Origin of the sequence: Gilliamella sp. Pra-s60, from assembly GCF_009795755.1 — a bacterium.
Lineage (GTDB): Bacteria > Pseudomonadota > Gammaproteobacteria > Enterobacterales > Orbaceae > Gilliamella.
Window position 1 is genome coordinate 286,235 of sequence record NZ_WTFA01000001.1, and the last position, 51,300, is coordinate 337,534.

General features: G+C 35.2%; 42 protein-coding genes and 1 CRISPR repeat array (1 of these 43 running past the window's edge). Of the genes, 24 read left to right on the plus strand and 18 right to left on the minus strand.

From position 1 onward, the window contains the following. Window positions 1-174: the 5' portion of a DUF1289 domain-containing protein gene (locus GQ596_RS01475; protein ID WP_160399910.1), read on the minus strand. It extends 78 nt beyond the left edge of the window; the window shows 174 of its 252 coding nt (coding positions 1-174); its start codon is at window positions 172-174; its stop codon lies off the left edge, out of view. Window positions 175-210: 36 nt separating this feature from the next. Beyond that, window positions 211-1,482 (minus strand): glutamyl-tRNA reductase, encoded by a 1,272-nt coding sequence (gene hemA / locus GQ596_RS01480; RefSeq protein ID WP_160399911.1) that lies wholly within the window; start codon window positions 1,480-1,482, stop codon window positions 211-213. A gap of 183 nt (window positions 1,483-1,665) precedes the next feature. Between hemA and lolB the strand changes: the two genes are divergently transcribed. The 6 genes from lolB to GQ596_RS01510 all read left to right on the plus strand — a co-directional run bounded on the left by lolB (window position 1,666) and on the right by GQ596_RS01510 (window position 7,746). Further along, window positions 1,666-2,286 (plus strand): lipoprotein insertase outer membrane protein LolB, encoded by a 621-nt coding sequence (gene lolB / locus GQ596_RS01485; RefSeq protein WP_160399912.1) that lies wholly within the window; start codon window positions 1,666-1,668, stop codon window positions 2,284-2,286. A 12-nt stretch (window positions 2,287-2,298) separates the two neighbouring features. Then, complete coding sequence (ispE, locus tag GQ596_RS01490) at window positions 2,299-3,141, plus strand: 4-(cytidine 5'-diphospho)-2-C-methyl-D-erythritol kinase (RefSeq protein WP_160399913.1); 843 nt, start codon at window positions 2,299-2,301, stop codon at window positions 3,139-3,141. A gap of 176 nt (window positions 3,142-3,317) precedes the next feature. Then, on the plus strand, window positions 3,318-4,379 hold the full coding sequence (locus GQ596_RS01495; protein WP_160399914.1) for a bifunctional transcriptional activator/DNA repair enzyme AdaA: 1,062 nt from the start codon (window positions 3,318-3,320) through the stop codon (window positions 4,377-4,379). A 322-nt stretch (window positions 4,380-4,701) separates the two neighbouring features. After that, a complete protein-coding gene (gene apt / locus GQ596_RS01500) occupies window positions 4,702-5,253 on the plus strand; it encodes an adenine phosphoribosyltransferase (protein WP_160399915.1) in 552 nt (183 codons plus the stop codon). A 262-nt stretch (window positions 5,254-5,515) separates the two neighbouring features. Further along, on the plus strand, window positions 5,516-6,286 hold the full coding sequence (gene ddaH, locus GQ596_RS01505) for a dimethylargininase (protein WP_160399916.1): 771 nt from the start codon (window positions 5,516-5,518) through the stop codon (window positions 6,284-6,286). 50 nt (window positions 6,287-6,336) lie between these two features. Beyond that, on the plus strand, window positions 6,337-7,746 hold the full coding sequence (locus GQ596_RS01510) for a basic amino acid/polyamine antiporter (protein ID WP_160399917.1): 1,410 nt from the start codon (window positions 6,337-6,339) through the stop codon (window positions 7,744-7,746). Window positions 7,747-7,770: 24 nt separating this feature from the next. Here the strand turns inward: GQ596_RS01510 and GQ596_RS01515 are convergent, their stop codons facing one another. Together GQ596_RS01515 and nfi are read right to left on the minus strand one after the other, a co-directional pair. Beyond that, a complete protein-coding gene (locus tag GQ596_RS01515) occupies window positions 7,771-8,517 on the minus strand; it encodes a tRNA1(Val) (adenine(37)-N6)-methyltransferase (protein ID WP_160399918.1) in 747 nt (248 codons plus the stop codon). Further along, window positions 8,507-9,178, minus strand: a complete 672-nt coding sequence (gene nfi, locus GQ596_RS01520) for a deoxyribonuclease V (protein ID WP_160399919.1) — start codon at window positions 9,176-9,178, stop codon at window positions 8,507-8,509. The genes GQ596_RS01515 and nfi overlap by 11 nt, the downstream gene beginning before the upstream one ends. Before the next feature lie 54 nt (window positions 9,179-9,232). Here nfi and GQ596_RS01525 point away from each other — a divergent pair, with 54 nt between their 5' ends. The 4 genes from GQ596_RS01525 (at window position 9,233) to GQ596_RS01540 (ending at window position 12,556) form a co-directional block, all read left to right on the plus strand. After that, window positions 9,233-9,814 carry a YigZ family protein gene (locus tag GQ596_RS01525; protein ID WP_160399920.1) on the plus strand — a complete coding sequence of 194 codons (582 nt, stop codon included), beginning with the start codon at window positions 9,233-9,235 and terminating at the stop codon, window positions 9,812-9,814. 147 nt (window positions 9,815-9,961) lie between these two features. Continuing rightward, window positions 9,962-10,183 carry an EexN family lipoprotein gene (locus GQ596_RS01530; RefSeq protein ID WP_160399921.1) on the plus strand — a complete coding sequence of 74 codons (222 nt, stop codon included), beginning with the start codon at window positions 9,962-9,964 and terminating at the stop codon, window positions 10,181-10,183. A gap of 432 nt (window positions 10,184-10,615) precedes the next feature. Then, a CRISPR array of direct repeats spans window positions 10,616-10,824; the repeat unit is 29 nt; unit sequence TTTCTAAACCACCTATACGGCGTTAAGGT. A 461-nt stretch (window positions 10,825-11,285) separates the two neighbouring features. Then, window positions 11,286-11,780, plus strand: a complete 495-nt coding sequence (locus GQ596_RS01535) for a GNAT family N-acetyltransferase (RefSeq protein WP_160399922.1) — start codon at window positions 11,286-11,288, stop codon at window positions 11,778-11,780. Between the two features lie 44 nt (window positions 11,781-11,824). Continuing rightward, window positions 11,825-12,556, plus strand: coding sequence for a rhomboid family intramembrane serine protease (locus GQ596_RS01540; protein WP_160399923.1), 732 nt, complete (start codon window positions 11,825-11,827; stop codon window positions 12,554-12,556). Window positions 12,557-12,611: 55 nt separating this feature from the next. Here GQ596_RS01540 and lolE read toward each other — a convergent pair whose 3' ends face one another. From lolE to lolC, 3 genes are read right to left on the minus strand one after another with little or no spacing between them, the layout of a single operon-like run. Then, a complete protein-coding gene (gene lolE, locus GQ596_RS01545; RefSeq protein ID WP_202113710.1) occupies window positions 12,612-13,850 on the minus strand; it encodes a lipoprotein-releasing ABC transporter permease subunit LolE in 1,239 nt (412 codons plus the stop codon). A 1-nt stretch (window position 13,851) separates the two neighbouring features. Next, a complete protein-coding gene (gene lolD / locus GQ596_RS01550) occupies window positions 13,852-14,568 on the minus strand; it encodes a lipoprotein-releasing ABC transporter ATP-binding protein LolD (protein ID WP_160399924.1) in 717 nt (238 codons plus the stop codon). Next, window positions 14,561-15,763: a lipoprotein-releasing ABC transporter permease subunit LolC gene (gene lolC, locus GQ596_RS01555; protein WP_160399959.1), complete on the minus strand. Its 1,203-nt coding sequence runs from the start codon at window positions 15,761-15,763 to the stop codon at window positions 14,561-14,563. Before lolC ends, lolD begins: the two co-directional genes overlap by 8 nt. 158 nt (window positions 15,764-15,921) lie before the next feature. Between lolC and mfd the strand changes: the two genes are divergently transcribed. The 6 genes from mfd to mmuM all read left to right on the plus strand — a co-directional run bounded on the left by mfd (window position 15,922) and on the right by mmuM (window position 26,502). Continuing rightward, on the plus strand, window positions 15,922-19,380 hold the full coding sequence (gene mfd / locus GQ596_RS01560) for a transcription-repair coupling factor (protein ID WP_160399925.1): 3,459 nt from the start codon (window positions 15,922-15,924) through the stop codon (window positions 19,378-19,380). 29 nt (window positions 19,381-19,409) lie between these two features. Continuing rightward, window positions 19,410-20,696, plus strand: a complete 1,287-nt coding sequence (locus GQ596_RS01565) for a DUF945 family protein (RefSeq protein WP_160399926.1) — start codon at window positions 19,410-19,412, stop codon at window positions 20,694-20,696. A gap of 150 nt (window positions 20,697-20,846) precedes the next feature. Then, window positions 20,847-22,328: a DUF945 family protein gene (locus tag GQ596_RS01570; RefSeq protein WP_160399927.1), complete on the plus strand. Its 1,482-nt coding sequence runs from the start codon at window positions 20,847-20,849 to the stop codon at window positions 22,326-22,328. A 199-nt stretch (window positions 22,329-22,527) separates the two neighbouring features. Next, window positions 22,528-24,081 (plus strand): DUF945 family protein, encoded by a 1,554-nt coding sequence (locus GQ596_RS01575; protein WP_160399928.1) that lies wholly within the window; start codon window positions 22,528-22,530, stop codon window positions 24,079-24,081. Between the two features lie 86 nt (window positions 24,082-24,167). After that, window positions 24,168-25,571 (plus strand): S-methylmethionine permease, encoded by a 1,404-nt coding sequence (mmuP, locus tag GQ596_RS01580; protein WP_160399929.1) that lies wholly within the window; start codon window positions 24,168-24,170, stop codon window positions 25,569-25,571. Beyond that, on the plus strand, window positions 25,564-26,502 hold the full coding sequence (gene mmuM / locus GQ596_RS01585; RefSeq protein WP_370516473.1) for a homocysteine S-methyltransferase: 939 nt from the start codon (window positions 25,564-25,566) through the stop codon (window positions 26,500-26,502). Before mmuP ends, mmuM begins: the two co-directional genes overlap by 8 nt. Window positions 26,503-26,693: 191 nt before the next feature. Here the strand turns inward: mmuM and guaB are convergent, their stop codons facing one another. The 3 genes from guaB to ubiG all read right to left on the minus strand — a co-directional run bounded on the left by guaB (window position 26,694) and on the right by ubiG (window position 30,490). Then, window positions 26,694-28,160: an IMP dehydrogenase gene (gene guaB / locus GQ596_RS01590; protein ID WP_160399931.1), complete on the minus strand. Its 1,467-nt coding sequence runs from the start codon at window positions 28,158-28,160 to the stop codon at window positions 26,694-26,696. A 185-nt stretch (window positions 28,161-28,345) separates the two neighbouring features. Continuing rightward, window positions 28,346-29,686, minus strand: a complete 1,341-nt coding sequence (gene gntT / locus GQ596_RS01595; protein WP_337189496.1) for a gluconate transporter — start codon at window positions 29,684-29,686, stop codon at window positions 28,346-28,348. A gap of 99 nt (window positions 29,687-29,785) precedes the next feature. Beyond that, window positions 29,786-30,490 carry a bifunctional 2-polyprenyl-6-hydroxyphenol methylase/3-demethylubiquinol 3-O-methyltransferase UbiG gene (ubiG, locus tag GQ596_RS01600; protein ID WP_160399933.1) on the minus strand — a complete coding sequence of 235 codons (705 nt, stop codon included), beginning with the start codon at window positions 30,488-30,490 and terminating at the stop codon, window positions 29,786-29,788. Between the two features lie 227 nt (window positions 30,491-30,717). Between ubiG and GQ596_RS01605 the strand changes: the two genes are divergently transcribed. The 8 genes from GQ596_RS01605 to GQ596_RS01640 all read left to right on the plus strand — a co-directional run bounded on the left by GQ596_RS01605 (window position 30,718) and on the right by GQ596_RS01640 (window position 41,827). Then, a complete protein-coding gene (locus tag GQ596_RS01605) occupies window positions 30,718-32,079 on the plus strand; it encodes a sodium-dependent transporter (protein ID WP_202113711.1) in 1,362 nt (453 codons plus the stop codon). Window positions 32,080-32,427: 348 nt separating this feature from the next. After that, window positions 32,428-34,302 carry a molecular chaperone HtpG gene (htpG, locus tag GQ596_RS01610; RefSeq protein WP_160399934.1) on the plus strand — a complete coding sequence of 625 codons (1,875 nt, stop codon included), beginning with the start codon at window positions 32,428-32,430 and terminating at the stop codon, window positions 34,300-34,302. Window positions 34,303-34,487: 185 nt separating this feature from the next. Next, window positions 34,488-35,330 (plus strand): BglG family transcription antiterminator LicT, encoded by an 843-nt coding sequence (gene licT, locus GQ596_RS01615; RefSeq protein WP_160399935.1) that lies wholly within the window; start codon window positions 34,488-34,490, stop codon window positions 35,328-35,330. A 192-nt stretch (window positions 35,331-35,522) separates the two neighbouring features. Further along, window positions 35,523-37,433: a beta-glucoside-specific PTS transporter subunit IIABC gene (locus GQ596_RS01620; RefSeq protein WP_160399936.1), complete on the plus strand. Its 1,911-nt coding sequence runs from the start codon at window positions 35,523-35,525 to the stop codon at window positions 37,431-37,433. Window positions 37,434-37,436: 3 nt separating this feature from the next. Beyond that, the gene (locus GQ596_RS01625; protein WP_160399937.1) at window positions 37,437-38,828 is read left to right on the plus strand and encodes a glycoside hydrolase family 1 protein; all 1,392 of its coding nucleotides are present in this window, start codon (window positions 37,437-37,439) and stop codon (window positions 38,826-38,828) included. 209 nt (window positions 38,829-39,037) lie between these two features. Beyond that, window positions 39,038-40,369, plus strand: coding sequence for an OprD family outer membrane porin (locus GQ596_RS01630; RefSeq protein ID WP_160399938.1), 1,332 nt, complete (start codon window positions 39,038-39,040; stop codon window positions 40,367-40,369). Window positions 40,370-40,382: 13 nt separating this feature from the next. Continuing rightward, a complete protein-coding gene (locus GQ596_RS01635; protein WP_160399939.1) occupies window positions 40,383-41,150 on the plus strand; it encodes a histidine phosphatase family protein in 768 nt (255 codons plus the stop codon). Between the two features lie 140 nt (window positions 41,151-41,290). Further along, window positions 41,291-41,827, plus strand: a complete 537-nt coding sequence (locus GQ596_RS01640; RefSeq protein WP_160399940.1) for a methylated-DNA--[protein]-cysteine S-methyltransferase — start codon at window positions 41,291-41,293, stop codon at window positions 41,825-41,827. A 150-nt stretch (window positions 41,828-41,977) separates the two neighbouring features. On the opposite strand, the gene GQ596_RS01645 is transcribed toward GQ596_RS01640, so the two are convergent. The 8 genes from GQ596_RS01645 to deoD all read right to left on the minus strand — a co-directional run bounded on the left by GQ596_RS01645 (window position 41,978) and on the right by deoD (window position 50,854). Then, window positions 41,978-42,886, minus strand: coding sequence for a lysine exporter LysO family protein (locus tag GQ596_RS01645; RefSeq protein ID WP_160399941.1), 909 nt, complete (start codon window positions 42,884-42,886; stop codon window positions 41,978-41,980). Between the two features lie 79 nt (window positions 42,887-42,965). Beyond that, on the minus strand, window positions 42,966-43,892 hold the full coding sequence (locus tag GQ596_RS01650; protein WP_160399942.1) for a VirK/YbjX family protein: 927 nt from the start codon (window positions 43,890-43,892) through the stop codon (window positions 42,966-42,968). Between the two features lie 242 nt (window positions 43,893-44,134). Next, entirely contained in the window at window positions 44,135-45,436 is a 1,302-nt protein-coding gene (eno, locus tag GQ596_RS01655) for a phosphopyruvate hydratase (RefSeq protein WP_160399943.1), read from the minus strand. A 47-nt stretch (window positions 45,437-45,483) separates the two neighbouring features. Next, entirely contained in the window at window positions 45,484-47,121 is a 1,638-nt protein-coding gene (gene pyrG / locus GQ596_RS01660) for a glutamine hydrolyzing CTP synthase (protein ID WP_160399944.1), read from the minus strand. A 196-nt stretch (window positions 47,122-47,317) separates the two neighbouring features. Continuing rightward, a complete protein-coding gene (locus GQ596_RS01665) occupies window positions 47,318-48,019 on the minus strand; it encodes a Crp/Fnr family transcriptional regulator (RefSeq protein WP_160399945.1) in 702 nt (233 codons plus the stop codon). Window positions 48,020-48,090: 71 nt separating this feature from the next. Further along, entirely contained in the window at window positions 48,091-48,933 is an 843-nt protein-coding gene (locus GQ596_RS01670; RefSeq protein WP_370516474.1) for an outer membrane protein OmpK, read from the minus strand. A gap of 18 nt (window positions 48,934-48,951) precedes the next feature. After that, window positions 48,952-50,112, minus strand: a complete 1,161-nt coding sequence (gene tsgA, locus GQ596_RS01675; RefSeq protein WP_160399946.1) for an MFS transporter TsgA — start codon at window positions 50,110-50,112, stop codon at window positions 48,952-48,954. A 34-nt stretch (window positions 50,113-50,146) separates the two neighbouring features. After that, window positions 50,147-50,854 (minus strand): purine-nucleoside phosphorylase, encoded by a 708-nt coding sequence (deoD, locus tag GQ596_RS01680; protein WP_160399947.1) that lies wholly within the window; start codon window positions 50,852-50,854, stop codon window positions 50,147-50,149. Window positions 50,855-51,300: the final 446 nt, after the last annotated feature.

The window sequence follows — 51,300 nt, forward strand, 5'->3', positions numbered from 1 at the left end:
TAATGCTCGTTGTTTGCATAAGCGTAAAACTTCTTTCTTTTGGCTATCATTAAAGGTCAACCAATTGAATCTTTCTTGTCTGGAACGATAACACGCAACGCAATAGCCTTGCTTATCTGTTTCACAAATGCGCTTACAAGGGCTTGGAATGTCAAAAAATTCAATCTGATCCAATTTATTACTTATCCAGCTAAGAAGACTGTCAATTTATTAATGTTCTTTTAACCCTAAGCCTTTACTCAGCACTTTAAAGCAGTCATCACAATCATGTGTAGCTGCGTTGAGTAATGTTTGGGTAGGTGCATGAATTAATTTATTGGTTAAACGATGCGAAAATTCAGAAAGCACTTCATCAATATTAGCACCTTGCTTGATCGCATTTAAAGCCTTTATTTGCAACTCACGTTTAACAGTTTCTGCATTACTACGATACTGCTTAACATAAGCAACAGCATGTCTAGCTTTAAGCCAATCAATAAAATTTTCTGCATGTTCTTGAATGATATATTGTGCCTCTTTGGCAGCAATAGCCCGTTGTTCTAGATTATTTTCAACCGTTTTTTGTAAATCATCGATAGTATAAAGATGCACATTCTCAAGGTTACTAATTTCCCCCTCTACATCACGGGGAACTGCTAAATCAATAAACAACATTTTACGATTATTTCTAGCCCATAAGGTACGTTCAACCATTCCTTTACCAATGATAGGTAAAGGGCTTGCGGTTGAACTAATCACAATATCAACATCTTTTAACCGGTTAGCAATATCTGGTAATGAGATGATTTCTGCATCAATATTAGAGGCAAGTTTTAATGCCTTTTCACGGGTGCGATTAGCTATAAAAACTTTATTAAATCCATGGGGTTTTAAGTAACGAGAAATAAGCTCTATCGTTTCCCCTGCCCCAACAAGCATAATATTTAAACATGACACATCAACAAAAAGACGACGAGCAACTAAACAAGCCGCATAAGCAACCGATGCTGTATTGGCTCCAATATTAGTTTCACTGCGAACAATTTTAGCAACATGAAATATGGTCTGAAATAATTTTTCTAATTTAACTGATAAGCAATTTTGCTTTTGTGCAAAACAATATGCTTGCTTAACCTGCCCTAAGATCTGCGGTTCACCAATGACCATGGAGTCTAAACCACTAGCAACCGACATCAAATGCTCAACAGCTTGTCGACCATCATACCAATAAAGTGAATTTTGATAATGCTCAAGATCAATATGATGAAATTGTGCTAACCAACGCTCAACCGATTGTTTTAATTTCAGATAATCAGTTTGATGTTCATAACTAAGATAAATTTCTGTTCGGTTACAGGTAGACAAAATAACACACCCTTCAACTAAAGGATGTTGGTATAAGCTATATAGTGCCTTATCGACAATCTCAGTATGAAAAGCTAGCTTTTCCCTTAAAGCGATTGGTGCTGTTTTATGATTAACACCAAATATTGTAATTGACATTGCATTACTTCTTTTTTGAAGGTTATATTAGATATAATTATTTTATTAAACGTGCTCTAACTTATATTATACATAAAAAAGAATAAAGATTAATTTGCATAGTTACTTTTTCTTATTCAAATAATTATCGGTTATAATGCACTTATCACTGACAACAAACATTAACAACTAAAGAGTTATTTCATGTCTAATATCAAATATACTTTTGTTATCATTTTATCTTTATTTATTGTAGCTTGCCAAGCAACTAAATCGCAAAATTCCACTTCAGTTGAGCAACAATGGCAAGCTCACCAACAAAATCTACAACAAATAAATGCATTCCAAGTAAACGGCAGTATTGCTCATATGAGCGATAAGTCCCGTAATTATGGCCGATTTTTAATTATCCAACAGTCAACAGATAATTACGAAGTCAAATTAACTACACCTGTTGGTACCAATATTTTAACCTTAAAAGCTGAGCCTAATTATGCACAACTTATTGATAAAAACGGCGGAAGTTATCAAGATGTCAACGTTGAAAATCTAATGAAAAAAATCTCTAACGTAAATATACCATTAAATTCTTTACATAATTGGTTAAAAGGATTTTCAGACAATATTAATGCTGACAAATTAGATAATTCAGGGCGATTAATATCAACCACCTTTATGCAAGGTAATAATAAATGGACATTAAAAATTCCAAGTTATAAAACTTATACCTATAAAAATAAAAAAATTGATTTACCTGCAATTATTGAACTTACCCATGATGATGAAATTGTCCGCTTAAAAATTAGTGACTGGGTTCTACGATAACGGATTATATTTATGAAACAATGGTTATCACCTGCTAAATTAAATCTATTTTTATATATTACAGGTCGTCGTGCTGATAATTATCATAATCTACAAACGCTATTTCAATTTGTAGATTATTATGACATCTTGACGTTTACAGTCCGTCAAGATGATAAAATAAAGTTATTAACACCATTTGCCAGCATTCCTGACGATAAGAATTTAATTATGATCGCTGCGGAACGACTAAAGTCTTATGCTAACAAAAAAAATATTGGTGTAGATATTACAATTAATAAAACAATTCCAATGGGTGGCGGACTTGGTGGAGCTTCTTCCAATGCTGCAACAGTATTAGTTGCACTAAATCAGTTATGGCAACTTAACTTATCAACTGACGAATTAATCAAAATTGGACGTACAATTGGTGCTGATGTACCTATTTTTATCCATGGGCATACAGCTTTTGCTGAAGGCATTGGTGATCAATTCCAAAGCGTCGACATTCCTGAACACTGGTATTTAGTCGCCTACCCCAATATTGAAATATCCACAGTTAAGATATTTAATGATCCTGAACTCACCCGTAATACACCAGCCCAAAACATCGCTGATTTACTTTCTCTGCCGTTTAACAAATTTAAAAATGATTGTGAGAATGTTGTTCGAAAACGCTACCCTAAAGTAAACAATATAATTACTTATCTTTCACAATATGGCACTACTCGATTAACAGGAACTGGTGCATGTGTTTTTACCCAATGTGAATCAAAGCAACAAGCATTAGCTATTCAAGGCAAACTTAATGCAGCACTATCAGTTAATAGTTTTGTCGCAAAATCGTTAAACAATTCGCCTTTATACACAAATTAAACAAAAAACTTAACCAACACATCATTAAATGGTTAAGTTTTTTATTCTAAAGTCTTTCTTTATGACAAATTTTCAATATAAAAAATAGTTGTCGTTTTTTCGGTTGCAGCCGCTACTATATTATTTAATATGCATACTAATTATTAGATGTAATAAAATTAAGGCTTAAAAAAATTATGGTTATTAGTAATGCGGACAAAATAAGAGAATATTATCAAGCTTTACTCACAAAAGATCAAAACTATGTGGGAATCTTCTATGCAGGGGTTAAAACGACATCTGTATTTTGTATTGCAACTTGCAGAGCACGAAAACCAAAATTTGAAAATGTTGACTTTTTTACTACATTTAAAGCTGCACTTGATGCAGGATATCGACCTTGCAAAATTTGTAAACCAACTGAAAATGCTAATGAAACCCCCATTGACGTTGCTAAAGCAATAACATTAATTACAGAAAATCCTAAAACAAAAGTATCTGATACCATATTAAAAAAACATCAAATAAGCCCTGAAATGGTCAGACGCTGGTTCAAAAAACATTACGGAATCACCTTCCAAACTTATCAAAGGATGTACCGAATTAATCAAGCCTTTCAAGAGCTTAAAGTCGAAAAAAAGGTTATTAATACCGCTTATAATACGGGATATGAATCTTTAAGTGGTTTTGGATATACTTATAAAAAAATCATCAAAAACACACCATTAGAAAGTATTGATCAAGACATTATTTTAATTAATCGCTTAACAACGCCATTAGGTCCCATGTTTGTATGCTCTACCAATCAAGGTATTTGCTTATTAGAATTTGTAGATAGAAGGATGCTAGAAACTGAATTCGAACAACTACAAAAACAGCTAAAAATGAAAATTATTTTTGGTGATAATAACCATATAAAACAAACAAAAAAAGAAATTGATGAATATTTCCAAGGGAAAAGACAACATTTTAATGTCAAATTGCATACACCAGGAACAGACTTCCAAAAAACCGTTTGGGATTGTTTAAAACAAATTCCTTATGGAAAACTAACCACCTATAAACAACAAGCAGAAAAAATCAATACCCCACAAGCTATACGTGCCGTTGCAAATGCAAATGGGTTTAATCGAGTTGCGATTATTGTACCTTGTCACCGAGTCATTGGCTCAAATGGTGAGTTAATGGGATATGGAGGAGGATTAGAACGAAAACGTTGGCTAATTGAACACGAAAAAAAATATTCAGATAAAAACTAAAAGCATTCACTCTCAGAACGAATTTGTATTTGATTATTTGTTTTGGCATTCCCCCAAAAACCCAATACAGAAAGTCCAATAAAGATAAGTGATTTAATAAATTTCATGTTATTTCCTTTTTTATATGAAATTTATTCAATTATCTGCTTTTTACAAAATAAACTGTCTGAATATTGTATTTATTTGTAAAAAAATGTAAAAAACCAAGTCAAGGATTTTAATTTATGCCGATATTGCTTTTTGTTTATTGCCATGCCAAATGGCGAGAGTATATAATAAAAAATTGTCCATTCTTATAGAAATGATATAGAGAACATTTAATATGACTCAATTACAAGAAAAACTTGCACTTATTAAAAATAGTATTATCACCATACCAGATTACCCTAAAAAAGGGATTCTATTTCGTGATATTACTAGCCTGCTTGAAGATCCTGTTGCATTTCGTACTTCGGTTGAGCTATTAATCGATCACTATAAAGATAAAAAAATAGATAAAGTGGTTGGCACCGAAGCGCGTGGGTTTATCTTCGCCGCTCCAATTGCATTAGCATTAAATATTGGTTTTGTACCAGTAAGAAAACCCAATAAGTTACCGCGTCACGTATTTAAAGAAGAATATCAACTAGAATATGGCACAGACACGCTCGAAATTCACTCAGATGCTATCAAAGCTGGTGAACGCGTATTAATCATCGATGACTTATTGGCAACTGGCGGTACAGTTGCGGCAACAGCAAAATTGATCCAAAAAGCAGGCGGCATTGCCCAAGATGCCGCCTTTGTAATTAATTTACCCACTTTAGAGGGAAAAACTAAACTCACTAATATGGGCATTAATTGTTTTACATTAGTCGATTTTGAAGGTGAATAACCCACCTATTTAAAAATATCTTTTTAAGGGTAATTTAATATTACCCTTTTTTGTATATCCCCTATTACTTCTATACCAACACACAATTATCAATTGGTAACCTACTCGCGATATCCGCAACAATTCAAAATCGACAATAATTCAGAGCTAAACACCACAACAACAAAATTGCATAAAAAATCAAATTTAAGCTTGATTTAGTTTTTTTAGTGAATTATTATTCAAAAATACAGCATAATTATAAAACAAAGGTGGGTTAAAAATGAAAAAATTTAGTCATATTATTGCAAGAACACCAGCTAAATCACTAATTAATGGTTTAACATCGGCTAATTTAGGCAAACCAAATTATCAAAAAGCCTTAGATCAGCACAATAATTATATTCGAGCATTACAACAGTGCGATGTCGATATCACCATATTACCTGCTGACGAACGCTTTCCTGATTCCGTATTTGTTGAAGATGCCGTTCTTTGTACACCACATTGTGCCATTATAACAAGACCAGGAGCTGAAAGCCGCAGGGAAGAAACTGAAATCATCGCCGATACCATTGAAAGATTTTATCCAAATAAAATAGAAAGAATTACCGCACCTGGAACCGTTGAAGCGGGGGATATAATGATGGTTGAAAACCACTACTACATAGGTTTATCAGCTCGAACCAACCAAGCTGGTGCTAAACAAATGATTGCTATTTTAGAAAAGTATGGATTAACGGGATCTATCGTAACACTAGAAAAAGTTCTTCACCTAAAAACTGGGCTTGCTTATTTGGAAAATAACAATTTATTAGCCACAGGGGAATTTATAACTAAACCCGAATTTAGGCACCTTAATATTATTGAAATCCCTGAACAAGAAAGCTATGCAGCCAATTGTATTTGGGTAAATGATAGAGTAATTATGCCAGCGGGTTACCCAATAACAAAAGCAAAAATCGAAAAGCTAAGTTACCAAGTAATTGAAGTGGATACCTCTGAATATCAAAAAATTGATGGTGGCGTAAGTTGCATGTCATTAAGATTTTAAAATAACCCAATGAAAGCTAACTAATATTTAACTAAATAATAAGTGAATCGATGAATACACCAATACGAAAAAAGCTAGGCATACTTCCCCTTACTCTATTAGTTGTTGGCAGTATTGTAGGAAGTGGAATTTTTAGTCTGCCACAAAACATGGCCGAAGGTTCAGGTACTGGAGCCATTCTCATTGCATGGGTGATAACCCTATTCGGCATGTTCATGCTAACGCGAATATTTCAGTATTTATCGATTCGATTTTACAAAATCAATGATGGACTATATGGCTATGTCCGTGAAGGTTTTGGTGATTATATCGGCTTTAATGCCGCATGGGGATACTGGATATCGGCGTGGATGTCGTGTACCAGCTACTTAGTGATCTTATTTAGTGCACTGGGATCTTTTGATTGTTTTAATTTTTTTGGTCATGGCACCACTTTACCTGCCATTATTACAGCTATCGTATTTTTATGGATAGTACATTATTTTGTCTTAAAAGGAATATATCGTGCTTTTTTATTAAATTGTCTAGTGACATTAGCAAAAATTGTACCGATTGGTTTATTTATTGTCTGTGTTAGCCTTGCATTTAAAATATCGACGTTTAAAGTGGATTTTTGGGGATCACCGCAGTTAGGATCAATAATACAGCAGGTCGAAAACACCATGCTTTATACCGTTTGGGTCTATTTAGGAATTGAAAGTGCCACCGTTTATGCTGCCAGAGCAAAAAACATGATCAGCATCAGTCGTGCCACCTTCTTTGGTTTTGCCATTACTAGCTTATTACTTGTTTGTGTCTCTGTGTTATCGCTTGGTATTGTACCACAACAAGAACTTGCACAAATGAAAAATCCATCAATGGCCTTAGTGATTGAACACGTAATTGGTAGTTGGGGAGCAACCTTAATTAATATTGGCTTAATTGTATCAGTAAGTGGTGGATTATTATCGTGGCTAATGCTTGCTGCTGAAATGTTATTTTTAAGTGGTCAAGGCAAACAACATACCGTACCAAGCTTTTTTGGGAAACTCAACAAAGCAGGGACACCTGCCAACGCATTATGGCTAACAACAAGCCTAATAACCGTATTAATTATTCTTGCCCATTTTTATCAATCTGGATACAACACCTTAATACAATTATCAACCTCAATGGTGCTTATCCCCTACTTACTTTCTGCACTTTTTGTTTTTAAATTAGCCATAAAACAAAGCAATGCCTACTTAATCATGATTGGTGCATGCGGATCGCTTTATGGCATATGGCTCATTTATGCAGGGGGGGTATCTTACCTATTACTATCAATGATACTTTATAGTGTAGGACTACTTTTTTACCTTTATGCCAGAAAGGAACGATCTTTATCGGCCTTTAGTTACTTACACGATAAAGTGTATGCTATTGTCATCATCACCTTGGCACTAATAGCTATCATCTATTTTTACATCTTACCCAATTAAAGCCGATTTAATGATGTTAGACAGTTATTTACGGAATAGATAAAAATCGGCTAATAATTCTCTAAAAGCCTGAGAATAACGCCCATCATCATCACGCATACACAATTGTTGCTGATCGATTTTATTTGGTTTATTGTATGAAAAAACTAATAACGACAACGAAAAATCTTTACCTACACTATACTTAACATTCATCACTCTAAATAAAAATAATCCATTCGACAAACATAATTGCACAAACTGGTGTGATAAATGATATGGTAACACCAAACAAAATAAACCCTCAGGATTTAATAAACGCCTGACTGAATCAATAAGCTGTTGATAATTAAGGCTTTCAGTATAACGAGCTAATTGCCTTTGACTATTTCGACAATCGACGGCTGGTTCAAAATAAGGAGGATTAGTCACAATCAAATCATAACCAACCTCATCGATCGGTGAAAATTGCTTAATATCAGTATGAATTGCATTAATCAAAGTCAAGCCTGACTGTACGCTATTTTGTTGACATTGCATCACTGCTTGTGCGTCAATATCAATTGCATCTATTTGACAAGAATAATATTCTAAACGCTGAGCTAACATCAGCCCAATCACACCACAACCACAGCCAATATCTAACACTTTTTTAGGCTCAGATACAATGGGAGCCCACGCCCCTAACAAACAACTATCGGTTGTAACTTTCATTGGACTTTTGTCATGAGCAACAAAAAAACGTTTAAAGGTAAACCCCCCTTTTTTTAAGGGTAATAGATTATTTTGCATGGAGGAACTTTTTAAATAATGGTTTATTAGAAGCAATTGCATCAGCCCAACGGGTCGGTTCTGGTAAACGATAACCACGTAAACAAGCATTAACCCATTTTAAAGCACTATCTTGACTTACTCGATGTCCAATCGAAACAAACAGCGGATTACAATTATCTTTACTACACAGTACCCAACCAACCTGTTCTTTATTATCAAACAAAGGCGTAACATTGCCAGCTTTTTTTGCTAACAATTCAGACTCACCACACAACCTTTTTTTAGCCACACCAATAGTCGGCATATCTAACAACAAGCCTAAATGACTCGCAATACCTAACCGCCTAGGATGCGCAATACCTTGCCCATCAACTAACAGTAAATCGGGTTTTTGTTTTACCTGCTGCCAAGCGGCAAGTAGCGCAGGATATTCCCGAAAAGACAAATAACCTGGAATATAAGGAAATGTAGTCTCAATTCGAGCTATATGATACTCAACAACTTCGAAGGTTGGATAATGCAAAATGACGATTGCCGCTCGAGTTACCTTGCCATTATCTTCAAAGCCAACATCGGTACCACCAACATAATTTACTGTGGAATTAAAGTCATCATCGCATTTAATCTGCTTGGCCAAAGTCTGTTGTGTTTGCTTTAATTGTTGTAAATTAATAGACATTTTAAATCTGCTGAGTATGATTAATCGCAATAAAACGATTTTACCAGAATTAATATGCCATATACATTAGCAAATCCAACTGAATTAACAGAAGAAGTTAAAAAAAGCCGCTTTATTGTCAAGGCGGCGCCGATCACCTCAGCCGAACAAGCAATGCAATTTATCGATCACGTTAGCGATCCCAATGCAACCCACAACTGCTGGGCATGGAAGATTGGTCAACAATATCGATTTAATGACGATGGCGAACCCACCAGCACAGCAGGTCGCCCTATCCTTTCTGCTATTGAAGGGCAAGATTGCGATCAAGTTGTCGTAGTAGTAATACGTTATTTTGGCGGCATAAAGCTTGGCACTGGTGGCTTAATTCGTGCCTATGGCGGATCGGCCAGCCACTGCTTACAACAAGCAGAACTGATCGAACTTATTGCTCGTATTCCACTGCAATTTCACTGTTATTATAGTGAATGGCCTATTATCGAAAACCGTCTAAAAGAACTTGATGCATTAATTGAAAATCAAGAATTTGATGCCGAAGGCGTAAAAGTAGATATCGCTATAACAAAAGACAAATCACCGCCCCTACAAAAATCCATTAGTGACATTACGCGTGGACGAGTAGTTATTGAGCTATAAAATCAATTTTAAGCTTAAAAAACAAAAATTGTTAAATAAAAACAAATTCTTATTTTAATAACAAAATAAAAAACTATAATTAAAACATTCCCTATATGCGTAGGGAAATCATAATTAAATATTAACTAATAATTGTAAGGAATTTCCATGAAAAAAATATTAATATTCATTACTGGCTTGTTTTTATTTGGATGTAATGAAAAAACTTACACAGTAGAAGATTTCAAAAATAACAAAGAACTACTAGATGAATACCGTAAAAAATGTGAGAACGGTGAAATCCACGGTGATAGTTTAAATTGCCAAAATTCTCACAAAGCAATGATTAGTCTTAATAGACCAACTAATACAGGAAAATGGACTGACTAATTCAAAGATTAAAAGCGACTTATGTCGCTTTTAAAAACTTCAAATATGAAATAAATAGATGTACTATTTTGAAAAATTTGAGGAAAAATTATCTCTTATTTGAACCATTGATTAATACGAGTTTATATAAACAGCTGATTTTACTTAAAATAATTTTCAAAAAAACTTTAATAAAATCAGTAACTTTCCTGACCGCTTTTTTATCAAAATAGTTCTTTTTTGTTAGTGCATAAAATGGGTTGTGTGCCATGGTTTCGGACGTTTAGGCTTTGGGTGGATAAAATAGCTGTTGTGATCTCGTCCGATTTAGGGGATTTTTTGCAAAATCCCCTAAAAACCCTCGCAAGGCTGCAGAATGTAGCCTTCGGCTACGCTACTCGTATCATCCTGATACTCCCTCTACGAGGCCATAGCTGTTGCCAAATGTGCCCGTTTCTAAACCACCTATACGGCGTTAAGGTGGCCAACATGTTGGTTTTATAGCGTATGAAATTTCTAAACCACCTATACGGCGTTAAGGTAAGCATTCTGCCAGCCGACACTCCAGATAGATTTCTAAACCACCTATACGGCGTTAAGGCCAAAATCTATTGTTTCTGATGATGAACAATCTTTCTAAACCACCTATACGGCGTTAAGGTAGAACTCAAGATTTAATAAATCTTGTTATATAAAGATAAACAACAATTTTGCCTTTGAAAACCCTTTTTTTAAACTGTTTTCTAATATTTTGATTTTATTGAGTTTTAAATTATCGTAAAAAAAAGGGTTTGGAGAGGTTTGTGTTCAAAAAAACGCACAGAAAAAACTTTAATAAAATCAATACCTTTCCTGACCGATTTTTATACGATTTTTTTAAATTTAGGAAATCAAAAAATAAAATCTATAATTAAATATACCTTTGTTTGGTTGTAATGTGTGATTGTAATTTATGTGTTTTTTACATAAAAAAACAGTCAGGAAAGGTATTGATTTTATTGGATTTTTTAAATGAAAAAATCATCATCAACCTTTATTTGTTTTTTTAATCAAAATATCCCTTATTGCCTATAACACATAATAAAACTACAATAATCTCCTTTTATCACTTACCACAAAGAAGATGATCACTTATCACGATGCTTTGTTAGACGATTTACCATTTATTGTCGATGTTTATAACTCAACCATTGCTAGCCGCCAAGTCACTGCTGATACACAGCCCGTTTCTGTTGAAAGCAAATTAGATTGGTTTAATCAACATAACCCACAAAACCGTCCTCTTTGGCTAATAAAATATCAAGATAAGCCTTGTGGTTGGATAAGTTTATCTTCATTTTATGGTCGCCCTGCCTATAACAAAACCGTTGAAATTAGCTTATATCTTCATCAAGACTATCGGGGTAAGCAAATTGGGCAGTTTATGATTAACAGTATTGAGCAATTTGCTAAACAAGCTGGTATACAAACTATACTAAGTTATATATTTGGTCATAACACACCTAGTATCAATCTATTTAAAAAGATGCAGTATGAACAATGGGGATTGTTTCCAAATGTTGCGGAGCTTGACAATATTCAGCGCGATTTGGTGATACTAGGCAAACGATTAGATTAACTCCACATTATCAATACAATTTAACACTAAAAAGGACCTTTTTGATGAGTACGTTAAATGATATCAAGTATTACGCTAGTCAATCTAAAATGACCACGACGTTGGTGGTCATCAATATTTTATGTTTTTTTGCATTTCGGCTAGTGGATAGTCGTGGATTTTCGCCACTAAATGAAAACCGATTTTTGATTGATTGGGGTGCTGATATCGCAGAGTTGACTTTTTCCGGTCAGTATTGGCGGATGTTTACTAATTTATTTATGCATGTCAGTGTGACACATTTAGCAATGAATATGCTCGCTTTATGGAGTACAGGACCGATTTTAGAACAGCGTGTTCCTCGTGTTGCTTTTATTGGTATTTATTTCCTTTCAGGACTAGTGGGGAGCTTATCAAGCGATATTGCTACCATCAATCAAAATGTAATCAGCTGTGGAGCATCCGGGGCAATTTTAGGCATTATTACCGCTTTGCTAGCTTATTGTTTGGTGTTTAAAACCAATATACAAGAAATGCCTGTTAAAGCAATGCTAATTAGTTTAGTGTTAACTGCTGGGATAGGGTTATTACCTTCAATCGATAATATGGCTCATATCGGTGGCGCTTGCGCTGGGTTTGTGCTTGGTGGAGCGGTTTGCTTATGTCTTAAAATGTTCAAATATCCAAGTAAACTAAGTTTACTTGTGATTAGCCTTATATTTGCTGTAACAATATTAGGGATCTATACGCAATATATGCACTACGCTTTGCCGAGTAGTTATTACATCTATTATTAGCAATAAAAAGGCGCTGATTATCATCAAACAGCGCCTTTTTTATGCAAAAACACGATTAAAAGCTATTTAAAATCCGTGCAGGTTCAATTTTGCAAGCCCGTTTAGCTGGATAGTAACTAGCAATTAAGCTCAATAACATGGCAGTAATAAACACAATGACCACATCAAATAGATGAATTTCAGAAGGTAAAAAGTCAATAAAATAGATATTACTATTTAGAATTTTATGCCCTAGTAACGATTCAACTCCGCTCATAATATTTGATAATTGCCAAGACAATACCACGCCTAAAGCAACGCCCATTACGCTACCAATTAACCCTGATATCACACCATACCAAATAAAGATATGTCGAATTAACCGATTGGTTGCACCTAGGGTCTTTAATATGGCGATATCACGTTGTTTGTCTTTAACGGCAATCACTAATGTTGACACAATGTTAAAACATGCCACACCAATTACCACAATCATAGCCAAATACATAATTTGCCTGATCATTTGAATATCACGATACATAAAGCCAAAGGTCTGTTCCCAACTATTAAATGCCAGAGTTTCATCAAGTGCTAATACAGCTTGCCCAATAAGGTTATTAGCTTGATAGACATCGTTCACATTAACCATAATACCTGTAACGCTATCGTCCATATTGAGTAGCTTTTGTGCATCCGTTAAGGGGATCAATGCAATATTGTTACTTAAGCTACCGCTTAGCTCTAAAATGCCCACCACTTGTAAACGAACACGTTTAGGCGGTTTGAGTCGATTTGGTCCACTCGATACAGGAATTAATAAAGAAACCCACCCACCTTCGTTTACTGACAAGCTTTTAGCAAGCCCTGCTCCAATAATAACTTGCTGTCTATCGGGCTTAAAGTCTTGCCATTTATTATTCAGAACATAATTAGGCAGTGCACTAACTTGCGCTTCTTGCTTGGGATCAAGCCCTTGCACTTGTACTGCCCCAAGTTTGCTACCGTTTTCAATTAATCCAGTAAAATTAACAAACGGTAAGGCTGATACAATATTGCTGTTACTCTTGAGTTCTTGTTGAATGTGTTGCCAATTATCTAAATTGCCATATTCAGGATATAGTTGCCCATGTGGAACTACAGATAAAACACGATTATGTAGCTCACGCTCAAAGCCGTTCATCGCACTTAATCCAATAATTAAGGCTGCAATACCAATGGCAATACTGAGTGTTGAGATGATCGAAATTAACGATACCATACCACTTTTACGGCGACCTTTACGGAATTTAATAGCGGTAATTAAAGATAAATTCATGCTAATTATCCATTGATTGATTATCTGATGATGTATTCACAGATAGTTGCCCATCTCTCATCACCATTTGTTTATCAAGTTTATTGGCAAGTTCAAGATCATGCGTCACCACCAAAAATGCGGTGCCATGTTCCCGATTTAGTTTAATAAGCAAATCAAAAATTGCGTCAGCGGTTGATTTATCCAAATTGCCAGTTGGCTCATCAGCCATGACCAGTGCTGGGTTGTTAATTAATGCTCGCCCAATTGCCACACGCTGACGCTCACCACCTGATAGTTCAGATGGACGGTGGTTGGCTCGTTTGGCCAAATTAACCGCTTCAAGCATTACCATAGCACGTTTTTTTGCTTCATTAGGCGATACACCACCAATTAATAATGGCATTGCAACGTTTTCTAAGGCGGTGAAATCAGGTAATAAATGATGGAACTGATAAACAAAGCCGATTTCTTGGTTACGTAGCTGTGCCTTTTCGACTTCGGATAGTTGGTTAAGTTGTTTAGACTTAAACATAATTTCGCCCGAAGTGGGTTTATCAAGTCCTCCTAATAGATGTAATAACGTGCTTTTACCTGAGCCTGAACTACCAATAATGGCAAGTAATGATTTAGAGTAAATATCAAATGTGACATTTTTTAGTACTTCGGTGACCATTTTTCCTTCGTTATAAGTTTTATAAAGGTTCTTGGCACTAAGCAATATTTGTGAATTATTCATAACGTAAAGCCTCGGCTGGTTGGATATTGGCTGCACGATATGCAGGATAAATAGTTGAAATTAGCGATAACATAAGCAATCCAATAATAATAAAAATAATTTGTGTTGGTTCAACCAATGATGGTAATTGAATGCCTGCAAACGATAAACCAAGCACTTGCATAATTTCGTTTAGATAACAAGCGATTAATAGACCAATTGTACTACCTAATAACGTGCCAATTACCCCTGAGCTTGCTCCTTGAATAATAAAAATCAGCATAATTTTAAAGCGAGACAAGCCTTGCGTCTTCAAAATCGCAACTTCGCCTTGCTTTTCCATAACAAGTAAACTTAGCGAGGTGATAATGTTAAAAGCGGCAACAATAACAATCAGACTAATCAATAAGCCCATAACATTTTTTTCCATTTTAATAGCTTGGAACAGTTCACCACGTTTAGCTCGCCAATCATTAAAAACTAATCCGTCTGATAATTGAGTATTCGTTACCGTAGCGATATCAAGTGGTTTATCTAAAAACAAACGCCAACTGGTTATCATATTGGCAGGATAACGTAATAGATTTCTAGCATCGGACTGATTAACATAAATGAGCGCTTGATTAATATCATGATTAACTGAAAATAGTCCAACAATATTAAACAAACGTTGTGAAGGAATACGACCAACTGGTGTAATTTGACTAGCATCAGTCACCATTAAGCGGATTTTGTCACCAACTGTTACGCCTAATTGATTAGCTAATGTTTGCCCAATAATGACATTGTACTGCCCTGCTTGCAAATCTAAAACAGAACCGCTATAGATGTAATCATTGATTGGATCATTATCTTCTGGATTAATACCCATTAAGGTACTTACCGTGATACTTTGTTCACTTTGCAAAACCACATCACCAGTGACTAAAGGACTAATATGGTTAACGCCTTGAATATGGCTAAATTGCTCACCAGTAACAACGTTAGGATCAATACGACCCTGTGAACTTGTGATCTGTGCCTGAGGTAAAAACTTCAAGATACTGCCTTGCATCTGGTCTTCAAGCCCATTCATGACTGATAAAACTACAATCAGACCAATAGAACCAAGCATAATACCAATCATCGACAACCATGACACAAAGCGACCAAAGCCATCCGTTTTTTGCCCATACACATAGCGCAAACCAATAAAAAAGACTAATGGACGAAATATTTTTGACATAAACGTATAGATTACCTGAAACTTTTTTGACAAAGTTTTGCTAGTTAAATACAAGATGCTTATCATACAGGATTAAACAGTTATAGAAAACAACCATGTAGTTACGTTATAATCTGGAGATAATTTTTCAGCAAAATCGACGAATTCACATGCCTAAAACACAACATATCTCAACATTAATGCCTAAAAAACCAGGTGAAATTAAGCAAATTGGGCAACTTATTGGTTCTTCGTTATCACAATTTTGTGCCCAAGCAATAGACGCACACGATGGTTTAGTGGTGATTATTACTGATGATATGCAACAAACTGCCCGTATACATGGGGAACTCAAACAATTTTCACCATTTCCTGCTATCTTTTTTCCTGATTGGGAAACATTACCTTATGATAGTTTTTCACCACATCAAGATATTGTATCAGAACGCTTATCCTGCCTTTATCACCTTGGACATTTAACGAAAGGTGCATTGATTTTACCAATAAATACGCTAATGCAAAAAGTTTGCCCACAAAGCTACCTAGGCGGACATGTATTTATGATGAAAAAAGGGCTACAAATTAGTCGTGAACACTTGCGTTTACAGCTTGAAAATGCCGGCTATCGTTCAGTTAGCCAAGTTATGGAGCATGGCGAATATGCCACTCGTGGCGAGCTGTTTGATATCTATCCAATGGGCAGTGATAGACCTTATCGTATCGATTTTTTTGACAATGAAATAGACAGCATACGTACCTTTGATGTTGAAAGCCAACGAACCCTTAACGAAATAGCAGAAATCCAACTATTACCCGCACACGAATTTCCATTTGATAAAACATCAATCGAACTGTTTCGTAGTCAGTGGCGAGAAAAGTTTGAAGTAAGATTAGATCCCGAAAGCATCTATCAACAAGTAAGTAAAAATATTTTGCCAACTGGCATTGAATATTGGCAAGCCCTCTTTTTTAACGAGCCACTAACGTCACTATTTTCTTATTTTTTAGCCAATACCTTAATCATTAACACCATTAATATTGAACAAAATGCTAACAAATATTGGCAAGATATTACACAACGTTATGAAAACCGCAAAGTCGACCCTATGCGCCCATTACTTGAGCCAGCAATTATTTGGTCTAAAATTGATGAGATTTTTGCCAATTTCAAACACTACCCAAGAATAGTTGTATCAAATACGACAATAGCTGAATCAAATAGAAATATTAATTTACCTTATTGTGCATTGCCTGAAATTGCCATTCAAATCCAACAAAAAGATCCTTATTTGCAATTTCAAAAATTTATTGCTGATTTTTCGGGGAAAATTATTTTTTCAGTTGAATCAGAAGGACGCAAAGAGGCTTTACAAGAAATTCTTGGGCGAATTCGTATTCACCCAACATCTATTCACCAACTTGATGAACAAACAAAGGTGGATAACCGTTTTTGTTTAATGATTGGTACCAGTGAGCAAGGCTTTATTGATCAGCAACAAAATTACGCTTTTATTACTGAAAACGAACTATTAGGTCGGCGTATTATTCGTCGTAAAAAAGAAAATAAACAAGCAATTAATACTGACTCACTCATTCGTAGTTTGGCTGAGCTAACACCGGGTAAACCCGTTGTGCATTTAGAACACGGTGTGGGTCGCTATGCAGGACTCACAACGTTAGAAACAGGTGGCATTACAGCGGAATACCTAATTTTACTTTACGCTAATGATACTAAGCTTTATGTGCCTGTTTCGTCACTAAATTTAATCAGTCGTTATTCTGGCGGTGATGAAGAAAACGCACCACTCAACAAATTAGGCACTGATGCTTGGAGTAAAGCACGACAAAAAGCCGCCGAAAAAGTGCGTGATGTCGCAGCAGAATTACTTGATATTTACGCAGAACGTGAAAGCAAACCCGGCTTTGAATTTAAACAAGACCGTGAACAGTATGAACTATTTTGCCAAGGATTTCCTTACCAAGAAACTGACGACCAACAAAACGCCATTGGTGCTGTCATTGGCGATATGTGTTCGCCTTATGCCATGGACAGATTAGTATGTGGCGATGTTGGCTTTGGTAAAACGGAAGTAGCGATTCGTGCTGCTTTTTTAGCCGTTATTAATCATAAACAAACCGCCGTTTTAGTACCAACTACCCTACTTGCCGAGCAACACTATGAAAGTTTCTGCGATCGCTTTGCTAACTGGCCAATACGCATTGAAAGCTTATCGCGATTTAAAACGGCCAAACAACAAAAAGCTATTATTGAAGCCCTTAGCGAAGGGAAAGTCGATATCGTGATAGGTACGCACAAATTATTACAAGAAGAGATTAAATGGAAAGATCTTGGTCTGTTAATTGTGGACGAAGAACACCGATTTGGCGTTCGTCAAAAAGAACGCATCAAAGCAATGCGAGCCAATATTGATATTCTAACACTTACTGCAACACCAATTCCTCGAACCCTAAACATGGCGATGAGTGGTATGCGTGATCTTTCAATTATAGCTACACCACCAGCTCGCCGTTTAGCGGTGAAAACATTTGTTAGAGAGTACGACGATTTAGTTATTCGTGAAGCCATTTTGCGCGAAATCTTACGCGGAGGGCAAATTTATTATTTACATAATGATGTATCAGATATCGAAAAAGTCAGTGAAACTTTGGCTGAATTAGTCCCTGAAGCACGTATTACCATCGCACATGGACAGATGCACGAACGTGATTTAGAACGAGTTATGAATGACTTCCACCATCAACGTTTTAACTTACTGGTTTGTACAACCATTGTCGAAACAGGTATAGATATCCCTAATGCGAATACCATCATTATTGATCGTGCCGATAAATTTGGTTTAGCTCAGCTACACCAATTACGAGGACGAGTTGGTCGCTCATACCATCAAGCTTATGCTTATCTATTAACGCCACATCCCAAATTACTCAGCAAAGATGCCAAAAGACGCCTTGATGCAATAGCCTCGCTCGAGGATTTAGGCGCTGGATTTGCCTTAGCAACACATGATCTTGAAATTCGTGGTGCAGGTGAACTGCTTGGCAGTGATCAAAGTGGTCAAATCGAAACCATTGGCTTTAACCTTTATATAGAACTGCTTGATGACGCTGTTAAATCGCTAAAAGAGGGAAAAGAACCGACACTCGAATCATTACTTAATAGTCAATACACCGAAGTAGAATTACGATTACCAACATTAATTCCCGATGACTTTATTCCTGATGTCAACACACGACTATCGCTTTATAAACGGATTGCTAGCGTTGATAACCTTGATGAGCTCACCGATATTCAAGTTGAAATGCGTGATCGCTTTGGGCAATTACCCGATGCTGTGCTATTTTTATTAGAAACGACCAAAATCCGCCATCATGCATGCCAACTCGGTATTACTAAAATCGAATTTGGCGAAAAAGGTGGTTATATTGAATTTGGCAGTAATAATAAAGTATCCGTTGATTATTTGATTGAAATAATCCAAAAAGAGCCAAAAAATTATCGCTTAGAAAACTCAAATCGATTAAAATTGCAAAAATCAGAATTACAACGAAATGAACGTATTGAATATATTAAAAATTTGCTGTCCAATTTTGCAGAAAATCAAGAATGATAATTTAAAATACAAGTAAGAGAACAAGAATGAAAAAAACAACATTAGCTATAGGAATCGTAGCTATATTAGGAACTGCATATGTTGGAACAGCATGGCACACTGGTAACATAATTGAAAGCAATATTGACAACCAATTAGCACTAATCACCAACAAAGCTAGCCAAGTTGAAGAAAATTTAACGTTTTCTATTACCAAAAGTCATTATGAAAAGGGTATCTTCTCAACTAAATTACACCTAACTGTAACCGTGTCAGAAAACAATTCGTTTTATGGCGAAGACGCCACCCCAACAACGCTATTTGATGACGATGTCACCATCCACCATGGTCCGTTTCCTATTGCGGCACTTGCAGAAGGAACATTTACTCCGCAAATGGCTTGGTTAGAATACGAAATGAGCGAACAAGTCAGCCCACAACTGTGGAAATTAGCCGGTAATCAGCCTTTTATTACTGGGCATGTTGGTATGAGTTATGGCGAATATCTCACTGTTAAGTTGAAAAACAAAGCCATCGAGATCGGCCAAAACGAAGTCCCAATTCTCAATGGTACATTGTTTCTTGGCAAAGGTAGTTACACCTTTGGCGGGTATACGAGTGGTAAGGACATTAGCTCTAAAATAGATATCGATAAGTTCTCATTTAACCATTTCCAATTATTTAGAGCAGATCCTACTTTGGTGGTGGTCAACAAGTTCGTTATGAATCAAAATGTCGATTTAAATAGCGACACAAATACAGTCGAGGGGGTGTTTTCTAGTCATATTGATTCAATTACCTATGGTCAACACGATTTGGGAACCTTTTCATTGGATTTTGATTTCCAAGGATTTGATGAACAACTATTTAGCTATCAAATAGGTATGAATTACCCTGATTCTGACTTAGATGATACCGGCAAAAAACATAATATCAGATTTTCATTAAATAAATTCAATTGGAAAACACCTGCTGGCAATATTAATACTAGCTTTATGTTTGATGTTGATAGTGAAAAGAACATATATTCTAATGAAGATTACGATAAAATAAACGCATTTAGCTTAAAGCTAGAAGCACCATTTGACGTGTTAGCTACCTTATCAGCACAAATCTCCAACCCTAATATTGATGACATAACTTCACAAATTGCCGACGCAAAGGAAAATATACAATTAACGTCGAGATCTATAGCCGAGAGCTATCCATTTTTGATTTTAAATAAGGGTAAGATTGAAGGCATTTATTCTGATGTTAGTTTAACTAAGGATAGCGACGAAGTTAAGGTAAATAATACAACCGTATCAAAAGAAGAGTTTTTTGATGACCTATAACTAACCAATTTATTGTTAAAACTAATTCCACCAGTATGACTGGTGGAATTTAGCTTTTATTGCTACTTTTCATCATTATTTCCCAAAAAGCAAACTGATGAACATCAAGAACGATAATTTTAAATGTAATAAATAACCAAGAGAACAAGAATGAAAAAAACAACAATCGCTATAGGAATCGTTGCCGTATTAGGAATCGCTTACGTTGGTACGGCATGGCACACTGGTAACATAATTGAAAACAATATTGACAACCAATTAGCTCAAATCACAAACAAGGTTAACCAAATTCAAAACGATTTTATCTTTACAGTTGAAAAAAGTAATTACGACAAAGGTATATTGTCAACTAAAGCTCATTTAAAAGTTACAGCGTCACAAAAAGATGCTTCTGAACAAATAAATACACCCAAAACCCTATTTGATGATGATATCACTATCCATCACGGTCCTTTTCCTGTTGCAGCTCTTGCCAAAGGAACATTTGCACCACAAATGGCTTGGTTAGAGTATGAAATGACCGAACAAACTAGCCCAAAACTTTGGAAATTAGCAGGTAATCAACCTCTTATTACTGGACATATGGGAATAAGCTATGGTCAATATATCACAGCCAAACTGGCAAACAAAGCAATTGAAGCAGTGGATAAAGATATCAATATTGGTAAAGGTTATTTTACCGTTAGTAGCTATATTGATAGTTCTGATATGGTGGCTAAATTGCAATTAGATAAATTATCTCTTTTATCAGACGACGTTAATACTACACTTAGTGATTTAAGTCTGTCATTAAAACCGCTTAACACGTTAGAAGAAGTAAATTATGAATTAAATATTGGTAATATCAGTACTAGCAAATACTCATCAACAGATTTTAATATTGATAACATCAAATCAACGGGTCACTTTAACTACAAAACTCAAAATGGCGATTTGCAAGGTAGTATCGATAAAATGACATTAGGTGCTCCATCACCATATTCTTTAGATATCAAACCACTCGTTTTCAATAACATTACTATGAATCAAAAAAATATCCTAAACGAGGCAACAAATATCATCGATAGTTTATGTTTTGCTAATATTGATTCAGTAATTTATGGTCAACAAAATTTAGGTAATATTGCGATCGATTTCAACTTTCAAAGTTTAAATAAATATTGGTTCAGTAACACATTTGATATGAAACATACAGATTTAACCGATACTAATCCAAAACAGAATGTCAAATTTTCACTTAATAAATTAAATTGGCACACAGCTGCTGGTGATATTAATATTAAGCTAATGTTAGATCTACTTGATATAGATAATTTGTCTCTTATTCAAGACAATTCCGAAAAAATTAACGCGTTAAAATTCAAGCTTGAAGCACCATTTGACGCGTTAGCACATATATCAGCACAAATAGAAAACCCTTACGATAACAAGGTAACACAACAACAAATAACAAAAAATAATCAATCGATACAATTGGCAGCTGCAATGCTGACATCTCAAATGCCATTTATAGTTTTAAGTAATGGAGAAACCAACGGCTTTTATTCAGATATTAGCCTAACTAAAGATAGTGATGACGTTGAAGTCAATGGTAAAACAATATCAAAAGAGGAGTTTTTTGATAATTTATAGCTGAACAATCAATTAACCTAACTAATTAGTCCGCCAGCCTTTACTGGCGGATATTCGTCAACGCAACTAAAAAAACAAATTGATAAAAATTCACATATTTTCCTTCAATAAAATAACTTAAAATAATCAAAAAATTATCGCCTATAAGAAGCAAATCAATTAAAATTGTTAAAAATGCCCCAATAAAAGAGAGAAAACAATGAAAAAAGGTATAATTGCTATAGGTCTTATTGCAATATTAGGATACGTTGGTTCATCTTGGTATACAGGGAATATAATCAAACACAACATTGACAAAAAAATAGAACAAATTACACAAAAAATTGACAATGACCAAGATCTATTCAATGTAATAATTGAATATAGCAATTATCAACAATCGATTTTTTCAACAAAATTACACCTTACCGTAAAACTAGCATCAAAAAACTTGTTGATTGACGATACAAAAACGGTTTTTAATGATAACATCACCATTCACCATGGTCCATTTCCAATTACTGCTCTTGCAGAGGGAAAATTCGCCCCACAAATGGCATGGGTGGAATATGCAATGAGCGAAACACTATCGCCAGAACTTTGGCAATTAGCAGGTAATCAGCCACTTATTACCGCCAATATCGGCATAAACTATCGAGAAGATCTCACCATAAAATTAACTAATAAAGCGCTCAATCTTGTTGATTCAGATTCCGATGAAAATACTGAAATTTGGCGGTTTATTGGTGGTTCGTTAGAGGTGTCTGATGGTGATATTAATATTGAATTCAATAAGGATCTTTCTCAATTATATGCCCACGTGAATATCGATAAATTTATTTATAAAAACGATAAAGACTTCTCAAAACCGCAAGTCACCCTACAGAAATTTAATTTATCAGCCTACCCAAATTCAGACAAAACAGGAATACATTACAATCTCAACGCCGATAAAATGGCATTCGGCACTCACAATCACTATACCGAACCGCATATTACTTTTGATAATCTGAAATACCAAGGCGATATTTTTCATAAAACTGGTGCTATAATTCCGAATGAACACACTGAAATAGGCAAAATCACATTTGTAATTAATGCCTCTTCGGAATCCCTTTCAGATGATCAAAAGCTCATCATTAACAATTTAACGGTCGATCAAGAAAATACTTTCACTCCAACAAACAATACCGTTGATGGTTTATTAAAAGCCAATGCAGAATCATTATTACTCGGTTTGCCAAATTTGGGAAGCGCTAGTTTAGATATTAGTTACAAAAATATTCCTGTCTCGATACTATCTAATCATTTTGATCACACCGACTTTGATGATAAACAAACATCATTAAATCCCCAAATTTCACTAAATAAATTAAATTTAAAAACACCTGTAGGCGAAGTGAATGCCAACGCTTTTGTCACCCTATCAGGAATACGATCAAGACTAGAACGTTTTATGGTTGATATTGACAATATTGATAGTCTTAAACTAAACGTTGATGCACCTTTTAACGTATTGGCTTATACCGTAGCTCAACTAAAAAACCCAAAGAAAGAAGCACTAACACCTGACCAAATCGAAAAAGAGAGTTTATCAATAAAATCAATAACAAAAGATGAATTTAGCAAAATGCCTCTATTTACTTTTGAAAAAAATAACACTGAAGGAATCTATTCTGAGGTGGATTATGCCAAAGATAAGCAAGAAGCAATATTAAACGGGCAAACATTATCAAAGCAGGATTTTTTACAAAAAGTTTTTGAAAATAATTAATAACAATTAACAAAAAAAGCATTCTACCAATTTATTGGTGGGATATTAATTTAAACATAATAACAACGAATTGAATAAAACAGCTTATGAATACACAACAGTCAAACTCATCAAACGAAAACCAATTCAAACGTACCATGAAAACGCGGCATCTTATTATGCTATCACTTGGTGGCGTTATTGGTACAGGTCTCTTTTTTAACACAGGCTATATTATTGCAACCGCAGGAGCCATTGGCACGATTATCGCCTATTTAATTGGCGCCTTAGTGGTCTACTTAGTCATGTTATGCCTTGGTGAATTAGCTGTTGCCATGCCAGAAACAGGAGCCTTTCACACTTATGCCTCTCGATTTATCGGTCCAGCAACAGGCTACACGGTTGCGTGGTTGTATTGGTTAACTTGGACTGTTGCTCTCGGCTCAAGCATTACTGCAGCAGGCTTTTGTATGAAACATTGGTTTCCAAATACACCTATTTGGCTATGGTGTTCTATTTTTTGCGCAGTCATTTTTGCGCTAAACATCATTACAGCACAGTTTTTTGCTGAAAGTGAGTTTTGGTTTTCGATCATTAAAGTGATCACCATTATCATCTTTATTATTGCTGGTGCCGCGGCTATTTTTGGTTTTGTTCCAATGGAGAACGACATCCCTGCCCCATTTTTACATAATATCACCGATAATGGTTGGTTCCCTAATGGCATCACCCCGATTATTATGACGATGGTATCGGTCAATTTTGCCTTTTCAGGGACTGAACTTATAGGTATTGCCGCAGGTGAAACAAAAGAGCCAGAAAAAACAATCCCATTAGCCATTAAAACCACAATTTTACGGCTTATCATCTTTTTTATTGGCACCGTTTTTGTCTTAGCAGCATTATTGCCAATGGATCAAGCTGGCGTTATCGAAAGTCCTTTTGTGACCGTTTTTGAAAATATTGGTCTACCTTATGCGGCTGATTTTCTTAATTTTGTGATTTTAACCGCCATTTTATCGGCTGCAAATTCGGGACTTTATGCTTCTGGACGCATGTTGTGGTCGCTTTCTAATCAAGGAACATTACCTAAAAGCTTTAGCAAACTCACTAAAAAAGGTATCCCCGCATTTGCTATTCTGGTTAGTATGTTAGGAGGCTTATTAGCATTGTTAACAAGTATTATTGCACCTGATACCGTCTTTGTTGCCTTAACCGCAATTTCAGGTTTTGCCGTGGTGGCCGTTTGGTTGAGTATTTGCGCCTCACACTACTTTTTTAGAAAACAGCTATCGGAAACAGAACTCAATGCCTTAAAATATAAAGCACCGTTTTACCCGCTTGTGCCTATTTTAGGATTTATTTTGTGCTTAATTGCCTGCATTGGTTTAGCATTTGATCCTGAACAACGCATTGCACTCTATTGTGGTATTCCATTTGTAGTATTGTGTTTTATTGCACACCATTTTACCCAATCTAATCCAAAGCAGGCGGCACCAAATGATCAATAACAATCCTATTAATGAATTACTAAAGCAGAAAAAGCATATCATAATTGACGGTGCACTTGCGAGCGAGTTACAACGCCGTGGGTGCGATCTTAACGACAGTTTGTGGTCGGCAAAAGTATTAATAGAACAACCCGAACTGATTCGCCAAGTTCATTATGACTATTTTAGTGCTGGCGCAGATTGCGCCATTACCGCCAGTTATCAGGCCACACCATTAGGATTTGCTAAAAAGGGGATCACACTAGATCAATCCATCAAACTCATAAAAACCAGTGTCGAGCTTGCCAAGCAAGCGAAATGGCAATACCTTGATGAAACAAAACAAAATAAAACACTACTAATTGCTGGTTCAGTTGGTCCTTATGGTGCTTATCTTGCAAATGGTTCAGAATATACGGGGGATTATCAACTTTCTGAATCAGAATTTATTGATTTTCACTATGACCGCATCAAAGCATTGGTTGAAGCAAAAGTCGATCTACTCGCTTGCGAAACACTCCCCTCTTTTGCTGAAATCAAAGCTCTCACAAAGCTTCTTGAAAAATTTTCAACTATAACGAGCTGGTTTTCGTTAACATTAAAAGATGCCAATCATCTTAGCGACGGCACCCCACTATCTTTGGTTATCGAATATCTTAATCACTGCCAACAAGTGGTCAGTGTTGGTATTAACTGCATTGCCTTAGAAAGTGTTACCGCTGCGTTAGAATCGTTACAAAAACTCACGCAAAAACCACTGATTGTCTACCCCAATTCTGGAGAACAATACGATCCAAGCACCAAACAATGGCATAAAAATCATCATCACGATTGTACCTTTGCCAATCAATTACCTATCTGGACAAAACTAGGGGCTACGTTGATTGGTGGGTGCTGTCAAACAACACCAAACGACATTAACGAAATTGCAAGATTATTAAAAGATAGCTGAATCACTTAACATTTGGGCGTAGCAACCTATGATAATCAAATCATATTAATTAAAATCGTCCAAAACCTTACAATAAAAGATAACAAAAAAACAGTCAGGAAAGGTATTGATTTTATTGAAGTTTTTATTCTGTGGTTTTTATGTTAAATTTAAGATAATCAAAGAGATAAAAAGAGGGTTTCCCCTCTTTTTTATACTCCAGCTCTATAATTAGGTGGTTCTTTGGTAATAAGAACATCGTGAACGTGGCTTTCTTTCATACCTGCCCCCGTAATACGATAGAATTTAGAATTGGTTCTTAATTCATCAATCGTTGCACAACCTGTTAATCCCATACAAGATCTTAATCCTCCCATTTGTTGGTGGATAATTTCTTTTAATTGTCCTTTATAGGCAATACGCCCTTCTATACCTTCTGGCACGAGTTTATCTGCAGCGTTATCGGTTTGGAAATAGCGATCAGAAGATCCTTTAGCCATAGCACCAAGCGATCCCATTCCTCGGTATGATTTATAGGCTCGGCCTTGGAATAATTCAATTTCGCCAGGAGCTTCTTCAGTACCAGCAAACATAGAACCAACCATGACACAAGATGCACCTGCAGCAATCGCTTTAGCAATATCGCCAGAAAAACGAATTCCGCCATCAGCAATAACAGGAATGTTGTGTTTTTGCGCCACTTCAACTGCGTCCATAATAGCACTAATTTGTGGTACACCAACACCAGTAACAATACGAGTTGTACAAATAGAGCCAGGTCCAATTCCAACTTTAACAGCGCTAACACCAGCATCAATTAGAGCTTTAGCCCCTTCAGCTGTAGCTACATTACCACCAATAATCTGGAGATCTGGATAGGTGTTTCTTGCTTGTCGAATACGTTCAAGCACACCTTCTGAATGTCCGTGTGACGAGTCAATTAATAATACGTCAACACCAGCTTCAACTAATGCGGCAATGCGTTCTTCATTACCTGCTGCAGCACCAACAGCAGCGCCTACACGCAAACGACCTTTTTCATCTTTGCAGGCATTCGGTTTTTGTTCCGCTTTGTTATAGTCTTTGACTGTGATCATTCCTTTGAGATGGAATAGTGAATCAACAACAAGAACCTTCTCAACACGGTATTCGTGCATTTTTTGTAGTACAATTTCGCGTTGTTCACCTTCATTAACGGTAACCAAACGCTCTTTGGGTGTCATAACAGCAGTAACAGGTAAAGATAAGTCAGTGGCAAAACGTACATCACGAGCGGTAATAATACCAACAAGTTCTTGGCTTTCGGTCACAACAGGAAATCCAGCAAAACCATACTCTTTAGCCAATTCAATAACCTGCTCTATAGTAGCAGTTGGTAAAACAGATACGGGATCTTGTACAATGCCACTTTCGTGTTTTTTAACACGTCTTACGTGATTGGCTTGACTTTCAATTGACATATTTTTGTGTATAAAACCGATTCCACCTTCTTGCGCTAATGCAATAGCAAGATCTGATTCGGTGACAGTATCCATTGCTGCTGACAACATTGGAATATTGAGCTTTATAGTTTGGGTTAATTGAGTAGAGATATCAGCTGTATTAGGTAAGACCGTTGAGTGAGCTGGGACTAATAGCACGTCATCAAACGTGAGCGCTTCTTTAATTATGCGAGACATGACAATATTCACCATTGAGTTGAATTGTTGATAAAATATTGCTGGAGCATTCTATCTGCTTTTAATAAAAAAGACTAGCAAAATTTTATTTTTTATTAAAATAAGAAATAAATAAAAACATAACGAAAAAACCTCACCAGTTAAATAAAACTGATGAGGTAAAAAAACAAACAATTAATGCTTAATTAAATGAACATATTAATCAGTAAACACCCGACTAATCCACAAACAGAAATTATTGTTTCTAATAATGACCATGATTTCATTGTTTCAGTAATACTTAAATTGAAATACTCTTTAAACAACCAGAATCCTGGATCATTAACGTGTGAAAACACAACACTACCGGCGCCCGTAGCAATAACCATCAATTCTGGACTTACACCTGTTGATGCTATTAAAGGGAAAACAATGCCACCTGCAGTCAATGCCGCAACCGTTGCAGAACCAAGCGCAAGTCGAAGTAATGCGGCAATTAACCAAGCCATGATAATCGGGGAAACATTCGATGCATGCATCATTTGTTCAATGTAAATTTTTACACCACTATCAACAAGTACCTGTTTAAATGCACCACCACCGCCAATAATCAATAACATCATGGCAATAATTTTAATTGAATCAACCAAAGTCCCATTAACTTCAGCCATAGAGCGCCCGCGTAAAATACCAAAGGTAAATACCGCAACTAATACTGAAATTAAAGTAGCTATAACAGGATCACCCAGAAATTCGACATAAGGTAACACTGCATGTCCTTTATCTAAAGTCATATCGCAAACTGCACGAATAGACATTAAAATAACTGGAATTAAAGCAGTAAAAACACTTACAGCAAAACTTGGCATTTGATCATCAGTAAATTTTTTAGAATTATATAAACCTTCTTCAATTGGATGATTAATTGCACGAATAAATGGTAATCCAGCTAATACCGGTCCGGCTAAAATGACTGTTGGGATGGCGATGATAGTACCATAAAGTAAAGTTCTTCCCATATCGGCTTTAAAAATTTCAGCAATCGCAGTCGGTCCGGGATGCGGAGGTAAAAAGCCATGCGTAACAGACAATGCAGCAGCCATTGGGATACCAACATATAAAGGAGATATTCGTAATGTTGCAGCAATGGTTAACACCAATGGTAATAATAAAACAAAACCAACTTCATAAAAAAGTGCAAAACCAACAATAAATCCAGTAAGCGTCACTGCCCACTGGATCTTTTTGTCACCAAATGTTTCAATAAGCGTTGTTGCGATACGTTGAGCACCACCACAATCGGCTAGTAATTTTCCTAGCATTGCACCAAAGCCCATAATTAAGGCTAAACTACCAAGCGTACCTCCTACTCCATTTTTAATTGATTTTACGACATCCATAATTGGCATCCCTTCCATTACACCAACACTAAGTGCAACTAGAATTAGTGCAATAAATCCATTAATCCGGAGTGGTAACATCAAAATAAGTAGCAGAGCTACACCTATAGCAATTATAATTAACGGCATAAATAGTTCCTCTAAAATAAAACAGTCCGTGTTATCGGTAACATGCGGAATTATAGTGAACTTTAAAAAAAATACTGAATAAAATATTAAAATTGAGATTTAGATCACATTTTTAAACTAAACTCTATTTTTTGCCATTACTATATAATTTATATCGACATTTGAACTTAACTTGAATTGATTTTTAAATAAATGATATTCCATACCAACAATACCTTCCACATCTAATTTTGCTTGTTCAACAAGTGTCATTAATTCTGATGGACGAATAAAACGGTTAAAGTCGTGCGTACCTTTAGGCACTAAGCGAGCAATATATTCAGCCCCATAAATTAATAATAATTTGGCTTTATGATTGCGATTAATGGTCGATAAAAACAGTTTTCCATCAGGTTTAAGTAATGTTGCGCAAGCTTGTATGATTGAAAACGGATCTGGTACATGTTCTAATAATTCCATACAGGTAATCACATCATAATGCGCTGGGTATTCCTGTGCATGTTCTTCAACTGTTTGTTTCTGATAATTAATCGTAAGACCATTTTGCTCAGCATGCATTTTAGCAACCGCAAGCGACTCTTCAGCAAGATCAATAGCGGTAACATTTGCCCCCAATTTGGCTAGGCTCTCAGACAATATCCCACCACCACACCCCACGTCTAAAACGGTTTGGTTAGTTAATGAACCGCATTTTTGTTGTATATAATCCACTCGCAATGGATTGATTATATGTAGTGGTTTGCATTTGCCATTTGGATTCCACCAATCGGCGGCAAGTTGTGAAAATTTATCAATTTCGTTTTGATCAATGTTTTGCGGCATGGTTACTCTTTTATATCATTAAAAATCTGAGTTTAACTATATGCTATGTGATTACTTTTATCAATCAATAGTCAAATTTTGTCTATTTTTTTCAGTATAGATGACTCATTAAGTTAATGAATTCTTGTTTATCAACTTATTTCGTGGCATGATTAAAAGTTCACTATAAAAGACGCACTTTTTTCACAATGCTGAATTAAACTAATTAAAATTAAAGGAAAATATTAATGAGTACGGGTACTATGAAAAAAAGCCACTCTCAGTGGAGCTCACGCATGGGGTTTATGCTAGCTGCGGCGGGTTCTGCTGTGGGATTGGGTAACATTTGGAAATTCCCTTATATGGCAGGACAAATGGGTGGTTCTGCATTTGTTCTAACCTATTTGCTATTTATGTTTGTTATTGGGTTACCAATTTTAGTTTTAGAATGGTTAATTGGTCGTCGTGGACAAAAAAATCCGATTCACACGATGGAAGACGTTGCCGCTTCAGAAGGTCATTCCAAGTCATGGCGTTGGGTCGGTATCATTGGTGTTGTTGGTTCATTTTTAATTTTATCGTTTTATAGTGTTATTGGTGGATGGGCGACTGATTACATTGTTTTAGCTGCACAAGGTTCTTTCGAAGGTGCAAATGGTGACATTACAGGGAAAATTTTCGAAAGCTTTCTCGGTAATGTAAACCACTTATTAACTTGGCATACTGTATTTATGGCCGTTACAGCATTTATTGTTGCAATGGGGGTTGGTGCTGGTTTAGAACGTGCCTGTAAGATTATGATGCCTGGACTGGGAATTTTATTATTAGTATTAGTTGGTTATGCTGCCTATGTGAGTGGCCCCTCTTTTACTGCAGCCTTTAAATTTTTATTTACACCAAACTTTTCAGCCATTAATGGTACTGCTATGTTAGCAGCCTTAGGACATGCATTCTTTAGTCTATCTTTAGGTATGGGGATTATGATGGCATATGGGTCATACCTTGGAAAAGATGTCAATTTGTTATCTACAGCTCGTACAGTCGTAATTTTAGACGTCATTGTAGCAATGTTATCAGGCATGGCTATATTCCCACTCGTTTTTGCTAATGGTTTACAACCTAGTGAAGGTCCCGGTCTTATTTTTGTTACTTTACCTATTGCATTTGGTAATATGGCCGGTGGTACTATTTTAGGTGTATTATTCTTTATTTTCTTAACTTTTGCGGCATTAACCTCTTCTATCTCATTACTTGAACCAACCGTTGAATTATTAGAAGAAAAAACACCGCTAGGAAGAAAATCAGCTACAATAGCAAGTAGCCTTGTTATTTGGGCTTTGGGTATTGCTTGTTTGTTAGCATTTAATGAATGGGCTGGAATAAAACTATTTGATAAAAATATTTTTGATTTACTCGATTACCTGACCAGTAAAATCATGTTACCGCTTACAGGATTAGGTACTGTGGTATTTGGTGCTTGGATGATGAATCAAAAACGTATCCGTGAAGAATTAAATTTAAGTCCTTTCTGGTTTAATATTTGGACTTTATTATCACGATTCGTTATTCCTGTTGCAGTTATCCTAATTCTTATTTATGGATTTATGTAATTGTCATTCAGTACAATATATTTTCGAGTTAAAAAGCCTTGATTCGTTCAAGGCTTTTTTTGTTCCATTTTTGTAGTGGTTTCAGTTAGGATTGTTAACAAAAAACAACCAAACAATATCTAAATAATAAATAAATTTACTCATTTCTATTGAAATTCTCTTTTTTATTCCCATATAGCAATACATCAATAAATCAAACCATTATGTTAATTTTATTCAATTAATACTAACTGACCGTGCACTAAGAAGCGGTGCAAAACGATAAACGTTGTTATAACTTGTTATAACAAGTTCATTTTTATTGTTAGCATTGATTGGAATGACTAAATATAATAGAGGTACTAGTTAATGAGTAAACAAGGTTCTGAAACCCGTGGATTTCAATCCGAAGTTAAACAAATTCTACATTTAATGATTCACTCTTTATATTCAAATAAAGAGATTTTTTTAAGAGAACTCATTTCGAATGCATCTGATGCAGCTGACAAACTCCGCTTCAAAGCATTAGAAAACCCAGACTTATATGCTGGCGATGGCGAACTTGGTGTGCGCATCTCAACCAATAAAGAAGCCGGCACCCTAACCATTACTGATAATGGTATTGGTATGACACGTGATGAAGTCATTGAAAACCTAGGTACAATTGCTAAATCGGGCACTAAGGCATTCTTAGAGTCTATTGGTAGTGATCAAGCTAAAGATAGTCAATTAATTGGTCAATTTGGTGTTGGTTTTTATTCCGCTTTTATCGTTGCAGATAAAGTCACAGTAAGAACCCGTGCAGCAACAGCAAAAGCTGACGAAGCGGTTATGTGGGAATCAGCCGGTGAAGGTGAATACACCATATCCGATGATAATAAAGAAACTCGTGGTACTGAAATCACTTTACACTTAAAAGAAGATGAAAAAGAGTTCCTAGATGATTGGCGTTTACGCTCTATTATCAGTAAATATTCTGATCACATTTCGCTCCCAGTTGAAGTTCAAACCACTGACGAAGAAAGCAAAGAAGTCAAATGGGAAAAAGTCAACAAAGCCCAAGCACTTTGGACACGCAGTAAATCAGAAGTGACTGACGAAGAATACAAAGAATTTTATAAACACCTATCACATGATTTTGCCGATCCATTAAGTTGGAGTCATAATCGTGTTGAAGGTAAACAAGAGTATACGAGTTTACTTTATATTCCATCAAAAGCACCTTGGGATATGTGGAATCGTGATAATAAACACGGTTTAAAACTGTATGTACAACGTGTGTTTATTATGGATGATGCTGAACAATTTATGCCTAACTATTTACGTTTTGTAAAAGGTTTGATTGATTCAAACGATCTACCATTAAATGTATCACGCGAAATTTTGCAAGATAATAAAATCACCCAAAACTTACGAAATGCGTGCACTAAACGTGTATTACAAATGCTAGAGAAACTGGCCAAGGATGACAAAGAACAATATCAACAGTTCTGGAGTGAGTTTGGTTTAGTGCTAAAAGAAGGAACCGGTGAAGATTTTACAAACCGTGAAGCGATTGCTAAATTACTTCGTTTTGCCTCAACGCATACTGATAGCGATGTACAAACCGTCTCATTAGACGACTACATTAGCCGTATGCAAGATGGTCAAGAAAAGATCTATTACATTACAGCCGATAGCTATGGTGCAGCTAAAAATAGTCCTCATCTAGAACTATTCCGTAAAAAAGGCATTGAAGTATTATTATTATCTGATCGCATTGATGAATGGATGATGAGTAATTTAACGGAATTTGATAGTAAACAATTCCAATCAATCAGCAAATCAGATGAATCTATTGAAAAACTTGCCGATCAAAGCAGTGAAGATCAAAAACAAGTTGAAAAAGAGCTTGAACCTTTTATCGAACGAGTTAAAACAGCATTAGGTGACAAAGTAAAAGAGGTCAAATTAACGCACCGCTTAACTGATACACCAGCAATTGTTACCACAGCAGCCGATGAAATGAGTACACAAATGGCTAAACTATTTGCTGCCGCAGGTCAAAAAGCGCCTGAAATCAAATACACGTTTGAAATCAATCCAGATCATAAATTGGTTAAACGTATTGCCGATACGCAAGACGAAAGCGCATTTAACGATTGGGTTGAATTATTACTTGATCAGGCTTTACTTGCTGAAAAAGGCTCATTAAGCGATCCAAGCAAATTTATTCAAACCATGAATAAATTATTAGCGCAATAATAACGTTAAACAATAAAATATCGCCTCGATACGCTTTAGCCTATCGAGGCTTTTTATTATACTGATTATTTTCAAATAAGTTATTAGGTAAAAGTTTGATATCTATCACACTTTTTTATATTTCTGCTTTCTATTTTCTCAATGGGATTGATAATAGCTAAATCTAAAAAATTAGATTAAACAGAATGAAAGTTCATAAAATACTAAATAACAATGTTGTTGTTACTCTAGATAAAAAAGGTAAAGAACTAATTCTTACTGGTCGGGGTATTGGCTTTAAAAAACGCGAAGGCGATTTAATTGATCCCAATCTTATCGAAAAAAAGTTTTCACTGGATGATAAAAACACTGTATCAAAATTTACCGAGTTACTGTCTCAGATCCCACTTGAGGTATTAACTACGTCTGAAATTATTATTAACCATGCAAAAAAATTTATTGAAGGCGATCTACAAGATAGTATCTATATTTCTTTAACGGATCATATTCATTCGGCTATTGAACGCCACAAACACGGTTTTGATGTACCTAATGGTTTTTTGTGGGAAATCAAAAAATTCTATTCTAAAGAGTTTAAAATTGGTTTATACGCTCTATCAGTCATTAAAGAACGTTTAGGCATTGAACTACCAGAAGACGAAGCAGGCTTTATTACATTCCATATTATTAATGCACAACTTGATGGCACTATGCCTAATATTGTTAATATGACCAAAATCATGCGTGAAATACTCAATATTGTAAAATATCATTTTAACTTTGAATATGATGAAGATTGCTTATCTTATCAACGCTTTGTTACTCATTTAAAATTTTTTGCACACCGCATATTAAATCAACAATCGCAAACACAACAAGATGTTTCGTTATATGAAATCATTCGTCAAAAATATAAAAAATCCCACTTATGTACTAAACAAATCGATCTGCATTTAATACAGCAATATCAACATCCGCTTTCTGATGATGAAAGTCTTTATTTAACCATGCATATTGAACGACTACGAACCGAACTTAAAAACTCATAATGTGAAGTAAATCACAATTTGATGATCATCATTGTAGAAGTCTTATCTGTTTTATTAAATTTATGCTAACCTAAACAAACTATTAATTGGATTGTTATTGCAAAGTTAAATTCGCTGACTTTGCAAGCAAAACCTAGCACCCTAAATTATTGGGGGGCTAGGTTTTTTTTTGTTCAAAAATAAGGATAAGGTATGAAAAACAAAGAACTTGCCGAATCAATTATTCAACATATTGGTGGAAAAGACAATGTTATCAGCTTAGTGCATTGTGCAACTCGTTTACGATTTGTACTAAAGGATGAAACTAAAGCAAATCCCGAAGTTTTAAAAAAACAAAAAGGCATAATAACTGTTGTACAAAGTAGCGGACAGTTTCAAATTGTAATTGGTAACAATGTTGCTGACGTTTATAGTGACATTATGCAGTTAACCAATCTAAATGAAACAACCAACACAAATACACAACCGAATAAAAAATCAAGTATATTATCTAAACTGATCGACTTAGTATCCAATATTTTTATTCCTGTGTTAGTTGTTATGGTAGCAGGCGGTATTTTAAAAGGAATACTTGCACTATTAATAACAATAGATGTCGTCCACAACAAAACATCAACTTTTAACTTTTTAAACGCCATATCCGACGCCCCACTCTATTACTTACCAATGATTTTAGGCTTTTCGGCTGTTAAAAAATTTGGTGGTAATCCATATATGGGGTTAGCAATTGGCGGAGCATTACTTCACCCAAGTGTTAGTAATATGATACCGCAAGGAGAGTTCTTACTAAAAACTCATTTATTTGATATTCCAATTGACTTAATTCCTTATGCCTCATCTGTATTCCCAATCATTTTAGCTGCATGGTTTTACTCGTTATTAGAACGAAACTTCAATAAAATCATGCATGATTCTTTTAAAAAATTTATTGCACCATTACTTAGCTTTATCATTACAGTACCATTAACCTTTGCGCTTATTGGCCCAGCAGTGACTTATGGTAGCGGTTATATAGCAAGTGGAATTGAATATCTCTATACACTTAATCCAATTATTGCATCAATGATTTTATCGCCACTTTGGCAAGTATTAGTAATTTTTGGCATTCATTGGGGACTTGTTCCACTTTGCTTAAATAATGTAGCAACAAATCATGAAGATTTCCTATTACCAATATTGTTCCCTGCGGTATTTGCACAAGTTGGAGCCGTATTTGCTGTTATGCTCAGAGCAAAAGATCCACAATTTAAAGCATTAGCAAGCTCTTCTGTACTATCTGGTATTTTTGGTGTAACAGAACCTGCTATTTACGGTATTAACTTACCCCTAAAAAGACCATTTGTGATTGGTTGTTTATCAGCAATTGTTGGTGGTGCGATTATTGGTTGCTACCATAGTGTGATTTACTCTTTCAGTTTTATTAATGTCTTCTCTTTTTTACAATTAATATCACCAGAACACGGCATTGATGATAAATTTTATGCAGTTGTTTTTGCCTGTGTTATCTCATTTGCTATTGCTTTAATCGCGACTTATCTGTTTGGTATACCAAAAGATAAAATTAGCATGATATCAAATAATGATATTTCTGAAAATCAAACAAATAACCAAAACACCACCAACCAAATAAATACCAATAATGTCACTATTTTTAGCCCAATGACAGGAAAGGTAGCGCCACTAAGCGAGGTTAATGATCCCACATTTGCCAGCGAATTAATGGGTAAAGGTATTGCTATTATTCCAACTATTGGCCAAGCTTTAGCGCCTGATGATGGTGAAGTTGTTTCACTGTTTAGAACAAAACACGCTATTGGTTTCCAAACTGATTCAGGTGCAGAAATACTTATTCATATCGGTATTGATACCGTTAAATTGGATGGTCAACATTTCGAAGCTCATGTAGAAACGGGTAGCAAAGTTAAAAAAGGCGATTTATTAGTGAGTTTTGACATCGATGCAATCAAGCAAGCTGGATTTGAAATAATCACACCGATAATCATAACAAATACTGATAATTATCAAGATATAGAATGTATTTTTAAACAAGACACGATTGAAAATGGTGATGCTTTATTAGCGTTATCTCAAAATAAGGAGTAAAACATGTCAACACAATTTCCTAATGATTTTCTTTGGGGCGGAGCTATTGCCGCCAATCAGGTTGAAGGCGCTTATCAAGAAGGTGGTAAAGGATTATCCACATCAGACTGCACGCCAAATGGCTTATTTGGCGATATTATTGATCGAAATAAACATGATATTGCCAGCATAAAAGATAATGCGATTGATTTTTACCATCGCTATCCAGAAGACATTGCTCTATTTGCCGAAATGGGCTTTACATGCCTTCGAACATCAATTGCTTGGACACGAATTTTCCCTAATGGTGATGAACAACAACCAAACGAAGATGGTTTAGCTTTTTATGATAAGTTATTTGATGAAATGGCAAAACACAACATCACACCATTAGTAACATTATCGCATTATGAAATGCCCTATTCATTAGTCACACAATATGGTGGTTGGGGTAATCGTAAAGTCATTGAATTCTTTACCCATTACGCTAAAACTGTATTTGAACGTTACAAAAATAAAGTCAAATACTGGTTAACATTTAACGAAATCAACATGTCATTACACGAACCTTTCACTGGTGTAGGGTTAGATAGAAACAGTACAAAGCAACAAATTTATCAAGCAATTCATCATCAACTAGTTGCCAGTAGCCGTGCTGTAAAATTATGTCATGACATGATTCCTGATGCCAAGATTGGTAATATGTTATTAGGTGCGGTAGCCTACCCATTAACACCAAAACCTGAAGATGTTTGGGCCGCGCACAATGAAAATCATGGTTGGTTATTCTTCGGTGATGTACAAGTTCGTGGTTATTACCCAACCTATATGAACCGATTCTTTAAAGAGCATAACATCAAACTAGAAATTACTGAACAAGATAAACACGATCTAAAAGAAACAGTCGACTTTGTTTCATTCAGTTATTACATGAGTTGCTGTGCAACTTCTGATGAATCTAAAAAAACTAAAGGTAACATTTTAGATATGGTACCTAACCCTTACCTTAAAGCATCTGAATGGGGATGGCAGATCGATCCAATAGGGATCCGTTACCTACTTAATTTACTTTATGAACGTTATCAAAAACCATTATTTATTGTTGAAAATGGACTTGGTGCTAAAGATAAATTAGAAGCAGATGGCACGATTAATGACGATTACCGTATTAACTATATGAATGATCACCTAGTACAAATCCGAGAAGCCATTAATGATGGTGTTGAAGTTATGGGTTATACAAGCTGGGGACCAATCGACCTTATTAGTGCCTCAAAAGCCGAAGTAACCAAACGTTATGGCTTTATATATGTTGACCTAAACCAAGATGGTTCTGGCACATTAAATCGTTATAAAAAGAAAAGCTTCTATTGGTACAAATCAGTAATTTCATCTAGGGGTGAAAATTTAAAATAGTAATCTGATCTTAATAAAGGGGATTACCACAACTGATCCCCTATGATTCTAAAAAATGGACAATACAGCATAAGCGAAATTGGCAATATGGAATATGTCAACAAAGGTAAAGCCTCATTAGAAAAGTAAAAATATTATTTATACATAATGGAATTAACTAAATAAAAAATTCATTTTTAATGAATAAAAATAAGTTAGGAAACATAACAATGAAAATAAAATGTCTTACACTAGTATTGCTGGGCTTATCAAGCTATTCAACACTAGCAAATGAAATTACTCATAACTCATTTTTACATAATACTTTTTTTAAAGATTCTAAACTTGATTTTTCTACTCGTAATCATTGGAAATATTTAAAAGAAAATGCATCCCAACCTAAAGAAGTACACAGCGCTTGGGGGCAAGCATTTAGCTTTGATTACAAATCAGGTTACTTATTTGATACCATTGGTTTTGATGTCACCTATGACAACATAATAAAACTAGGCGCCAGTGATTACTTCGCAACTCGAAACCTACTTTATAATGATGGCAAAGGTTATGATAAGCACAACGCTCACGGTTTTAATAAATTTACTCAACGTTATGCCAAAATTAAAGTTGGTAACGAAGCGATTAATTTCAAAGGTAAAGCGGGTTGGCATAGTTTGAAAGATTTTGGGGTAATAAGTTCATCAAGACACCTTACTCGCAATAGTTATCTTGGTTATAGTGGTACGCTAAAATATGATGATATTTATTTCTCATTAGCTTATATCGATAGCACCCTACCCCGCGAATCAGCTAAAAAAGTACATTTTTTAACAGCCGACCGTAAAAAAGTTATCGATAACATATCCACAGCAGAGATCGCCTATAAGGATAAAAATCTTACTTTAGATTACGCCTATGGTGTTGCCAAAGATTACCTAAAACGCCACGTAATTGAGTTATCTTATAAACCAACACAAAAACTAATTTTAGGTGGGCAATTCTATGGAAGTTATGCTCTTGATAACTATGATGCCATGAAACAAAACAAAAAAGAGTTTGAAGATCACGCATGGCACTATGCAACCGATATAGAATGGAAAGAACAAGACTGGAGTATGAAATTTGGTCTTGCCTACACTGATGCCAACAAACATAACGCTATCGGATATTATAATCGCCATTTAGGTAAAAATACTCGAGGACGCTTTAATGGATTAGCCGCTGCAGGTGCGGACTATATGCGTGATGGTGAACTTGTTTTTACCAGTGTGTTGACTTACGACTTTGTCAAAGACAATAGTACTGGATTATATATGAACTATGGTGAATTTAATTATAAACATGACACATTAAAAAATGGCGAAATAAACGTTTTTAACATCTGGAAACCAACCAGTGGCGTATTTAAAAACCTATCGATTTTATCTAAAGTAGGTTATGGCTGGTCTTACAAAACTATCAGTGGTTCAGATATTACACCAAGGCTCGACAAACATGGCAAAGCGCAACGTTCACCAACACTTTCAGCGGAAACGGTTATTGATTACCGATTTAACTTGTTATAAATAAGGACACAATATGAAAAAATTTATTATATTAATCAGCTCATTAATTATCACTATCTCAACCGTATCGCAAGCCTTTGCTGATGATGTTTACCTTTACGTCACTCGGCATGGTAAAACGATGTTTAATAATGTACATCGAGCTCAAGGTTGGTCGGATACACCACTCACTAAACCAGGAGTTGAAGTTGCCGAGCAACTTGGTCGTGGTCTTAAAGATGTCAAATTTATCACTGCTTATTCAAGCGACTTAGGGCGAGCACGGCAAACTGCTCGTGTTGTTTTAGAATCAAAAGGCGATACAACCATTAATATCAACGAAATGGATGGCTTGCGCGAAACTTGTTTTGGTGAATATGAAGGCGATCTTGATCCAAACATGTGGACGCCTGCTGCGCAACATTTAGGTTATACTTCTGACAAAGAACTAATGGCTGATTTTGCAAAAGGAAAAGTTAACCTTAAAAAAATGATGGATGCCATTGCGGCTGTAGAAAAATCAGGTGAAGCTGAAGATTACAATAAAGTAAAAACACGTATGCAAGCCTCGTTAAAAGCGATTGCTGAATCAGCAAAAGCACAAGGTGGTGGTAATGTTTTAGTGGTATCACATGGCATGGCTATCATGGCGATGGTTGAAGAGTGGTTAGATAAACCAGTGACAGAAGGACTTGGTAATGCAAGTGTCACCAAAATTCGTTATACAGATGATGGAAAATTCATTGTCGAAAGTTTAGGTGATATGAGTTATGTCGAAAAAGGCAAAAATCAATCTAAATAATCTAACAATATATGGCTCAACAACGAGCCATATTCCTCACTTACCCGCATTTATACGAAATATTAATCAATAAATTGATGGCAATTATCATCATAAACAAGCATAATTTTGCATCGTAATCATACAAATATAAGGTAAATATGTTTTATTTATGCAACTATTCATCCCCAATGGGATTAATTACTCTAGCTAGCCAACAAAATAAGCTTGTTGGCGCTTGGATTGAAGGCGAAAAATATTTTGGTCATACAATCAATAAACAAACGGAACAAAACCCAAATTTACCAATTTTTAACTCAACAAAAAAATGGCTTGATGATTATTTTTCAGGAAAAAAACCGAATCTATACCAATTAGAACTGGCCCCTATCGGTACACCTTTTAGGCTTTTAGTATGGGAAATTTTATGTAAAATCCCCTATGGCAAAGTCATTACTTACGGCGATATTGCCAAACAAATAGCATCAAAAACAAACAAAATAAGTATGTCTAGCCAAGCAGTGGGCGGAGCGGTTGGGCATAACCCGATATCCATTATCATCCCTTGCCACCGTGTTATTGGCACTAACGGTAATTTAACAGGTTATGCAGGTGGAATAGATAAAAAAATCAAACTGCTACAACATGAAGGGATCGACACCACACCATTTTTTGTGCCTAAAAATGAGCGTATATAAACCATCAATCAGCACAAAAACGGCCAAAAAATCGGTCAGGAAAGGTATTGATTTTATTAAAGTTTTTTAAATTACAAAACGCACAATATACTAAAAATAATCATAATAATGTATATAATGCGATTTAGTTAGCGGTTATCTGAATGGTTACTAAAACCCACCATAATTAAATAGCGTAATCAATACCGGCATAATCAACGTCAATAAAAAACCTTGAGCAATAGCGGCAGGTACAATGGCTATTCCGCCACCTTTTTGTAGCATGGGTAATGTAAAATCCATTGATGTTGCACCGCACAGTCCTAATGTGGTTAATTGGTAGCGTTTAATTAGTGTTGGAATTAAGATAATTGCACATAACTCACGCAAAATATCATTTAAAAACGTCGCACTACCAATAATGGGTCCATGGGCTTCGGTCATTAAAATACCCGATAATGAATACCAACCGAACCCCGATGACATTGCAAGACCAACACGCGCAGGTAAATTTAGAATAAATGAGGCAATAACTCCACCTAAAAAGGCACTTATCATAACTAATAGTGTTGTTGTTATGCCTATTTTGTTAAGTAGAATATGTTTGATTGAAATATTATTACCGCGTAATTGTATTCCGACTAAAAACAATAAAAAAACCAACACAACTTGGGTGGTAATTTCGGCGTATTGCCAGATAAACAAAGGAAATAATCCACAAACAAACCCAAGAATTAATGCAATACAAACACGCAATGACTCAAAAATCATTTTAAAACGTGATTCATAGGTTTGATTTACTTTAACGGTTTTAGCCGGAGAACAGTAATCAAAAATAAGTAAAACGACAAAATTGCCACCAAATGTACAAACAAACAAAACACTGGAGTAGCATAAAATAGTTCGCAAATTAGTGGTTAAATTATCTAAATGAGCAAGTTCAGATCCCATAATAAATAAAATAAAGTAAACCAACCAGCTTAACGTTTGGTTAATTTTGGTCATCCAATTATCATTTTTAATCTTAATTAAGTACCCAATAAACAATGGTACTAACGCAATAAGAATACCAAAATACATATTTTATTCCTTACTATTCCTGACTATTATTTTTAAACTATTGGATCGAGTTTATGTTTTAAAATGTTATTGCTAATCATTACGTTAATGATGCCAATTTTTGCTCAATATTAACTTGAAGTTGATCCAATAAAGCGTAACGGTTTCGGTATTCTGAACGTTTTTTACTGGCGATTTCTTCAATAGATTTTCGATTAATTTGACTGGGTAATATAAATAAACCATTAGCATCTTGTTTGCTATCAAGTGTTAACCAAAAATCATCATAATCAGACAAAATACGCTCCTGACGACTGTTATAACGCCAGTTGTTATAGATGTGGGTTTTATTGCCTACAGCAACAATTTGCGTTAATTGGTAATAACGAGCAATTGTTAGTGCGGCTTCGACCGCAATGCGTTTAGGAAACAACCCATAGCACGCTTTAGTCGCTTTTTGCACACGTGTACGCGCATCATCATGCCCTGTGCCTTGTAAACCAGCAATAAACAGTGTTGGCTTGCCTTGATATTCAACGATTGAAAACGTCAAAGTGGCTAAATCAATGCCATCATTATCATAAAAATAAAGGCTGACTTCGCCCTCTCTTGCAAACTTATTGCGTGCTTGCACTGCGATTTGGATATTTTGTTCATTTTTAACCGCTACATCCGCCAATACAAAAGGCAATTGTGGATTATAAAATGCTTTAGTTACACTTTCAGGTTGTTTGGCTAAAAAATCATAGTGATACGCCAAAGCAGCATAACGCGCTTTTTGGCTTAGGCAAGAAGCTAAATAAGGACGCTGTAATTTACATGGCAAATTTGTTTGACACGAAAAATAATCGCCAAGTAGTGGGTACTGTCTTAATTTATCAAGCCATTTTAGGGTGATTGGGCTTAAAAATAAGGTTCTGAAAAAAAACTTATAACGATAAGTCGGATTAAGCCATAATTCGTTTAGCGGTAATTTACCGGTATAAAGCCAGTTAAAGAGTTGCCATTTACTTTTTGGCCGAGACATATTCGTAATATTATTCATAAGTAGAAATTAAAATCGAGTTAGTTATTCTGTCAATTACAAGGTGATTAAATCAATACGCATTGAAATTTATAATCAGCCATAAAAAAATCAAACAATAAGAGTACAACACAACCTCAGTTGGCGCAACTGTTCCTGCGATTATGTAAGATTAAATTAAATGAAAATAAAAAACGGTGAACTAGTCACCGTTTTTAAGCAATAACGTTGTTTATAAAAACAAATTATTGACCTTTAACTTCTTTTAAACCGTTGAATGGTGCTTTTGAACCTAATGCTTCTTCAATACGGATTAATTGGTTATATTTAGCAACACGGTCAGAACGGCTCATTGAACCAGTTTTGATTTGACCAGCAGCTAAACCAACAGCTAAATCAGCAATTGTAGAATCTTCGGTTTCACCACTACGGTGAGAAATAACCGCTGTATAACCCGCATCTTTCGCCATTTTAACCGCAGCGATAGACTCAGTTAATGTACCGATTTGGTTTACTTTAACTAAGATAGAGTTAGCGATGCCTTTTTCAATACCTTGTTTAAAGATTTTAGTATTAGTTACAAATAGATCGTCACCCACTAATTGGATTTTGTGACCTAATGCTTTAGTTTGATATGCCCAACCTTCCCAATCGCTTTCATCTAAACCATCTTCGATTGATACGATTGGATATTCGTTAGTTAAACCTTCTAAATAGTGAGTAAATTCTTGAGCAGTGAATTCTTTATTACCTTCACCTTTCAATACATATTTACCAGTTTCTTTGTTATAGAATTCAGACGCAGCACAGTCCATTGCTAAAGTGATATCTTTACCTAAAACATAACCTGCTTTTTCTACTGCTTCTTTAATACAAGCTAATGCTTCAGCATTTGAACCTAAGTTAGGCGCAAAACCACCTTCATCACCAACAGCTGTATTCATGCCTTTAGCATGTAAAACTTTTGCTAAGTTGTGGAATACTTCTGACCCCATACGGATTGCTTCACGTACTGTTTTAGCACCAACGGGTTGAATCATAAATTCTTGTAAATCGATGTTATTATCAGCATGTTCACCACCATTGATGATGTTCATCATAGGTAATGGCATTGAATATTGACCCGGAGTACCGTTAAGATCAGCAATGTGTTGATAAAGTGGAACACCTTTAGCAGCAGCGGCTGCTTTAGCAGTTGCTAAAGATACAGCAAGAATTGAATTAGCACCTAAGTTAGATTTAAAATCAGTTCCATCTAAGTCAAGCATAACTTGGTCGATAGCTGCTTGGTCTAACGCATCTTTACCCACTACAGCTTTAGCAATTGGTCCATTAACGTTTTCAACCGCTTTTAATACGCCTTTACCTAAAAAGCGAGATTTGTCACCATCACGAAGTTCTAACGCCTCACGCGAACCTGTTGATGCACCTGATGGAACAATAGCAAGACCAACGAATCCACCTTCTAAATGAACTTCCGCTTCAACAGTTGGATTACCACGAGAGTCGATGACTTCACGACCATGTACTTTAACGATTTTTGCCATGTTATTTTCCTCTATATGACAGATATATTACAAATGTTAATTTAAAACTATTTTTGTTGCTGCTCTTGATAAGTTTTGGCAGCCTTAATAAAACTACTAAATAGTGGATGCCCATCACGCGGTGTTGACGTAAACTCTGGATGGAATTGACATGCAACAAACCATGGATGCTCTGGGACTTCGATGATTTCAACTAGCTTTCTATCCGTTGAAAGCCCTGTCACCTTTAACCCAGCTTTAACCACTTCTGGTAATAAATTATTATTCACTTCGTAACGATGGCGATGACGCTCAGTGATCGATTCATTTTTATACATACCGTATACTAATGAATTTGGTTCTAAATGGCAAATCTGAGCACCTAAACGCATTGTGCCACCTAAATCGCTGTTTTCATTACGTTGCACAACATTGCCTGATTGATCACTCCACTCGGTAATTAAAGCAATAATTGGGCTTGCGCAATCTTTCACAAATTCGGTTGAATTTGCATCTTTAATACCTGCAACATTGCGAGCATATTCGATCATAGCAACTTGTAAACCAAGGCAAATACCTAAATATGGAATTTTGTTTTCACGCGCATAGCGAGCAGCCATGATTTTACCTTCAACACCACGATAACCAAATCCACCAGGAATTAAAATCGCATCTAAGCCCTCAAGCAACTCAGTACCACGCGACTCAAGATCTTCAGAATCAATATAACGAATATGCACCGTTAAACGATTTTTTAATCCGCCATGTTTTAACGCTTCATTAACTGATTTATAGGCATCAGGTAACGCAATATATTTACCCACCATACCAATCGTCACTTCGCCAACAGGGTTCGCCTCTTCATAAATAACTTGCTCCCACTCAGAAAGGTCGGCTTCTTTACAATCAAGATTGAAACGCTTACAAACAAACGTATCTAAATTTTGTGATTTTAATAATGCAGGAATCTTATAAATCGAATCAACATCCTTAAGCGAAATAACCGCACGCTCAGGCACATTACAAAATAGAGCAATTTTGGCGCGCTCATTAGCAGGAATAACACGATCAGAACGGCAAATTAACACATCGGGTTGAATACCAATTGATAATAATTCTTTTACTGAATGCTGTGTCGGCTTGGTTTTAACTTCGCCAGCGGATCCTAAATAAGGAACCAATGTTAAATGCATAAACAACGTATGTTCACGTCCCACATCAACGGCTAATTGGCGAATTGCCTCTAAAAATGGCAGTGACTCAATATCGCCCACCGTGCCACCGATTTCAACAATCGCAACATCAAAACCTTTCGCCCCATCAATGACACGCGACTTAATTGCGTTTGTGATATGAGGAATAACTTGAACTGTTGCCCCTAAATAATCGCCACGGCGCTCCTTACGCAACACATCAGAATAGATTCGACCCGTAGTAAAGTTATTTTTTCGCGTCATTTTAGTACGAATAAAACGCTCATAATGACCTAAATCAAGATCGGTTTCGGCGCCATCTTCAGTCACGAAAACCTCACCATGTTGAGTTGGGCTCATCGTACCCGGATCGACATTAATATAGGGATCGAGTTTAAGCATGGTGACTTTTAAATTGCGGGCTTCTAAAATTGCAGCGAGTGATGCTGCGGCAATGCCTTTACCCAAAGAAGAAACGACACCGCCTGTAACAAAAATATAATTCGTGACCATTAATACCAGACCATTATTTATTTAATAGAACAATATTGCACTATGGCTAAATGATAAAAACCAATGCAATATATGATGAATCAGACGGGAAAATAGTATAACAGAATCTGTCTTGCCTAACAATTGAATAATTAATTTTAACGGATGTTTTAATTGTGTTAATTTGATTAACCATCAAAATTATTTAAGCTAGTAACTAAACCTTCAAGTCTTTAATTTTACCCTTACATTTAATAAATTCTTTTAGTTTTTCCATATTTTTGATTTCTAATTTTCCTTCATTTTTTTTTACAATATCTAGTTTAATTAACTCATTCACAGCCCGACGATAAACACGATCGGTAGTACCAAAACGTTCTGCTTCTAGATAACTTTTTTGAAAATTGCTTATTGAATGTATATTTAAATGATGCTGATAAAGATCAAAAGCTATATTATAACAAATTGAATACAGTGTTCTTTTCAAAAAGATATCTAACGTATCTTGATAATCAAAAGCAATTGCACTTGCAAAAAATAATGCCAATTTAGGGTGTTCTATCAACGATTGATATAATTTATCAGCACTAACAATTGACAAGGTTAACGCCTCTTCAGCAATAATATCAAATTGGCATAAATAGCCCGTAAAGAATTCCATTTCTCCAAAAACGTGCTCATCACAATCAAGTGTACCAAGATGAAAACGACGTCCATTAGCGGCCTCATAACGAATTGATATTGTGCCATTATAAACTATGATTAAATCATTAACTTTACAACCTTGTCGAAATAGAATTGATTTTTCATCGACAATTTTTTTTTCAACAATACATCGCTCAATAATTGATTCAATCAGATCATTGTTATTTTCCCAATATGTACTAAAGCGACCTTTATTTAAAGACTTCAACTGCATATAATTTTAGCCACCACCGAACAATTTATCGTTTTATTCAAAATAAACTTAAAAATATAAAATTATTTTTATTAAAATTTATAGCTCACGCTAAAATAATGGCCAATTCCACTGGTTTTTCCTGCACCAGAATTATTTTTAATCAACGACATATTATGGAAATATTTTAACCCATAACCAAGCGCCATATGGTCAGTATGTAAATAAAATCCATTGTACCATTCAATAGCATTATTACTATAAAGAGAGTTATTAGTTATTTTGTTTGCACCAAATTGATAATCAAAATAACCTTGGTAATTAATTGTACTTTGATCAGAAAATTGATAAATCGGCTTTGACCAACTTGTTGAATACATATAGCCATCCCATTTACCTTCATTAGGTTCGTTATAATTTTCACGAACATAACGTGCATAAACATTCATGCCCATCATACCAAACCATGGCACATCCACATCAGCCCCAATTCCTAAATATTGCTCAAACAACTCTCGATCACCAATATTATTTACATTAGCAATATACAACTCTTTAACAGCCCCAAAAGATAAATCCGATTGAAATAAACCATCAAGTGAGATCCTTGGTGAAATTTTGGCAAAGAAATTATCACCACCATATCGGTCATCGTGTTTACGATCAAAAATATCAAAGATATCAACGTAACCATATAAATCCAAAACACCATACCTAGCACCAAATTCCGTTTCAAGATAAGTATCATTTTTTATATTATAAGGTAATTTAGCATCGACACTTTGCATCAAATTCAACTGCAACCAACCATAATCATTCTTATGTAAATCACCATCTTTATAATCGGCAGCATTAGCATTAACAGCACCAAAACTCAAACAAATCAAAATAGAACTTAAAACTGATTTTAGTAATTTATAATAATTCATCATGATATTTCCTTTCACTTGAGGTTACTTTTTTCGTTGCAATAACTGAGAAATAACCAACATTACAATAATAATCCCGTAAAAAGCTGGAATGGCATTCATAATAATCTGCGTACCAAAATATTCTTGGAATAAAGAACTAATTGCAGGGCTAAACATTGCACCAGCACTACCACTAATAAGAATAAACGACACATTCTTACTTGATGCATTTTTAACAAAAGTGACACCATAAGCGACAAAAGAGTTATACAGTGCAGAGCAAACAAATCCATAACCATAAGTAAAATAACCGATGTAGTTAAGATCTTGAGTATTAACAATCGCAATAGTTATCACAAAGGCTAACAAAATAATTGTCATAAAAAAGTGATGAATTTTAACTCGTGAAACAATTGCAGTTGAAACTAATGCTCCAATTAACGCAGCAGCCCAATATTGCGTAATAATGTTGCCGGCATCTTCAAATGTAATTGCAAATTTTTGACTAACAAACAGTGGCGCCCAAGTTAAAAAAGTGTACAGAGCCAACATAGCCAAAAACAACCCTATACCAGCAGATAAAATACCAAAATTCCATTCTGACTTTGGGTTATTATTTTGTTTTTCAATTGTTTTAGGCTTTACCATCAAATCAAAATTGGTAAATAGAATAATTGCTAACATTAATACCGCAATAATACCAACAGTTAAATAACTAGTAGCCCACGATAAAGAATGAGTTAAAGCATAAGTGGTAATAAGAGGGAAAATAACACCAGCAATATTAAATGTTGCATCTTGCACGACTAGCATTGTGCTTTGAATTTTATCTTGCCAAATAGAAACAACGATTGTTCCAGCGATACATAACCCAATACCGCCACACAAACCGATCAACGACATACAAATATTCAACATCATTAAAGAATTAGTTAGATACAACATCAATGCACAAACAACAATAATGACATAACTGAGTAAAGTAATGCGCTTGATACCAATAATATCAATTAAGAAAAAAGCTAAAATCGTACCCACTAACGCCCCACCATTTAACAAAGAAAAAATAAATGCAATTGTATTTACATCAGCATTAAAGTGTTGAGCAATAGGTTCTATTAACATACCAAATTGGCTAGCAAAACCAGCCATAATAAAATTAGCTAAAAAACTAATTAATGTAAGGGATAGTTTATTTTTCATAATATTATCCAGAAAAATGATTTAGCAGCATAATTTAAGGTTTAATAGCAACTTGTAAGGCAAGTTTAATCATATTATTAAACGTCAATTGTCTTTCTTCTGCGGTGGTTTCTTCACCTGTCAAACAATGGTCAGAAACAGTTAAAATAGCTAAAGATTCAATGTTGAATTGTTGAGCAATACCATATAAACCTGCGACCTCCATATCGATACCTAAAACACCTGATTTTTCTAAAGTGCTAATTAACGATTCGTCAGGATCATAATAAAGATCACCACTAAAAACATTGCCCGCTTTAACTGGCAAATTCATAAGTTTGGCAGTTTCATAAGCGCTATGTAATAAAGAAAAAGTAGCAGATGTTGCAATGTTATAGCCATTTGCTCTTTTTTGATTAGTCATTGAATCCGTGCCTGCTGCAACCGCTAAAATAACATCACGCATTTTTACGTTATGCTGTGTTGCACCTAAACTACCAACACGAATAATACGCTTCACATCAAAATCATTAATTAATTCATGCGCATAAAGTGTAATGGATGGAATTCCCATTCCGTGTCCCATTACAGAAACCGGAATACCATTATATATTCCAGTGTAACCTAACATGTTACGCACGTTACAAATTTGCTTTGCATCGGTTAAATATGTTTCAGCAATAAATTTTGCACGCAAAGGATCACCAGGCATAATAACGGTTTTAGCAAAATCATTTTTTTTTGCATTAATATGTGCTGTCATAATATTTCCTAAGTAATTAAAGAATTAACCATGATTATAATAATGATTTTTTCTTTTTAACTAGGACATAAGTCCGATGCCAATGTTCTATGCCACATTTTTATAAATTTGTTTTCTTTAACTTATAAAAACAAATAACAAAATGAAAATTATAAAAAAGTCACTGTAGCTATTTTGTTCACCCAAAGGTCAAAACGTCCGAAACCTCTGCACTCAATCCACTCTATTCACAAAAACAAAAAAGGCTTGATTTTTCGTTAAAAAATCGGTCAGGAAAGGTGTTGATTTTATTGAAGTTTTTCTTGATGTGTTTTTAGCAAAAACACACCCAAAACAATAGCCCCATCGGGCACCATGTGCTCTGCTATTGGCTGAAATAGTTTTTTAACTCTTGAATAAATGCACTATCCACAATCGGGGGATATTTGTTAGGTTGCCATGATGAT

What these genes read in the sequence shown, in the direction of transcription:
- GQ596_RS01565 (WP_160399926.1), top strand. Translation starts at nt 19,410, where the DNA reads ATGAAAAAAACAACATTAGCTATAGGAATCGTAGCTATATTAGGAACT.
- GQ596_RS01495 (WP_160399914.1), top strand. Translation starts at nt 3,318, where the DNA reads ATGGTTATTAGTAATGCGGACAAAATAAGAGAATATTATCAAGCTTTA.
- eno (WP_160399943.1), bottom strand. Translation starts at nt 45,436, where the DNA reads ATGGCAAAAATCGTTAAAGTACATGGTCGTGAAGTCATCGACTCTCGT.
- GQ596_RS01525 (WP_160399920.1), top strand. Translation starts at nt 9,233, where the DNA reads ATGCCATATACATTAGCAAATCCAACTGAATTAACAGAAGAAGTTAAA.
- ispE (WP_160399913.1), top strand. Translation starts at nt 2,299, where the DNA reads ATGAAACAATGGTTATCACCTGCTAAATTAAATCTATTTTTATATATT.
- lolE (WP_202113710.1), bottom strand. Translation starts at nt 13,850, where the DNA reads ATGAATTTATCTTTAATTACCGCTATTAAATTCCGTAAAGGTCGCCGT.
- mmuP (WP_160399929.1), top strand. Translation starts at nt 24,168, where the DNA reads ATGAATACACAACAGTCAAACTCATCAAACGAAAACCAATTCAAACGT.
- guaB (WP_160399931.1), bottom strand. Translation starts at nt 28,160, where the DNA reads ATGTCTCGCATAATTAAAGAAGCGCTCACGTTTGATGACGTGCTATTA.
- mfd (WP_160399925.1), top strand. Translation starts at nt 15,922, where the DNA reads ATGCCTAAAACACAACATATCTCAACATTAATGCCTAAAAAACCAGGT.
- nfi (WP_160399919.1), bottom strand. Translation starts at nt 9,178, where the DNA reads ATGTCTATTAATTTACAACAATTAAAGCAAACACAACAGACTTTGGCC.
- GQ596_RS01665 (WP_160399945.1), bottom strand. Translation starts at nt 48,019, where the DNA reads ATGCAGTTGAAGTCTTTAAATAAAGGTCGCTTTAGTACATATTGGGAA.
- GQ596_RS01530 (WP_160399921.1), top strand. Translation starts at nt 9,962, where the DNA reads ATGAAAAAAATATTAATATTCATTACTGGCTTGTTTTTATTTGGATGT.
- hemA (WP_160399911.1), bottom strand. Translation starts at nt 1,482, where the DNA reads ATGTCAATTACAATATTTGGTGTTAATCATAAAACAGCACCAATCGCT.
- GQ596_RS01635 (WP_160399939.1), top strand. Translation starts at nt 40,383, where the DNA reads ATGAAAAAATTTATTATATTAATCAGCTCATTAATTATCACTATCTCA.
- deoD (WP_160399947.1), bottom strand. Translation starts at nt 50,854, where the DNA reads ATGACAGCACATATTAATGCAAAAAAAAATGATTTTGCTAAAACCGTT.
- GQ596_RS01575 (WP_160399928.1), top strand. Translation starts at nt 22,528, where the DNA reads ATGAAAAAAGGTATAATTGCTATAGGTCTTATTGCAATATTAGGATAC.
- GQ596_RS01510 (WP_160399917.1), top strand. Translation starts at nt 6,337, where the DNA reads ATGAATACACCAATACGAAAAAAGCTAGGCATACTTCCCCTTACTCTA.
- GQ596_RS01625 (WP_160399937.1), top strand. Translation starts at nt 37,437, where the DNA reads ATGTCAACACAATTTCCTAATGATTTTCTTTGGGGCGGAGCTATTGCC.
- GQ596_RS01640 (WP_160399940.1), top strand. Translation starts at nt 41,291, where the DNA reads ATGTTTTATTTATGCAACTATTCATCCCCAATGGGATTAATTACTCTA.
- GQ596_RS01605 (WP_202113711.1), top strand. Translation starts at nt 30,718, where the DNA reads ATGAGTACGGGTACTATGAAAAAAAGCCACTCTCAGTGGAGCTCACGC.
- GQ596_RS01650 (WP_160399942.1), bottom strand. Translation starts at nt 43,892, where the DNA reads ATGTCTCGGCCAAAAAGTAAATGGCAACTCTTTAACTGGCTTTATACC.
- licT (WP_160399935.1), top strand. Translation starts at nt 34,488, where the DNA reads ATGAAAGTTCATAAAATACTAAATAACAATGTTGTTGTTACTCTAGAT.
- GQ596_RS01515 (WP_160399918.1), bottom strand. Translation starts at nt 8,517, where the DNA reads ATGCAAAATAATCTATTACCCTTAAAAAAAGGGGGGTTTACCTTTAAA.
- lolD (WP_160399924.1), bottom strand. Translation starts at nt 14,568, where the DNA reads ATGAATAATTCACAAATATTGCTTAGTGCCAAGAACCTTTATAAAACT.
- pyrG (WP_160399944.1), bottom strand. Translation starts at nt 47,121, where the DNA reads ATGGTCACGAATTATATTTTTGTTACAGGCGGTGTCGTTTCTTCTTTG.
- GQ596_RS01645 (WP_160399941.1), bottom strand. Translation starts at nt 42,886, where the DNA reads ATGTATTTTGGTATTCTTATTGCGTTAGTACCATTGTTTATTGGGTAC.
- htpG (WP_160399934.1), top strand. Translation starts at nt 32,428, where the DNA reads ATGAGTAAACAAGGTTCTGAAACCCGTGGATTTCAATCCGAAGTTAAA.
- lolB (WP_160399912.1), top strand. Translation starts at nt 1,666, where the DNA reads ATGTCTAATATCAAATATACTTTTGTTATCATTTTATCTTTATTTATT.
- ddaH (WP_160399916.1), top strand. Translation starts at nt 5,516, where the DNA reads ATGAAAAAATTTAGTCATATTATTGCAAGAACACCAGCTAAATCACTA.
- tsgA (WP_160399946.1), bottom strand. Translation starts at nt 50,112, where the DNA reads ATGAAAAATAAACTATCCCTTACATTAATTAGTTTTTTAGCTAATTTT.
- GQ596_RS01570 (WP_160399927.1), top strand. Translation starts at nt 20,847, where the DNA reads ATGAAAAAAACAACAATCGCTATAGGAATCGTTGCCGTATTAGGAATC.
- apt (WP_160399915.1), top strand. Translation starts at nt 4,702, where the DNA reads ATGACTCAATTACAAGAAAAACTTGCACTTATTAAAAATAGTATTATC.
- GQ596_RS01630 (WP_160399938.1), top strand. Translation starts at nt 39,038, where the DNA reads ATGAAAATAAAATGTCTTACACTAGTATTGCTGGGCTTATCAAGCTAT.
- GQ596_RS01535 (WP_160399922.1), top strand. Translation starts at nt 11,286, where the DNA reads ATGATCACTTATCACGATGCTTTGTTAGACGATTTACCATTTATTGTC.
- GQ596_RS01540 (WP_160399923.1), top strand. Translation starts at nt 11,825, where the DNA reads ATGAGTACGTTAAATGATATCAAGTATTACGCTAGTCAATCTAAAATG.
- ubiG (WP_160399933.1), bottom strand. Translation starts at nt 30,490, where the DNA reads ATGCCGCAAAACATTGATCAAAACGAAATTGATAAATTTTCACAACTT.
- GQ596_RS01620 (WP_160399936.1), top strand. Translation starts at nt 35,523, where the DNA reads ATGAAAAACAAAGAACTTGCCGAATCAATTATTCAACATATTGGTGGA.